Annotated in this window: 47 protein-coding genes and 3 tRNA genes (1 of these 50 running past the window's edge); 37 read left to right on the forward strand and 13 right to left on the reverse strand. The window is 63.6% G+C overall.

Translation table 11 applies throughout. From position 1 onward, the window contains the following. Window positions 1-41: 41 nt before the first annotated feature. From ACFUOZ_RS17610 to ACFUOZ_RS17620, 3 genes are all read right to left on the reverse strand, one after another. Window positions 42-117: transfer RNA gene (locus ACFUOZ_RS17610), tRNA-Lys, on the reverse strand. 117 nt (window positions 118-234) lie between these two features. After that, entirely contained in the window at window positions 235-1386 is a 1152-nt protein-coding gene (locus ACFUOZ_RS17615) for a PQQ-dependent sugar dehydrogenase (protein ID WP_377550468.1), read from the reverse strand. Window positions 1387-1423: 37 nt separating this feature from the next. After that, complete coding sequence (locus ACFUOZ_RS17620; protein ID WP_377550470.1) at window positions 1424-2365, reverse strand: hypothetical protein; 942 nt, start codon at window positions 2363-2365, stop codon at window positions 1424-1426. Between the two features lie 174 nt (window positions 2366-2539). Between ACFUOZ_RS17620 and ACFUOZ_RS17625 the strand changes: the two genes are divergently transcribed. From ACFUOZ_RS17625 to metG, 9 genes are all read left to right on the forward strand, one after another. Next, window positions 2540-3472 carry a LysR family transcriptional regulator gene (locus ACFUOZ_RS17625; protein WP_377550472.1) on the forward strand — a complete coding sequence of 311 codons (933 nt, stop codon included), beginning with the start codon at window positions 2540-2542 and terminating at the stop codon, window positions 3470-3472. Window positions 3473-3576: 104 nt separating this feature from the next. Beyond that, a complete protein-coding gene (gene ilvD / locus ACFUOZ_RS17630; protein WP_377550474.1) occupies window positions 3577-5295 on the forward strand; it encodes a dihydroxy-acid dehydratase in 1719 nt (572 codons plus the stop codon). A gap of 287 nt (window positions 5296-5582) precedes the next feature. After that, window positions 5583-7487 (forward strand): acetolactate synthase large subunit, encoded by a 1905-nt coding sequence (locus ACFUOZ_RS17635; protein WP_377550476.1) that lies wholly within the window; start codon window positions 5583-5585, stop codon window positions 7485-7487. A 2-nt stretch (window positions 7488-7489) separates the two neighbouring features. Further along, on the forward strand, window positions 7490-8002 hold the full coding sequence (gene ilvN / locus ACFUOZ_RS17640; protein ID WP_021470923.1) for an acetolactate synthase small subunit: 513 nt from the start codon (window positions 7490-7492) through the stop codon (window positions 8000-8002). 80 nt (window positions 8003-8082) lie between these two features. Next, a complete protein-coding gene (gene ilvC / locus ACFUOZ_RS17645) occupies window positions 8083-9108 on the forward strand; it encodes a ketol-acid reductoisomerase (RefSeq protein ID WP_377550479.1) in 1026 nt (341 codons plus the stop codon). Window positions 9109-9404: 296 nt separating this feature from the next. Next, window positions 9405-11000 carry a phosphoglycerate dehydrogenase gene (gene serA, locus ACFUOZ_RS17650; protein WP_377550481.1) on the forward strand — a complete coding sequence of 532 codons (1596 nt, stop codon included), beginning with the start codon at window positions 9405-9407 and terminating at the stop codon, window positions 10998-11000. Between the two features lie 205 nt (window positions 11001-11205). Continuing rightward, window positions 11206-14016, forward strand: coding sequence for an FtsX-like permease family protein (locus tag ACFUOZ_RS17655; RefSeq protein WP_377550483.1), 2811 nt, complete (start codon window positions 11206-11208; stop codon window positions 14014-14016). Then, complete coding sequence (locus tag ACFUOZ_RS17660) at window positions 14013-14768, forward strand: ABC transporter ATP-binding protein (RefSeq protein WP_377550485.1); 756 nt, start codon at window positions 14013-14015, stop codon at window positions 14766-14768. Before ACFUOZ_RS17655 ends, ACFUOZ_RS17660 begins: the two co-directional genes overlap by 4 nt. 34 nt (window positions 14769-14802) lie before the next feature. Continuing rightward, the gene (metG, locus tag ACFUOZ_RS17665; protein WP_377550487.1) at window positions 14803-16362 is read left to right on the forward strand and encodes a methionine--tRNA ligase; all 1560 of its coding nucleotides are present in this window, start codon (window positions 14803-14805) and stop codon (window positions 16360-16362) included. Between the two features lie 119 nt (window positions 16363-16481). Here the strand turns inward: metG and ACFUOZ_RS17670 are convergent, their stop codons facing one another. The 4 genes from ACFUOZ_RS17670 to ACFUOZ_RS17685 all read right to left on the reverse strand — a co-directional run bounded on the left by ACFUOZ_RS17670 (window position 16482) and on the right by ACFUOZ_RS17685 (window position 21723). Continuing rightward, the gene (locus ACFUOZ_RS17670; RefSeq protein ID WP_377550489.1) at window positions 16482-18857 is read right to left on the reverse strand and encodes an ABC transporter permease; all 2376 of its coding nucleotides are present in this window, start codon (window positions 18855-18857) and stop codon (window positions 16482-16484) included. A gap of 84 nt (window positions 18858-18941) precedes the next feature. After that, window positions 18942-19736 (reverse strand): ABC transporter ATP-binding protein, encoded by a 795-nt coding sequence (locus tag ACFUOZ_RS17675; RefSeq protein WP_377550491.1) that lies wholly within the window; start codon window positions 19734-19736, stop codon window positions 18942-18944. 86 nt (window positions 19737-19822) lie between these two features. Further along, window positions 19823-20536 (reverse strand): response regulator, encoded by a 714-nt coding sequence (locus tag ACFUOZ_RS17680; protein WP_377550493.1) that lies wholly within the window; start codon window positions 20534-20536, stop codon window positions 19823-19825. A gap of 2 nt (window positions 20537-20538) precedes the next feature. Beyond that, entirely contained in the window at window positions 20539-21723 is a 1185-nt protein-coding gene (locus tag ACFUOZ_RS17685; RefSeq protein ID WP_377550495.1) for a sensor histidine kinase, read from the reverse strand. Between the two features lie 123 nt (window positions 21724-21846). On the opposite strand from ACFUOZ_RS17685, the gene ACFUOZ_RS17690 reads away from it, so the two are divergent. The 10 genes from ACFUOZ_RS17690 to ACFUOZ_RS17735 all read left to right on the forward strand — a co-directional run bounded on the left by ACFUOZ_RS17690 (window position 21847) and on the right by ACFUOZ_RS17735 (window position 32368). After that, window positions 21847-22899 carry a 3-isopropylmalate dehydrogenase gene (locus ACFUOZ_RS17690; RefSeq protein WP_377550497.1) on the forward strand — a complete coding sequence of 351 codons (1053 nt, stop codon included), beginning with the start codon at window positions 21847-21849 and terminating at the stop codon, window positions 22897-22899. A gap of 119 nt (window positions 22900-23018) precedes the next feature. After that, entirely contained in the window at window positions 23019-24131 is a 1113-nt protein-coding gene (locus tag ACFUOZ_RS17695) for a branched-chain amino acid aminotransferase (RefSeq protein WP_262275285.1), read from the forward strand. A gap of 331 nt (window positions 24132-24462) precedes the next feature. Beyond that, a complete protein-coding gene (locus ACFUOZ_RS17700; RefSeq protein WP_377550589.1) occupies window positions 24463-25266 on the forward strand; it encodes an MBL fold metallo-hydrolase in 804 nt (267 codons plus the stop codon). Between the two features lie 23 nt (window positions 25267-25289). After that, complete coding sequence (locus ACFUOZ_RS17705) at window positions 25290-26066, forward strand: fumarylacetoacetate hydrolase family protein (protein WP_274259631.1); 777 nt, start codon at window positions 25290-25292, stop codon at window positions 26064-26066. A 119-nt stretch (window positions 26067-26185) separates the two neighbouring features. Further along, window positions 26186-27706, forward strand: coding sequence for a glutamate--tRNA ligase (gene gltX / locus ACFUOZ_RS17710; RefSeq protein WP_377550500.1), 1521 nt, complete (start codon window positions 26186-26188; stop codon window positions 27704-27706). Window positions 27707-27720: 14 nt separating this feature from the next. Next, window positions 27721-28449: an HAD family hydrolase gene (locus ACFUOZ_RS17715; protein WP_377550502.1), complete on the forward strand. Its 729-nt coding sequence runs from the start codon at window positions 27721-27723 to the stop codon at window positions 28447-28449. A gap of 138 nt (window positions 28450-28587) precedes the next feature. Continuing rightward, window positions 28588-28659 (forward strand) — tRNA-Gln (locus ACFUOZ_RS17720). A 128-nt stretch (window positions 28660-28787) separates the two neighbouring features. Beyond that, window positions 28788-28860, forward strand: a tRNA-Glu gene (locus ACFUOZ_RS17725). A gap of 98 nt (window positions 28861-28958) precedes the next feature. After that, window positions 28959-30752: a dynamin family protein gene (locus ACFUOZ_RS17730; RefSeq protein WP_377550504.1), complete on the forward strand. Its 1794-nt coding sequence runs from the start codon at window positions 28959-28961 to the stop codon at window positions 30750-30752. Then, complete coding sequence (locus ACFUOZ_RS17735) at window positions 30749-32368, forward strand: GTPase (RefSeq protein ID WP_377550506.1); 1620 nt, start codon at window positions 30749-30751, stop codon at window positions 32366-32368. Before ACFUOZ_RS17730 ends, ACFUOZ_RS17735 begins: the two co-directional genes overlap by 4 nt. A 15-nt stretch (window positions 32369-32383) precedes the next feature. Here ACFUOZ_RS17735 and ACFUOZ_RS17740 read toward each other — a convergent pair whose 3' ends face one another. Then, the gene (locus tag ACFUOZ_RS17740) at window positions 32384-32920 is read right to left on the reverse strand and encodes a DUF1697 domain-containing protein (protein WP_377550508.1); all 537 of its coding nucleotides are present in this window, start codon (window positions 32918-32920) and stop codon (window positions 32384-32386) included. 2 nt (window positions 32921-32922) lie between these two features. Next, on the reverse strand, window positions 32923-33642 hold the full coding sequence (locus ACFUOZ_RS17745) for an IclR family transcriptional regulator (protein WP_014922101.1): 720 nt from the start codon (window positions 33640-33642) through the stop codon (window positions 32923-32925). A gap of 110 nt (window positions 33643-33752) precedes the next feature. Here ACFUOZ_RS17745 and leuC point away from each other — a divergent pair, with 110 nt between their 5' ends. The 6 genes from leuC (at window position 33753) to ACFUOZ_RS17775 (ending at window position 40327) form a co-directional block, all read left to right on the forward strand. Beyond that, window positions 33753-35204, forward strand: coding sequence for a 3-isopropylmalate dehydratase large subunit (gene leuC, locus ACFUOZ_RS17750; protein ID WP_377550510.1), 1452 nt, complete (start codon window positions 33753-33755; stop codon window positions 35202-35204). 10 nt (window positions 35205-35214) lie between these two features. Beyond that, window positions 35215-35823, forward strand: a complete 609-nt coding sequence (gene leuD / locus ACFUOZ_RS17755) for a 3-isopropylmalate dehydratase small subunit (protein ID WP_262275277.1) — start codon at window positions 35215-35217, stop codon at window positions 35821-35823. A 208-nt stretch (window positions 35824-36031) separates the two neighbouring features. Further along, window positions 36032-37357, forward strand: coding sequence for a UDP-N-acetylglucosamine 1-carboxyvinyltransferase (gene murA / locus ACFUOZ_RS17760; protein ID WP_144659958.1), 1326 nt, complete (start codon window positions 36032-36034; stop codon window positions 37355-37357). Window positions 37358-37368: 11 nt separating this feature from the next. Next, a complete protein-coding gene (locus tag ACFUOZ_RS17765) occupies window positions 37369-38142 on the forward strand; it encodes a lysophospholipid acyltransferase family protein (RefSeq protein ID WP_377550513.1) in 774 nt (257 codons plus the stop codon). After that, a complete protein-coding gene (locus ACFUOZ_RS17770) occupies window positions 38139-39191 on the forward strand; it encodes an NAD(P)H-dependent glycerol-3-phosphate dehydrogenase (protein ID WP_377550515.1) in 1053 nt (350 codons plus the stop codon). The genes ACFUOZ_RS17765 and ACFUOZ_RS17770 overlap by 4 nt, the downstream gene beginning before the upstream one ends. Beyond that, complete coding sequence (locus ACFUOZ_RS17775) at window positions 39191-40327, forward strand: D-alanine--D-alanine ligase family protein (protein WP_377550517.1); 1137 nt, start codon at window positions 39191-39193, stop codon at window positions 40325-40327. The genes ACFUOZ_RS17770 and ACFUOZ_RS17775 overlap by 1 nt, the downstream gene beginning before the upstream one ends. A gap of 7 nt (window positions 40328-40334) precedes the next feature. Here ACFUOZ_RS17775 and ACFUOZ_RS17780 read toward each other — a convergent pair whose 3' ends face one another. Continuing rightward, complete coding sequence (locus ACFUOZ_RS17780; protein WP_377550519.1) at window positions 40335-40844, reverse strand: DUF3515 family protein; 510 nt, start codon at window positions 40842-40844, stop codon at window positions 40335-40337. Between the two features lie 123 nt (window positions 40845-40967). Here ACFUOZ_RS17780 and thiL point away from each other — a divergent pair, with 123 nt between their 5' ends. The 4 genes from thiL to rsmD are packed head-to-tail and all read left to right on the forward strand — an operon-like array spanning window position 40968 to window position 45859. Then, a complete protein-coding gene (gene thiL / locus ACFUOZ_RS17785; RefSeq protein WP_377550521.1) occupies window positions 40968-41981 on the forward strand; it encodes a thiamine-phosphate kinase in 1014 nt (337 codons plus the stop codon). Window positions 41982-42003: 22 nt separating this feature from the next. After that, window positions 42004-43014, forward strand: coding sequence for a DAK2 domain-containing protein (locus ACFUOZ_RS17790; RefSeq protein WP_377550523.1), 1011 nt, complete (start codon window positions 42004-42006; stop codon window positions 43012-43014). Continuing rightward, window positions 43004-45259, forward strand: a complete 2256-nt coding sequence (locus tag ACFUOZ_RS17795; RefSeq protein ID WP_377550525.1) for an ATP-dependent DNA helicase RecG — start codon at window positions 43004-43006, stop codon at window positions 45257-45259. Before ACFUOZ_RS17790 ends, ACFUOZ_RS17795 begins: the two co-directional genes overlap by 11 nt. A gap of 33 nt (window positions 45260-45292) precedes the next feature. Beyond that, window positions 45293-45859, forward strand: a complete 567-nt coding sequence (rsmD, locus tag ACFUOZ_RS17800) for a 16S rRNA (guanine(966)-N(2))-methyltransferase RsmD (RefSeq protein WP_377550527.1) — start codon at window positions 45293-45295, stop codon at window positions 45857-45859. Window position 45860: 1 nt separating this feature from the next. Here rsmD and ACFUOZ_RS17805 read toward each other — a convergent pair whose 3' ends face one another. Together ACFUOZ_RS17805 and ACFUOZ_RS17810 are read right to left on the reverse strand one after the other, a co-directional pair. Beyond that, window positions 45861-46649 carry a spermidine synthase gene (locus tag ACFUOZ_RS17805; protein WP_377550529.1) on the reverse strand — a complete coding sequence of 263 codons (789 nt, stop codon included), beginning with the start codon at window positions 46647-46649 and terminating at the stop codon, window positions 45861-45863. Beyond that, entirely contained in the window at window positions 46646-47899 is a 1254-nt protein-coding gene (locus ACFUOZ_RS17810) for an aminotransferase class I/II-fold pyridoxal phosphate-dependent enzyme (protein WP_377550530.1), read from the reverse strand. Before ACFUOZ_RS17810 ends, ACFUOZ_RS17805 begins: the two co-directional genes overlap by 4 nt. A gap of 35 nt (window positions 47900-47934) precedes the next feature. Here ACFUOZ_RS17810 and coaD point away from each other — a divergent pair, with 35 nt between their 5' ends. The 8 genes from coaD to ACFUOZ_RS17850 all read left to right on the forward strand — a co-directional run bounded on the left by coaD (window position 47935) and on the right by ACFUOZ_RS17850 (window position 54218). Beyond that, window positions 47935-48435 (forward strand): pantetheine-phosphate adenylyltransferase, encoded by a 501-nt coding sequence (gene coaD, locus ACFUOZ_RS17815; protein WP_377550532.1) that lies wholly within the window; start codon window positions 47935-47937, stop codon window positions 48433-48435. A 163-nt stretch (window positions 48436-48598) separates the two neighbouring features. Further along, the gene (locus ACFUOZ_RS17820; RefSeq protein WP_262275266.1) at window positions 48599-49126 is read left to right on the forward strand and encodes a DUF177 domain-containing protein; all 528 of its coding nucleotides are present in this window, start codon (window positions 48599-48601) and stop codon (window positions 49124-49126) included. 33 nt (window positions 49127-49159) lie between these two features. Continuing rightward, window positions 49160-49363 (forward strand): 50S ribosomal protein L32, encoded by a 204-nt coding sequence (gene rpmF, locus ACFUOZ_RS17825; RefSeq protein ID WP_011775139.1) that lies wholly within the window; start codon window positions 49160-49162, stop codon window positions 49361-49363. Between the two features lie 23 nt (window positions 49364-49386). Beyond that, entirely contained in the window at window positions 49387-50097 is a 711-nt protein-coding gene (rnc, locus tag ACFUOZ_RS17830; RefSeq protein ID WP_144659970.1) for a ribonuclease III, read from the forward strand. Window positions 50098-50103: 6 nt separating this feature from the next. Beyond that, window positions 50104-51075 carry a bifunctional DNA-formamidopyrimidine glycosylase/DNA-(apurinic or apyrimidinic site) lyase gene (mutM, locus tag ACFUOZ_RS17835; protein WP_377550535.1) on the forward strand — a complete coding sequence of 324 codons (972 nt, stop codon included), beginning with the start codon at window positions 50104-50106 and terminating at the stop codon, window positions 51073-51075. Between the two features lie 87 nt (window positions 51076-51162). Further along, a complete protein-coding gene (locus tag ACFUOZ_RS17840; RefSeq protein WP_377550537.1) occupies window positions 51163-51882 on the forward strand; it encodes a hypothetical protein in 720 nt (239 codons plus the stop codon). A 6-nt stretch (window positions 51883-51888) separates the two neighbouring features. Then, complete coding sequence (locus ACFUOZ_RS17845) at window positions 51889-53190, forward strand: MFS transporter (RefSeq protein ID WP_377550539.1); 1302 nt, start codon at window positions 51889-51891, stop codon at window positions 53188-53190. Continuing rightward, window positions 53187-54218: a TolB family protein gene (locus ACFUOZ_RS17850; protein WP_377550541.1), complete on the forward strand. Its 1032-nt coding sequence runs from the start codon at window positions 53187-53189 to the stop codon at window positions 54216-54218. Before ACFUOZ_RS17845 ends, ACFUOZ_RS17850 begins: the two co-directional genes overlap by 4 nt. 54 nt (window positions 54219-54272) lie before the next feature. Here ACFUOZ_RS17850 and ACFUOZ_RS17855 read toward each other — a convergent pair whose 3' ends face one another. Continuing rightward, window positions 54273-57671: the 3' portion of a DUF4082 domain-containing protein gene (locus tag ACFUOZ_RS17855; protein WP_377550543.1), read on the reverse strand. Its footprint extends 1506 nt past the window's final position; only the last 3399 of its 4905 coding nucleotides appear in the window; its start codon lies off the right edge, out of view; its stop codon occupies window positions 54273-54275.

The raw sequence follows: 57671 nt of genomic DNA on the forward strand, positions 1-57671 counted from the left end.
AACTCAAGACCCCGTAGATCTCGAACTCCAGGGTCTTTCTTTGGTGCACCCCCCGGGACTCGAACCCGGAACCCATTGATTAAGAGTCAATTGCTCTGCCAGTTGAGCTAGAGGTGCAGCTGTTGATTTCGATCAACCCTGGGGCTTTTCTTTCCCCGGCGATCTCCGCAACGACATGTAACTCTACACGACTTGGCCCGAAGTGTGAAATCGGCCCTGCGTGGCGGTCTTATCTCAAGACTTGCTCCGCAAAATCAGCGCAAAGTCGGGGTTCTGGTTGTTGCTGAGCACCCAAAGATCACCGTTTGGAGCCTGGGCAACGTCCCGTAGGCGCCCGTATTCCCTTGTGAAATAAGCCACAGGCGTGCCGGCTGTTTCGTCGTTCAAGGGAACTGCCCAAAGACGCTGGCCCCGCAGCGCCCCCGTGTAGGCCACCCCGTCCACGATTTCCAGTCCGCTCGGAGAAGACTCGGCGGTAGAGGGCCAAACGACCTTCGCGTCGATGAAGCCGTCCCTGCCGGGCGCCCCGGTCACCTGGGGCCATCCGTAGTTGCCCCCTGGCGTGATCAGATTCAGTTCATCATCAACGTCCGGGCCAAATTCACTCGCCCAAAGCCTTCCGGCGTTGTCCCATGCCAACCCTTGGACGTTCCGATGCCCATAGCTGTACACGGGGTTGTCCCCGAAGGGGTTCCCGGGCGCTGGCCGTCCATCAGGAGTGAGGCGGAGGATCTTGCCGCCCAAGGTTCCCTTGTCCTGGGGTTGCTCGCGCCGCTGGGAATCTCCAGTACCGACATAGAGCATTCCGTCCGGGCCGAATCGGATACGTCCGCCGTTGTGGGTGGAAGCCTTCGGGAGGCCCTGGAAGATCACCTCCGGTGCGCCGAGGCCTAATTCTCCTGACGCGCCCTCGGTTACCTGCATTCTGGCAATCCGGTTGTCATTGGCCGAAGTGAAGTAGGCATACAGCCGGCGATCTTCTGCGAATGAGGGGGACAGGGCCAGGCCCAGCAAACCGCCCTCTCCGCCAGGAACGACGCCGGACACCTTGCCCAGTACGGCTGCCTTCCCGTCCTTGATCGCCACGACGTTGGCCGAATCACGTTCGGACACCAATGGCGTACCGTCCGGCAGGAAGACGACCGACCAAGGCAGCTGCAGGCCGGCGTCGAGCTTTTCGATGAGTTCAAGCGCCGCTGGAGATGCCTGCGACCCCTGGCCGCTTCCTGTATTGAGGGATCCGGAACCGGTCGGGTTTGGAGTAGCAGCCGTGCCCGGGGAGGACGTGCTTCCGGTGCACCCGGCCAGTGCCATCGTCACGGCAACGGCGAGGGCGGCCAGTTGTCCTGCTACCCGGTGTCCGCCCGGGAGCGCCTGCCTGCCCATGACTTTGCGGGTGCCTTTGGGGTGCCGGGTAACCAGCTCAGTGCCTGCTCCGCCGCGGCGGCCGGAACCCGGCTGCCTCAGCGTGCGCAGCCGAGATGAACCACACGTCTGCTTCGACGTCGTCGTAATCCGCGGCGTCCTCATCGTGGTAGGTCATGGTGGCCGCGATGGCCTTGACGGGGTGGCCGTCGCGCGGGGTGCTGGAGGAGCCTGTGCCGTAGGGCTCTTCTGCTGCGAGGTGTCCGGTCGGCGATGCGGAGTCTCCGGTGGGGGCGGAGTCTTCTGCTGCGGCAGTCTCGGCGCCGGGCAGGGTGGGGGAGTGCCGGTCGGTGTATTCGTGGTGGTGGACAGGGCCGCCCGCCGCGTCCGTCCACGAGGATTCCCATTCGGCCTTGTCGGCTGCCTCGTTTGCCTTAGCAGTGTCGCGGGCCACAGTGTCGCGGACCCCGGTGTCGTCGGCCCTGGTGTCCTCAGCCCGCGTAACGTCGTCCGCTGTTGGGGAGCCCTGCCAATCGTCCACATCGCCGGGGTCTACGTCGGCGGAGTGCAGTTTCGCTTCCGTGTCCACCACGGGTTCAGCAACCACCGGCTCGTCCACCACCGGGGCCGCAACGACGGGTTCCTCAACTGTCAGTCCCGGGGTCGCGGACTCCCCGGAACGCACTTCCGGTTCCGCGGCAGGCGCGGGCTCAAATTCCGGTTCGTCTGCCGGTGGTTCAGCAACGTCTTCCCGGCGGACGGATTCGTCTCCGGTGGGGCCGCTGCCCTCGGCGGCTGCCTTGCCCAGGTTGGTCACTCCGGCGAGTCCGGCTACGCCTGCGCTAACGGCACCCGGATCCGGTACGGTCCCGGTGTTGGTGGGCTCCATGGCGGCGGGAGCTTGGCTTCCGGTGGAATTTGGGGCTTTGTTGCGGCTCATGAGCCACCAAACAATCGCTACGACCAAAACAATGACAATGACCCAAATTAACCAATCCATGGCGGATGCCCTTCTGCTCACAGGGGTGCAGTACGTGGTATTTCCGACGTTACGTGCCTGCTAATGGGCTGTCCAGCGTTTGGGCGGCCGGTCCCGAAATTCGTCAGACTGCTTAGTAGGAGATGGCGGAAATTACTTTGCAGCGAATTCCGAGACTTCACCTACTCTGGCTGCATGGACTTCAAAAGGCTGCAGATTCTGCGCGAGTTGGCAGACCGCCAAAGTGTGGGTGCCACAGCAGATGCCATGAATGTCACTGCCTCCGCGGTTTCACAGCAGTTGAAGACCTTGCAGGCGGAATTGGGCGTGAGCCTGGTGGAAAAGGTGGGCAGGGGAGTGCAACTCACCGAAGCCGGACAAGCCATGGCAGCCGCGGCGGCGGAAATCGCTACAGCCATGGCCCGGGCCGAGTCCACAGTGGACAGCTATCGGCGGGGCTGGCAAACACACGTATCAGCGGCATTCTTTCCCAGTGCCGCCGAGATGCTGCTGCCGGGGATGCTGCATCGGGTGCAGGCCGTTCAGGGGCTGGGCTTCGATGCCCACTTCGAGGACCCGGGCACAGCGCACTTCGCACCCTTGGTGGCCGATTACGACATCGTGCTGGCCCACAGCGTGGACGGGCCCGGAGTTTTCGCCAAGCGGGGACTCGCAGTCATACCGCTGCTGGAGGAAGCCCTCGACGTTGCCATGCCTGCCGGACATCCCCTGTCGGCCAAACAAGAACTGACTCCGGACGACGTTGTGGGCCATCCGTGGATCGGCGTACCGGAAGGATTTCCCTTCGACGCCGTTCTTCGCCAAATAGAAGTCCACGCAGGCAAGCAGGCCACGCGGGGCCAGCGCTATCCGGACCTGCGGGTACTTGAGGCGCTGGTCGTGGCAGGTCACGGCATCTGCCTGCTGCCCCGGTACACTGCCCGCGCCAATGCCCGCCGGGGTCTGGTCCTCCGGCCCTTGACAGGCGTGAAGGCGAGCAGGAGCATCGTTGCGCTCGCGCGGCAGGAGGTGGCCGCCCGTTCCACCATTGCCGGAGTTTTGGAGATGCTCCAAGCGGAGGCTGCCGGGATCGCCGGCGAGTTGGACGACGCGCGTTCCTCGGACTGAACCCGTGGGACGAAACTCCCACTCACCCCGCAATATTAGGCAGGCGCTGCTTAACCCGGCGGGGAACAAGGCTTCATGGCCCCTGGTGCACATAGACTTTGGACATGACCGACACCAGCACTGCTCCAGAGAACGCGCCGGACATCAAACCCCGGAGCCGGGCCGTCACCGATGGCATCCACGCAGCTCCCGCCCGCGGCATGTTCAGGGCGGTGGGCATGGGCGATGACGACTTCGCCAAACCCCAAATCGGCGTGGCCAGTTCGTGGAACGAAATCACCCCTTGCAACCTTTCCCTCAACCGCCTTGCGCAGGGCGCCAAAGAAGGCGTCCACGCAGGCGGCGGGTTCCCGATGCAGTTCGGCACCATCTCCGTGTCCGACGGAATCTCCATGGGTCACGAGGGCATGCATTTCTCGCTGGTCTCCCGCGAAGTCATTGCCGACTCCGTGGAGACCGTCATGCAGGCAGAGCGCATTGACGGCTCCGTGCTGTTGGCCGGCTGTGACAAGTCCCTTCCGGGGATGCTCATGGCCGCTGCCCGCCTGGACCTCGCTTCTGTTTTCCTCTACGCCGGATCGATCATGCCCGGTTGGGTCAAGCTCGAGGACGGCTCGGAGAAGGAAGTCACCCTCATTGACGCGTTCGAAGCTGTAGGAGCCTGTGCAGCGGGCAAGATGAGCATGGAGGACCTCACCCGCATCGAAAAGGCCATCTGTCCGGGCGAAGGCGCTTGCGGCGGCATGTACACGGCCAACACCATGGCGTGCATCGGAGAGGCACTCGGTATGTCCCTTCCCGGGTCTGCCGCGCCGCCGTCGGCAGACCGCCGTCGTGATGATTTCGCACGCAAATCCGGCGAAGCGGTAGTGAACCTGCTGCGCCTGGGCATCACGGCCCGCGACATCATGACCAAGAAGGCCTTCGAGAATGCCATTGCCGTCACCATGGCCTTCGGCGGCTCCACCAACGCAGTGCTCCACCTGCTTGCCATCGCCCGCGAGGCCAACGTGGAACTGACACTCGATGACTTCAACCGGATCGGTGACCGGATCCCGCACCTGGGCGACCTCAAGCCTTTCGGCCGCTACGTCATGACCGACGTCGACAAGATCGGTGGCGTGCCGGTCATCATGAAGGCACTGCTCGACGCCGGGCTGCTGCACGGCGACTGCCTCACCGTGACGGGCAAGACCCTCGCCGAGAACCTCGCCTCGATCAACCCGCCGGACCTCGACGGCAAGATCCTGCGTGCGCTGGACAACCCCATCCACAAGACCGGTGGCATCACCATCCTGCACGGTTCGCTGGCTCCGGAAGGCGCCGTTGTGAAGAGCGCCGGTTTCGATGCCGACGTCTTTGAGGGAACAGCGCGCGTGTTCGAGCGCGAGCAGGGTGCGCTGGATGCTTTGGACAAGGGTCAAATCCACAAGGGAGATGTCGTGGTGATCCGCTATGAGGGTCCCAAGGGCGGGCCGGGCATGCGCGAGATGCTTGCCATCACAGGCGCCATCAAGGGCGCCGGCCTCGGCAAGGACGTCCTGCTCCTGACTGACGGCCGCTTCTCAGGAGGCACCACCGGTTTGTGCATCGGCCACGTCGCGCCGGAAGCGGTCGACGGCGGTCCCATCGCCTTTGTGAAGGACGGCGACCGCATCCGCGTCGACATCGCTGCCCGCTCGTTCGACCTCCTGGTGGACGAAGCCGAACTCGAGGCCCGCAAAGAGGGCTGGCAGCCGCTGCCGGCAAAGTTCACCAAGGGCGTCCTGGCCAAGTACGCCAAGCTTGTCCACAGTGCCTCCACGGGGGCTTACTGCGGATGATTTCCTGCACGTGACTCCGCTCCGCCCGAGGAGCGGAGTCCGGCAGGCGGACATCGCTGTCCAAATAGTGAGATACGATGGTGCTCAATTGACACGTATCTCACTTTGAGGGAACACTGAACGCATGATCACATTCGTTACCGTCGGCGTCGTCGTCCTTACCAAGCGCGTGGCTTAGCCCGACTGGTAACGAACCGTCACGCGCAAACCCCTCGAAGAGCCGGAAGGCTGAGGGGTTTTTTTATTTGCAAGACCCACCATTTGTAGATCCACTAAGGAAGAGTCCGATGAGCAAAGGATCGCCGATCAGCCCCTCGCTGATGGCTGCAAAGTCCACTGGAGCCCCCAAGGCTCCGGAAAAGGTCGACCGCACGGCTGAGGCCGTCGTCGTCGACGCTGCTGCACCTCTCTCTCCTGTACTTGGGCCGAACAACGTTGTACCCCCAACGGTGATGACCGGCTCGCAAGCAATTGTCCGTTCGCTCGAAGAACTCGGCGTGGACGATATTTTCGGTTTGCCCGGTGGCGCGATCCTGCCCACCTACGACCCCTTGATGGCCTCCAGCATGAATCACATCCTGGTCCGTCACGAACAGGGAGCCGGCCACGCCGCGCAAGGCTACGCCATGGTTACCGGACGGGTTGGCGTTTGCATCGCCACCTCGGGCCCCGGTGCCACCAACCTCGTTACCGCCATCATGGATGCCCACATGGACTCCGTGCCGATGGTGGCCATCACCGGCCAGGTCTCCAGTGGAGTCATCGGCACCGATGCCTTCCAGGAAGCCGACATTGTGGGTATCACCATGCCCATCACCAAGCACTCGTTCCTGGTGACCGACCCCAACGACATCCCGCATGTCATGGCGGAGGCCTTCCACCTGGCTTCGACCGGCCGGCCCGGTCCCGTCCTGGTGGACATCGCCAAGGACGCCCAGGTGGGCCAGATGACGTTCTCCTGGCCCCCGAAAGTGGATCTGCCCGGATACCGTCCCGTGGTCCGCGGCCACAACAAGCAGGTGCGTGAGGCTGCCAAGCTGATCGCTGCTTCCAGCAAGCCTGTGCTGTACGTCGGTGGTGGTGTGGTCAAGGGCCACGCCTCCGCAGAGCTCATGGAGCTCGCCCTGGCAACCGGCGCTCCCGTGGTCACCACCCTCATGGCCCGCGGCGCATTCCCCGACTCCCACCCGCAGCACGTTGGCATGCCCGGCATGCACGGGTTGGTTTCGGCCGTAACGGCACTTCAGCAGGCTGATCTGTTGATCACCCTCGGTGCCCGGTTCGATGACCGCGTCACCGGTGTCCTGAAGACCTTTGCGCCCTTTGCAAAGGTCATCCACGCTGACATCGACCCCGCCGAAATCTCCAAGAACCGGACGGCGGATGTCCCGATCGTGGGCTCGGTCAAGGAGATCATCCCGGAACTCACCGAGGCCGTGAAGACGCAGTTCGAACTGAGCGGTGCACCGGACCTCGACTCCTGGTGGGCCTTCCTGGGCAACTTGCGCGACACCTACCCACTGGGCTGGACCGAGCCCGAAGACGGCCTGAGCGCACCGCAGCGCGTGATCAAGCGCATCGGTGAACTGACCGGGCCCGAAGGCATCTACGTTGCCGGCGTGGGCCAGCACCAGATGTGGGCTGCCCAGTTCATCAAGTACGAGCGTCCGCACGCCTGGCTGAACTCCGGCGGAGCAGGCACCATGGGCTATTCCGTCCCTGCCGCCATGGGCGCCAAGGTCGGCGAACCGGACCGCGTGGTCTGGGCCATTGATGGCGACGGCTGTTTCCAGATGACCAACCAGGAACTGGCCACCTGCGCCATCAACAACATCCCCATCAAGGTAGCCATCATCAACAACTCTTCGTTGGGCATGGTCCGCCAATGGCAGACCCTGTTCTACGAAGGCCGCTACTCCAACACGGACCTGAACACCGGCCATGACACCATCCGGATTCCGGACTTCGTCAAGCTGGCAGATGCCTACGGCTGCGCCGCACTGCGTTGCGAGCGTGACGAGGACATCGACGCCACCATCCAAAAGGCCCTCGAAATCAACGACCGCCCCGTGGTCATCGACTTCGTGGTGAGCCCCAACTCGATGGTCTGGCCAATGGTGCCCGCAGGCGTCAGCAATGACCAGATCCAGGTTGCCCGCAACATGACCCCGGAATGGGAAGAAGAGGACTAGGCATGACCCGTCACACACTGTCCGTTCTGGTAGAAGACAAGCCCGGCGTACTGACCCGAGTGGCCAGCCTCTTTGCCCGGCGTGCGTTCAACATCAACTCCCTGGCTGTGGGACCCACCGAGGTTCCCGGCATGTCCCGCATGACAGTGGTCGTCGACGCCGACGGCGACTTGATCGAGCAGGTCACCAAGCAGCTCAACAAGTTGGTCAATGTGATCAAGATTGTTGAACTGACTTCTGAATCTTCCGTACAACGCGACCACATCCTGGTCAAGGTACGTGCGGATGCCGCGACACGTCTGCAGGTTACCCAGGCTGCAGACCTGTTCCGTGCCGCCGTCGTCGACGTGTCCACAGACTCGTTGGTGATCGAGGCAACCGGTACCCCCGAGAAGCTCGCCGCACTGCTGTCAGTGCTCGAGCCATTCGGCATCCGTGAAATCGTGCAGTCCGGCACCTTGGCCGTTGGACGGGGATCCCGCTCCATGAGTGACAGGGCGCTTCGCTCCGCGTGAGCCATGCCTACGCGGGCAGTGCCCAGTACCGCAGCACCACAATCAATATCTAAGAAATCCACTCAAGAGGAGTTACGCAAGTGACTGAAATGTTCTACGACGACGACGCAGACCTGTCGATCATCCAGGGCCGCAAGGTAGCCATCGTTGGCTACGGCTCCCAGGGCCACGCCCACGCGCTCAACCTGCGCGATTCCGGCGTCGAGGTTGTCATCGCGCTCAACGACGGCTCGAAGTCGGCCGCAAAGGCCGAAGACGCAGGCTTCACGGTCAAGAACGTTGCCGACGCCGCCGAATGGGCCGACGTCATCATGATCCTGGCACCAGACCAGCACCAGCGCTCGATCTACAACGACTCCATCAAGGACAAGCTGACCGAAGGCAAGGCTCTCGCCTTCGCGCACGGCTTCAACATCCGCTTCGGCTACATCGAAGCTCCTGCCGGTGTCGACGTCATCCTGATCGCTCCGAAGGCGCCCGGCCACACCGTGCGCCGCGAATTCGAAGCCGGCCGTGGCATCCCGGACATCATCGCCGTCGAGCAGGACGCTTCCGGTTCCGCTTGGGACCTGGCGAAGTCCTACGCCAAGGCCATCGGCGGCACCCGCGCCGGCGTCATCAAGACCACCTTCACCGAAGAGACCGAAACCGACCTCTTCGGCGAGCAGTCCGTCCTCTGCGGCGGTGTCTCCCAGCTCGTCCAGTACGGCTTCGAGACCCTCACCGAGGCCGGCTACCAGCCGCAGATCGCATACTTCGAGGTTCTTCACGAGCTCAAGCTCATTGTTGACCTCATGTGGGAGGGTGGCATCGCCAAGCAGCGCTGGAGCGTTTCCGACACCGCTGAGTACGGCGACTACGTCTCCGGCCCGCGCGTCATCACCCCCGAGGTGAAGGAAAACATGAAGGCTGTCCTTGCGGACATCCAGAACGGTGCATTCGCCAAGCGCTTCATCGACGACCAGGACAACGGCGCAACCGAGTTCAAGGAACTCCGCGCCAAGGCTGAGAAGCACCCGATCGAAGAAGTTGGCCGCGAACTGCGCTCCCTGTTCTCCTGGCAGCAGCAGGACGCCGACTACGTCGAAGGTTCCGCAGCCCGCTGATTGCCCACTGCCCAGCAGTGATGCACCAGCACTGAGCACCGACGCCCGCCCGGCAAGTTACAGCCGGGCGGGCGCCGCTGTTTTCCGCTCCGTTTCTCCACCGAATTGCCCGTCCGGTGGAGCTGTGAACTTCTTCACATCGCCTCCGGTCCGGGCGTAACATCGCTCCCCGGCTGGCGGAAACACCGCCCGGATTCGATATTCTGGGCTGGTCCCGGCGCCGCGCCGTGCCCCGGGCCACGCATCCGCTCCTTGTCCAGTTCTGTCCCACGTTCTCCAAAGTAAGGTGCCACCCCGTGTCAGCCAGCAAACCCGTTGTCCTCCTCGCTGAGGAACTTTCGCCCGCAACAGTCGAGGCACTGGGCCCGGATTTCGAAATCCGCCAGACCGACGGCGCCGACCGTTCCCAGCTGCTGTCTGCCATCGCCGACGTCGACGCCATCCTGGTCCGCTCCGCCACCCAGGTTGACGCCGAGGCCATCGCCGCGGCCAAGAACCTCAAAGTCATCGCCCGTGCCGGCGTCGGCCTGGACAACGTGGACATCAAGTCCGCAACGCAGGCCGGTGTCATGGTGGTCAACGCACCGACCTCCAACATCGTCTCGGCTGCTGAGCTCACCGTGGGACACATCCTTAGCCTCGCCCGCCACATCCCGCAGGCCAGCTCGGCGTTGAAGAACGGCGAATGGAAGCGCTCCAAGTACACCGGCATCGAACTCTTCGAGAAGAAGATCGGCATCATCGGACTGGGCCGCATCGGCGCTTTGGTGGCAGCACGCCTCCAGGGCTTCGAAACTGAAATCCTGGCCTACGATCCCTACATCACCTCGGCGCGGGCAGCGCAGCTGGGCGTCAAGCTGGTCACCCTCGATGAGCTTTTGGAGAACTCGGACTTCATCACCATCCACATGCCCAAGACGCCGGAGACGGTCGGCATGCTGGGGGCCGACGCCTTCCGGAAGATGAAGGAATCCGCCTACGTCATCAACGTCGCCCGTGGCGGCCTGGTGGACGAAGAAGCACTCTACGTTGCCCTGAAGGAAGGCCAGATTGCTGGTGCAGGCGTGGATGTCTTCGTCAAAGAGCCCAGCACTGACCTGCCGTTCTTCGAACTGGACAACGTTGTCGTCACCCCGCACCTCGGTGCCTCCACCGACGAAGCCCAGGAAAAGGCCGGCGTGTCCGTTGCCAAGTCGGTCCGCCTGGCCCTGGCCGGCGAATTGGTGCCGGATGCCGTGAACGTCGCCGGCGGGGTCATTGCCCCCGACGTCCGTCCGGGCATCCCGCTGATCGAAAAGCTCGGCCGCATCTTCACCGCGCTCACCCACGCATCGCTGACGCAGATCGACGTTGAGGTGGCCGGTGAGATCTCCGCCCTGGACGTCAAGGTGCTTGAGCTGGCAGCGCTGAAGGGTGTGTTCGCCGACGTCGTCACTGAGCAGGTTTCCTACGTGAATGCCCCGGTGATTGCCGAGCAGCGTGGGATCAACACCCGGCTCATCACCACTGCAGAGGCCGAGGACTACCGGAACGTCCTGACCATCCGCGGAGCGCTCAGCGACGGTTCACAGATCTCCGTAGCCGGTACCCTCACGGGTCCCAAGCAGGTGGAGAAGCTGGTGGGCGTCAATGGCTACGACGTCGAAATCCCCATCAGCGAGCACTTGGTCGTGGTGGCTTACGCTGACCGCCCTGGCGTGATCGGCACCATCGGCCACATCCTTGGCATGAACAACATCAACATCGGTGGGATGCAGGTGGCCCGCCAAACTGAAGGCGGCCAGGTCCTGGCGCTCCTGACCATCGACAGCTCCGTTCCGCAGCAGGTACTGGAGGCCATCAAGGCCGGTATCGGTGCCGAAATGGTCCGCGAAGTGGACCTGGAAGACTGATCGACATCAGCTGAAGATCGCGTGCCGGCGACACACCCATGGCACGCAGAAGTGGCCGGTCTGCTTACAATGGCTGGGTCCGGGATTCGGACCCGGCAGCAGGCCGGCCACTACTTTCAGCACATTCAGCCCGGTATTCCGCTGTGTTCTTTCAGGAATCCCGGACAACGTGTGCGCGCCCGCTATCAAGGTCCCAGGGAGCCCAATGAACGCCGTCCAAAGGTTCATCAGAAGCCGTGTGCTGCTGCTGACCGCGGCCATTTTGATCGTCGCCATGTGCTTGTCCGTCCTAGTCCAGAGCCAGTCGCAGGCGGCTCTGAACAGGACAGTGGACGAGAACTCGCGGGGACTCTACGACATCCTGGTCCAGGCGAAGCCGGACCAATCACAAAATGGCGACGGCGGTGCATTGATCCAGCCGGAAATCGCCAACGGCCAGGGCGGGATCAGCTTCGACCAGCTGGAGAAGATCCGCGGAATGGGCCAGACTGCCGTGGCAGCGCCCATCAGCCTGGTCTCGCGGGTATCGCAGAACCTGGAAGCCCCCCGCCTCAACGCAATGGACTACCTGGGCTACAACGCGGGCCTCGCCGGTGCGGTGACCGCCGGTGACCCTTCAGCCATGGATTCCAGCAAATGGCCGGCAGCCGAGTCAGTGTTCTCGGAGTCTCCCAAGAAGTACCGCTTGACTGCGTCGGCCACCAGCTCGGACGGAGTCAAGGAGCAAACGCTCTTCAAGACCAGCGCCGAAGGTACCCTCGGTAAGGGGCGCCTGGTAAAGGAGCAGGCTGCAGGTGGCAGCAACGTCCGCATCGCCGGTCCCGAGGGTGAAACAGGTATCAAATTCCCGGCTCCGGCCCTGGGCTCCGAGCACAACCTCTTCAATCTCTCAGTGGCGCTTCCCCTGGCGCCCGAGGTAAACGAGTCCGTCGTCGCCGTCGACCCTGCCGCCGAAAGGGCACTGCTGGGTTCCGCGGGAGACTTCCTTGCGCCGTTGGAGAAGGCCCCGCCGGCAGACGCCCGCGACGCCGGCGCGATCGGCCGCCATTTTGAAAGCCTTTTCACCACGGGCCTGAGCATGCAGCAACTGGAAGAGGGCCCCGATTTCCTCGGCGTGAAGCTGAAGTATTGGGCACCGCTGATGACGCAGTACCAGCAAGCCAAACGCGACGGCCAGCTGACCGCTGATTCGAAAGCCATTCCGCTGATTGTCCGCACGGGCACCTCGCTGGACCTGAAGTACTCGGTGAAAATCGAGGAACTCGATTCCAGCGGCAAGGTGGTCAAGGACGTGGGTACCGTCACCCGGTCCCTGGACAAGGACTACCTGCCCTTCGTCTCCAAGTCTCCGTTCGCCCTTGAATGGCCCGGCTCCACTGACCACAGCCAGCTCCTGGGCAGCACCGCAGCCTTCAGCCAGGGTCTCTACAACCCGGCAACGTGGAGCACCGCCTTCGCGGCGGCGCCGCAGTACAAGGACGGCGACGAAGCCGCCAACGGCGCTTCCGACAAGAGCGCGACGCCGGGTGACTGGGTCACCGTCAACCGTTTGCCGGAGAAGTCCTCCTTCGGTGCCGCAGTGGACCAGACCCAGCGCAAGCCCGTGGACGAGCGTTCGTACCGCAAGGACCTCGAGACGGGTAAAAAGCCTGCCGCGCCCCTGCCCATGGTGTACGGCACCTTCGACCCCTCCGCGGTCCAGGCTGCTGCCGGCGACGTCAACAAACTGCCCTTGGGCGGTTACGACCCCACGCCCATGACGCTGATCAAGGACGCCGAAGGCAAGGACGTCGCCGAAGCTCAGCTGAAGCCCTCGCTCAGCGCAACGGGCCTCGTGAGCCAGTCCGCCGGTGCCATCACCGACTACTACGGTCTTGCAGCAGCGCGTGGCTATGACTCCAACGCGAATGTGATCGACGCCGTGCGGGTCCGCGCCAACGCGGCCGGCAACTGGAAGACCGCACAGCCCGAGGTCGAGAAGCTGGCATCACAGATCCGTGACCTTGGCCTGGAAGCTACGGTTGTGGCAGGTTCCGCACGTGAAGACGCCAACATCTTCGTGCCGGGATACAGCAAGGACGACGCCGGCAAGGAGTCTCCGCTGGGCACGATCCAGCAGTCCTGGGTCCGGCAGAACGCGGCCGACGCCGTGTCGGGTTCCTTGACCGGAACAAACATCACCCTGCTCTTCCTGACACTGCTCGGCGCCACCCTCCTTACCGGAGCGTCCACCGTCAGTTACATCCGCCAGCGCCGAAGCGAGGCAGGAATCCTCCGCGCCATGGGCTGGACGCAAAAGCGCATCCGGTCCTGGGTACTGGAAGAGTTCGCCGTTGGTGCTGCCGCACTGGCCGCGGCGGGTGTCATCCTGAGCTTGCTGAGCTGGAATATCGCTACTGTCGTCGTCTCGGTGACCATGCTGGTCATCTACAGCGCTGCGGCCCTGCTGGCGGCCCAGCAGTTGCGCCACCGCGTCGTGATCGACCAGGAACCCCAGCATGACGAGCGACTGGTAACGGTTGACTCGCCGTTGACGTTCGCCAACAGGCAGCTGACCACCAACCGGTTCAACTCCATTTCCCTTGCCGTGGCTGTCGGCGTTTTCGGCGCTGCAGTAGGTGCATTGATCGCCTTGCTGATCGACATCCCACGCGCGGCAGGTGCCAGTGCCCTGAGTGGCCTGGCAGCGGCCAGCATCGCCCTGCCGAGTGTCACCCTTGCGGTCTTCGGCGTGGTCGTCGGCCTCCTGTTGACCCTGGTCACCGGAAGGTTCGAGCTCCACGCCAAGCGCGAGTACCTGGGTACATTGCGGGCCATGGGCTGGAACCCGGACATGCTGGGCCAGGTCCGGTTCTTCGAAAACGCACTTGTCGGCACGGTGGCACTTCCGCTGGGTGTCCTCGGTGCCCTGGGGCTTGGGTTGCTCCTTGCCCCGTACGCCGCGCTATGGGCCGGTCTTGCCGGTCTGCTGGCCGTAATTTGCTGGATTCCCATTGCAACGAAAGTAGTCAAATGACTGACAACCTCAACCCCGAGCTGAAGGCCACCCCGGAATCAACGGAAGAGTCGCTGCAGACCCGCGCCAACACCATCGTGAGGGCTGCTGACCACGCAACCCCCTTGGAACTGAGCCGGGTCACCATCCACTACGGCGGCGATAAGGGCGGCGCGGAGGAAGTCGACGTCGTCGATGACTTCAACCTCACCCTGCACGCAGGCGAGATGCACTGTGTCGCCGGCCGAAGCGGCTCCGGCAAGACCAGCATCCTGACGGTGAGCGCGGGACTGACGCTGCCGACGTCGGGCAAGGTCTTCTGGGAGGGCCAGCCCTTGGACGGCATGGGCGACGACGAAATCGCCGACCGCCGCCGGGCACTGATCGGCTATGTGGACCAGGGCGGTGCTTTGATCGATGGCATGAGCGCCTTGGAGAACGTGCTGCTTCCCGCTGTCCCGGATGGCGAAGTTGAACAGCGCACCGAAATGGCAAAGGACCTTCTTGACCTGGTGGGCCTGGGGCGCCGCATGCGCCACCGCCCGGCCCAGCTGTCCGGTGGTGAGCGCCAGCGTGTAGCGATCGCGCGTGCCCTGATCCTGGGCACCCGTGTGCTGGTGGTGGACGAACCCACGGCAAGCCTCGACCGGGCAGCAGCCAACCGCATCATCGGCATCCTCAAGGACACCACCAGCGATGGCATCGCCGTACTCGTTGCGTCACACGACCACGAGCTGGTCCGGCTCAGCGATACGCTGACGGAACTTAACTAAGCTATTTCATTCGAAAAAAAGGTAACTTCTTAGAGTGACGTCTCCAGAGAAATCCCCGTTCTACATCACCACCGCCATCAGCTACCCCAATGGTGTGCCGCACATCGGCCACGCCTATGAGGTCATTGCCACTGATGCCATGGCACGCTTCAAGCGCCTTGACGGCCACGAAGTGTTCTTCATGACGGGGACGGACGAGCACGGCCTCAAGATGCAGCAGTCCGCGGAGAAGGAAGGCATCTCCGCCAAGGAGCTGGCCGACCGTAACTCCGCAGCGTTCAAGCAGATGAGCCAGGACCTGGGCATCTCCTACGACCGCTTCATCCGCACCACGGACCAGGACCACTACGCGGCCTCGCAGGCCATCTGGAAGAAGATGGAAGCCAACGGCGACATCTACCTTTCCAAGTACGAAGGCTGGTACTCCGTCCGCGACGAGGCTTACTACGTCGAGGACGACACCGTGGTGAAGGAAGACGGCCTCCGCTACTCCAAGGAAACCGACACCCTGGTCAGCTGGACCGCGGAGGAAAGCTACTTCTTCCGGCTCTCCAACTACCAGGAAAAGCTTCTGGCACTCTACGAAGAACAGCCTGAATTCGGGGCTCCGCAGTCACGCTTCAACGAGGTCATCAGCTTTGTCAGGCGCGGACTGGAAGACCTGTCCATCAGCCGTACCACCTTCGACTGGGGTGTTCCGGTTCCGGGCGATGCGAAGCACGTCATGTACGTGTGGGTAGACGCCCTGACCAACTACCTCACGGGCGTTGGCTACCCGGACATCGAGTCTGAGTCCTTCAAGAAGTTCTGGCCCGCGGATGTGCATGTAATCGGCAAGGACATTTCGCGCTTCCACGCGATCTATTGGCCCGCGTTCCTGATGAGTGCCGGACTGGAACTTCCCCAGCGCGTCATGATCCACGGCTTCCTGACCAACAACGGCGTGAAGATGTCCAAGTCCTTGGGCAACGTCGTGGCACCCCAGGACTTCGTGGCGCAGTACGGACTGGACCAGTGCCGTTACTTCTTCCTCCGCGAAGTTCCCTTTGGTGCTGACGGAAACTATAACCACGAAGCCATCGTGGGCCGGATGAACGCGGACCTCGCCAACAACTTTGGCAACCTCGCCCAGCGTTCCTTGTCCATGGTGGCGAAGAACTGCGATGGACAGGTCCCGCAGCCTGGCACCTTTACTCCCGAGGACGAAGCACTCCTTGGACAGGCAGGAGCTTTGCTGGAGACTGCCCGCAGTGCCTTCGAAAAGCAGGAGTTCAGCAGGGCACTTGAGGCCATGTGGACGGTTTTGGGTGATACGAACGCCTACTTCGCCGAGCAGGCTCCGTGGGTGCTGCGGAAGACTGACCTCGAGCGCATGAACACGGTCCTGTACGTCACGTTGGAGGTCGTGCGGATCATTGCGATCCTCGCCCAACCGGTGATGCCGTCGTCGTCGGCCAAGCTTTTGGATGTCCTGGGACAGCCCGAAGGTGACGCCCGCCAGTTCTCCGCCATTGCCACGCCACTGGTTGCGGGCACGGAGCTGCCGGCGCCCGCGCCGGTCTTCCCGCGCTACGAAGAGCCGGCCGAGGCGTAAGCCCCACACGCTCTCTCACGTAATACCAACAAAAAAGAAACGCTCTCCCACTTCCCGCCGGATTCGGCGGCAAAGTGGGAGGGCGTTTTCTTGTAAGGCCCGGGAATGTGAGTGAGGAATCAGGCGGTGGCCAGGCCCTCGACGGGCGACAAGCGTGCCGCGCGTCGTGCCGGGATGACCGACGCCAGGAGCCCTGCCACGACTGCCACGCCAAACACGGCAGCCAACTGGAGCCAGGGCACTGTGGGAACCACGGTGGCCATGCTACCCAAGGTTGCCTGCGCGCCGAGCCATCCGTACACAATCCCCATGCCGGCGCCCATGACGGCGGCAACACCTGCAACGAGCACGGCCTCGATGGCCAGCATCCCGCGCAGCTGTCCTGTCGTAAGGCCGAGGGCACGCAGCAACGAGTTCTCGCGCGTCCGCTCCAGGACCGAAAGGGACAGGGTGTTGGCCACGCCGATCAGGGCAATGACGACGGCGACGCCCAGGAGGCCTGTGACCACCAGCAACAGGACATCGATAATGCTGTTGAACGTCACCCGTTCGATGGCGGCGCCACTGACCGTTCGTTCGTGGACTCCCAACGCCGAAGCCATGTCCTTTTGGATGGCCTGGACGCGGTCACCGGAGACGGAATCGTCCAGTTTCACCCAAACCATGCCCGGGGTTTCCGGCAGGGGACCGGCGGTGATGCTGGAGGACTCCAGGAAGGCCGGGACGTGCGCCGTCCGTAGGACCTTCGCGTTGAGTGTGACGTTGCCGCCGGCTGTCGTCATGCTTGCTGCACCCCGGGGCGAGCCCTTGGGCAGGTAGACCGTTCCGGGGACCGGTCTCAGGTTGTTATCGCGCAGTACTGACGCGGCATCGCCGGCGGACAGTCCATAAACGGTGGTGTCGTCACCGGTCGTTTCGTTATGGATCGTCCCGACGGGCTGCAGCAGGACGGCGGCGCTGACGCCGTCGAGCCTTTTGATCCGGTTGATCGCCTGCGCGGTGTCTGCTGAGCCGGCCGTCTGCGCGGCGAGGTCCACGGGGTATTTCTCGGCGAGTGTGTCGTTGAACGCATGGCGGGAGGTAGCCGCGCCGGTCATCATGAGGGAGACCAGTGTGACTCCGATCAGCAACGCCGCGGCGGTTGCCGAGGTGCGGGCGGGATTGCGCGTGGCGTTGACCGCCGCCAGCTTGCCCGGAACACCGGCCGGGGCCGTCAGACGGCCTGCAAGGGCAACGACTCCGGGAATGAACAGAGTGGAACACAGGAGGATGCCCACGAAGGAGACGGCACCGCCCAGCAGGGCAACTTCAAGGACCACGTTGATGCTGCCGTACACCAGCAGCGCGGTGCCCCCAGCAAAAGCGACCAGGCCCAAGAGCAGCCGGACCCTGCCGCGGCGGTTACGCACCGAAGCGTCATCGGCGGGCCGCAGCGCGGCAAGAGGCGCCACCGCGGTGGCGGCCTTCGCCGGGACCAGCGCCGCGACGACGGTCAGCAACGTCCCGGCTACCAAACCGGCAATGATGGCCGACGGCGGTACGGCCAACGTGGCGAAGGCCTGCTCGGGTTGTGACTTGGCCCAGGCGATCAGCGCGGACATCAAACCCGTCGCGGCCAGGACGCCCAACACCGAGGAAACCACTCCGATGACAAGCGCCTCAAGCATCACCGAGCCACGGATCTGGCCGCGCCCTGCGCCCAGGCACCGCAGGAGCGCCAATTCCCTCGTCCGTTGGGCCACCAGGACCGAGAACGTATTCGCCACCACCAATGTGGAAACAAGGATGGCAATGCCGGCGAAGGCTAGAAGGACAATTGTCAACTGGTCCCCGCCGCTGAGCATGGCCACCGTCGAGGTCACTTTTTCCTGGGCTGTTTCCAGGACGGGATCCACGGCCCCGGCGGCCTCCATGCGGTGGCCGATGTAGTCCTTGGCGGCGGAAACGTCTTCGCCGGGCTTGAGGGCAAACTGCAGGCCGGAGTATCCCGCCCCGGCGTCCTGGACTGCGTTCAGGACAGACTCTGAAGAAAGCAGTTGGGCCGATGAAGAAGAGAAGGGGTCGTTGGTGGCCTGGATCAAGCCCGAGATAGTTACTTTGGCGTTCTTGACCGGACCTCCGCCGTGCAGTTCCAGCGTGCTGCCTACTGCCAGGCCAAGGTGCTCGGCAGACTTGACGTCTATGGCCGCTTCCAAGGCGTTGCCGGGCATCGAACCGGAGGCGAGCACGGCACTTTCAAGCGAGGCCGGCGCAGTATTGCGCAGCTTGCCGTATTGCTCACCGCCACCGGCCTCAAACGTCACGTAGGTTGAGCGTTCGGCGTAGCTGGTTTCTACGGCCGGGGAGGAAGCGGCGGCATCCACCGCTGCTTGGGAGAAGGCCTCACCGCTCTTGGACGTAGCCACCAGATCGGCCTTGCGGTAGGCCTCTCCGATGCTGGCGCCCAGCGAAGCGTTGGTGCTTGCGCCCACCATAAGCGTTGAAGAAAGGAACATGACGGAGAGCATCACGGCAAGCCCAATGGCTATGAAGCGCCGGTAATGGGTTCTCAACTGGGAAAGGGCAACCCGCAACATGCCTCAGGCCCCCAGCTTGCCAAGGGCCGTCAGGACGGAGTCCGCCGTGGGCTGGTGGATTTCGCCCACCAGGCCGCCGTCGCTCATCAATACCACCCGGTCTGCGTATGATGCCGCCACGGGATCGTGGGTGACCATGATGATGGTCTGGCCCATCTCCAGGCTGCTGCGGCGCAGCAGCGCCAGAACCTCGCCGCCGGCTTTGGAGTCCAGGTTGCCTGTGGGTTCGTCACCGAATACGACGTCGGGACGCGTCAGCAGCGCACGGGCAACCGCCACGCGTTGCTGCTGACCGCCGGACAGCTCGTGGGGGCGATGCTTCAATCTGTCCTTCAGCCCAAGGGTGGTAGCGACGGTATCCAGCCATCCGGCGTCGGCCGTGGTTCCTGCCAAGGCGAGCGGAAGCGTGATGTTCTGCTCGGCCGTCAGGGTAGGCACCAGGTTGAAGGCCTGGAAAACGAAGCCGATCCGTTCCCGTCGAAGCGCTGTGAGCTGGCGGTCGTTGAGTCCGGTGATCTCGGTTCCACCCAGGAGGATGCGGCCGGAGTCGGCAGTATCCAGCCCCGCCAGGCAGTGCATGAGCGTGGATTTGCCCGAACCGGAAGGACCCATGATGGCCGTGAACTTCCCGGCGTCGAAACTTACCGATACTTCGTTCAAGGCGGTCACACTGGTGTCAGCGCGGCCGTAGCTCTTGGTCAGGTTGAAGGCCTCGACGGCGGGACGGGCCTGTGCAGTGTCCGATCCCGCCTGATGGCCGGTTCCGGGAGGGTGGGGGAGAGGCGTGAATGTCGTCATGGTTCCACGCTATGGTCGGGCCTATGCCTGCGGGATCGGGCTGCGGACCCATTGTCGCCGGCGGGTGCTCATACCCAGGTCTGAGTCTAGGTCCCGGGAGACACAACCCCGGTCTCGTAAGCAATGACTACCACCTGGACCCGGTCCCTGGCGCCCAACTTGGCCAGGATATGGCCAACATGTGTTTTCACCGTGGCTTCGGACAGGAAAAGCCCCGCTGCGATTTCCGGATTCGACTTACCCTGCGCGATGAGCTGGAACACTTCGCGCTCGCGGTTCGTGAGGGTCTCGACGGCGGCCGCGTGCTCGCTCTGTTCGGGGGTCTGCGTCCTGAGCAGGGGCGCCACGTGGTCCAGCAAGCGGCGGGTGGTCGAGGGCGCAATGACCGCGTCGCCCCGGTAGACGGTGCGGATGGCTTCGAGCAGTTCTTCCGGCGGGGCATCTTTCAGGAGGAACCCGCTGGCACCGGCCTGGATGGCTGCAAGCGCATACTCGTCCAGGTCGAAGGTTGTGAGGACCACGATCTTGATGTCCGCGCGTTGTGATCCCACTGGTTGGGCCGCTGCCTGTTCCAGGATGCGGCGGGTGGCTTCAATACCGTCCATACCGGGCATGCGGACGTCCATGAGGACCACATCGGCGGTGGTGGCACTGAGCGCCTGGATGGCTTCGATCCCGTTGCCTGCCTCAGCCACCACGTCGAGATCGGGTTGCGAGTTGATGAGCATGCCAAGGCCCGAACGGACCAGCTGCTGGTCATCGACGAGGGCAACCCGGATGGGTGCGGGCAGTTCGGGCATTGCTAGGCCTCCGAATAGGGAATGAATGCGGACACGCGAAAGCCGCCGCCTTGTTCGGGGCCGGCTGTCAAGGAACCATCGTAGAGCGAGACCCGCTCAGCCATTCCCCGCAGCCCGTTGCCGCCACCGGCTGCCGGCGGATCGGCAGCGGCGCCCCGGCCGTCGTCGACGATGTCCAACTGCAGGCCCCGGGCCTGCCAGCTCAGCGTCAGGTTTGCCGTGGCTTTTGGCCCGGCGTGCTTCATGACGTTGGTGAGGGCCTCCTGGATGATGCGGTACGCGGTGAGTTCCGCTCCGGCAGGAAGGGCGCGTCGCGGTGTGCCTACTTGCTGGTAAACCACTTGGAGAGTAGCCGCGCGGAAGCCCAGGAGCAGCTCATCCAGGTCCGAAAGCCTGGGCTGCGGACGCGTGGGGGAGTCGCCGTCCGAGCGCAGGATGCCCAACAACCGCCGCATCTCGCCGAGCGAGTCCCTGCCCGTGGCGGCGATGGTGGCCAGGGCTTCGGTGGCGAGTTCAGGTTTCGCAGCGGCCGCGTACCTTGCGCCATCGGCCTGCGTGATGATGACAGACAGCGAGTGCGCCACGATGTCGTGCATCTCCCGGGCTATGTGGGAACGTTCGTCTGCGGCGGCCAGTTTCCGCTCCTGCGACTGCTCCACTTCCATCCGGCGGGTGCGGTCCTCGAGGGCTTGGAGCTGGAGCCTGCGAACGCGGGTGAGGTCACCGAGCGTCCAGCTCACCAGGACCAGCATCCAGATCAGCACAGTGTAGAGCGCCCCGATGGTCAGGCCCATGATGCCCGACTCCACGCTGCCTGTGTACTCGCGCGTTGTCAGCATCACGCCACCGACAAGGCCGGCCACCAAGACTGTGCGGCTGGCCCACGTCGGACCGTAGGCGGCAGTGGCGTAGATGACCAGCGGGACAGCGATCTGGCCAGCCACGGGTTCAGCGCCCACCGCCCACTGGATGAGGCACACAAGGATCACGACGCCGGCGGCCACGGCAGGGCGGGTCCGTCGCCACGCGAGGGGCAACAGAAGGCCGCAGGACAGGAGGAACAGCCAAGGCCGGTCGGCGAGAAGGTAGACGGGGCCGAAGAGCAGGATGAGCAGGCACGTTGCCGTCAGGTCCACTTTGAAGCGGTTGATCCGGAACCATTCATATACTGCGTGCCTTCTGTCCACGCTAAGACTCTATGCGTTGTCTTGGGGCGGGGACATCATGCCCTGGTCGGACATACAGAAGTAAACTGTTCAAGGAGTGAGACGATTTTGACCAGCATGTGGATTGCTTGGCTAGATATACCTATGAGTGCATCGTCCATCAATCTCGCTGTCATCCCCGGCGACGGCATCGGCCCGGAAGTCATTGCCGAAGCCGTCAAGGTCCTTGAAAAGGCTGTCGCCGCAGAAGGCGCCACCCTTGAGCAGACCCACTACAAGCTCGGTGCCCAGCACTGGCTTGAGACAGGCGAGACGCTGCCCGATGAGGTTCTCGAAGACCTTCGGACCCGCGATGCCATCCTCTTCGGTGCCGTAGGCGCAGCACCTGGTGATACCCGCATTCCCTCCGGCATCATCGAGCGCGAGATGCTGCTCAAGCTCCGCTTCAGCCTGGACCACTATGTAAACCTGCGCCCCTCCCGCCTGTACGGCACCGTGGGCAGCCCCTTGGCCGACCCCGGCACGATTGACTTCATCGTGGTCCGGGAAGGAACCGAAGGGCCCTACGTTGGCAACGGCGGCACCTTGCGCGGAGGAACACCCCACGAGGTAGCTACCGAAGTTTCCCTCAACACCGCCCATGGAGTGGAGCGCGTGGTCCGGGACGCCTTCCGTCGCGCCAACGAACGCCCGCGCAAGCATGTCACGCTCGTGCACAAGCACAACGTCCTGGTCTTCGCCGGACACCTGTGGAAGCGCACGGTGGAAGCTGTGGCGCAGGAGTTCCCGGACGTCACCCACGATTACCTGCACATCGACGCGGCCACCATCTTCATGGTGACCAACCCCTCGCGGTTCGATGTGATCGTCACCGACAACCTTTTCGGCGACATCCTCACCGACCTCGCTGCTGCCGTCACTGGCGGTATCGGCCTGGCGGCATCGGGCAACATCAACATGGACCGCACGGCACCGTCCATGTTCGAACCCGTCCACGGCTCAGCTCCGGACATCGCCGGACAACAGAAAGCCGATCCCACCGCGGCCATCCTCTCCGCAGTGCTCCTTTTGGACCACCTTGGCTACACCACGGCGGCCCGCAAGATCGAAGCGGCAGTTGTTGCCGACGTCGAGAACCGCACCGGCGAACCGCGCAGCACCGCTGCGATCGGCGACGCCATCGCGGCAGCACTTTAGGCCCAATACGCAGGCGTAAGCTTGTCTTGAATTATTTATCTGCTTCCCTGGTCCATCGCTGAACCACACACCCTTTGGGACCCGGTTCGCCATGCCAGGTAGCTGACTGTGGAGGAAACATGACTCAGACTGCCCATGGCGTCGAATTCAGCCAGCAGCTTTCGGAAAACCCGAAGCCTGCTGAGGAGCGTGCAGCCATCCTGGCGAACCCAGGCTTTGGCGACTACTTCACCGACCACACCGCCGTCGTCGACTACAAGGTCGACGCCGATGGCAATGGCGGTTGGCAGAATGCCCGGATCGAGCCCTACGGACCCATCTCGCTGGACCCCTCGGCCGCCGTGCTGCACTACGGCCAGGAGATTTTCGAGGGCCTGAAGGCCTACCGCCACGCCGATGGTTCCGTGTGGACCTTCCGCCCGGAAGCCAACGCGGCCCGCCTGAACAAGTCGGCCCGTCGGCTTGCCCTTCCGGAACTGCCCGAAGAGTACTTCCTGGGCGCCATCCGCGAACTCGTACAGGCAGACCAGGAATGGGTTCCGTCCGGTGACGGCGAAGCCCTGTACCTTCGTCCGTTCATGATCGCCACCGAGGCCTTCCTCGGTGTCCGGGCTGCCCGCGAGGTGTCCTTCCGCGTCATCGCGTCTCCGGCCGGCAACTACTTCGGCGGAGAGCTCAAGCCGGTGTCCATCTGGATCTCCCGCGAGTACGCCCGTGCCGGCCGTGGCGGAACAGGTGCGGCCAAGTGCGGCGGCAACTACGCCGCTTCGCTGATCGCGCAGCAGGAAGCCGAAGCCAACGGCTGCAAGCAGGTTCTGTTCCTGGACCACTTCAACGACGACGCCGTCGAAGAGCTCGGCGGCATGAACGTCTTCTTTGTCATGAAGGACGGTTCCTTGGTAACTCCCGCGCTCAGCGGCACCATCCTCGAGGGCGTTACGCGCATGTCGGTGATCCAGGTGGCAAAGGACATGGGCCGCGAGGTTTCCGAGCGCAAGATCACCCTGGACGAGTGGCGCGACGGCGTTGCCTCCGGTGAGATCACTGAAGTATTCGCTTGCGGCACGGCAGCTGTGATCACGCCGATTGGTGTCCTCAAGGACGCAACCGAGTTCATCGGTGCCGAAGACGCCAAGGCCGGAGAAACCACCATGGCCATCCGCGAAAAGCTTCTGGGCATCCAGACCGGAACGGTCGAGGACACCCACGGCTGGCTGACCCGCCTGGTCTAGCCCTCGGCTTCCAAACACGGCTGAACCCACGACGGCGGCCGGTCACCTTTATCGCAAAGGTGACCGGCCGCCGTCGTGCTTCCCGCACGCTCGCTCACATCCCGCCGGTTTGCTGGTGACGCCCGATCACATCCCGCCGGTTTGACCGGAACGCTCGTGCACGTCCCGCCGGTTTGTCCGGAACGCTCGTGCACGTCCGGGTCGCTGGGCGGGGGTGTGATGGAGGGTTGGGGCGATGGGGCGGGGGTGTGATGGAGGGCTGGGGTGAAGCGGCGGGGATGTGATGGACGGTTGGAAGTAGTGCCAAGATGGGATGGTGACTTCTGAACCAATGGCGACTCCGGATGGCCCGTCCTCAACCGACGGCACCTCTTCCCTGAAGCGCAGCAGCGAGCTGACGCGCTTCCGGCTCGCTCCGAACCCTGGTCCCATGAGCCTGGATGGAACCAACTCCTACGTCATCGGTGTGCCGGGTTCCGGCCATGTGGCCGTTGTGGACCCGGGTCCGAGCGACGAAAAGCACCTGGCGGAGTTGGCAGCCGCCGGCGTGGTCGACGTCGTCCTCATCACCCACCGCCACGCGGACCACACCGAAGCATCCGCCCGCTTCCACGAACTCACTGGCGCACCCGTCCGGGCAGCCCTGGAAGAGCATTGCCACGGGGGAGAGAAGCTCAGCGACGGTGAGGTCCTGAACGCCGGCGGCGTCGAGATCCGGGTCCTGGCAACCCCCGGCCACACCTCGGATTCAGTCTGTTTCCACCTGCCGGGGGACGGGCCGCACGGGTCGGTCCTCACCGGCGACACCATTCTTGGCCGTGGCACCACGGTGCTGGACTATCCGGATGGCCGGCTGGGGGACTACCTTAACAGCCTGGACCGCCTCGAAGCCCTCGGCGCGGCAACCCTGCTGCCGGCCCACGGCCCGGTTCTGCCCGCCGTCGATGAGAAGTGCCGTGAATACCGCAATCATCGCCAGCAGCGCCTGGACCAGATCCGGGCAGCCCTGGAGCAGGTTGGCGGGGACGCCACCATTGCCCAGGTCACGGACGTTGTCTACGCCGACGTCGATCCTTCCGTCCGGTGGGCGGCTGAGACGTCGGTCGCGGCGCAGCTTGATTACCTCCGAAGCTAGGCCGTGACTGTAGGCTTGAGCCCATGCGTATCGCCCGGTTTGTAGTTGATTCTGATCCCCTTTACGGCGTTGTCGAAGGCGAGCCCGGCAGTGAGGAAATCACTGTCATCAACGGCGACCCTTTCTTCAACGGCGTCGAACGTACCCACGTGAAGCACAAGCTGGAAGACGTTCGGCTCCTGGCTCCGATCATTCCGCGCAGCAAGGTCATTGGCGTTGGCCGCAACTTCGCTGAGCACGCTGCGGAACTCGGCAATGAAGTACCCCAGCAGCCGTTGCTTTTCCTCAAGCCGAACACCTCGGTGATCGGTCCGAACGATCCCATCGTCCTGCCCGAGTTCTCGGAGGAAGTCTCCTTCGAAGCTGAGCTGTGCGTCGTGATCGGCCGCATTTGCAAGGACGTTCCGGAAGACCGCGTGGACGATGTCATCTTCGGGTACACCTGCGGTAACGACCTCACGGCCCGCGATGTCCAGAAGACGGACCTCCAGTGGGCGCGCGCGAAGGGCTTCGACACCTCGGCACCGCTTGGGCCGTGGATCGAAACAGAGCTCGACCATGAAGACCTCTCCATCCAGGGCCGGCTGAACGGCGAGATTCGCCAGGATGGCAGTACCAACCAGATGATCCGCGGCGTTCGCGAGCTCGTGTCGATCGTCTCGCACGCATTCACCTTGCTCCCTGGGGACGTCATCATGACTGGAACCCCGGCCGGCGTCGGTCTTGTCAGCGAAGGTGACCGTTTCGAGGTCGAGATCGAAGGCATCGGACGCCTGTCCAACCCGGTCGTCCGCCGCTAGGCTGCGCACCGGCAAAGCACGACGGCGGTAGTCGCCTTTCGCACGAAAGGCCGCTGCCGCCGTCGTCCTCTTTAATCCGGGAAACCGAGGCGATGCCAAGCGGTAAAGTTGGAACTACTATGACTACTGCTTCTGCGTCGAACGCTGCCTCCAGCGCCATCCCTGCCGTCAACGCCGAGACCCCGGTCCGCGTCCGCTTCTGCCCGTCACCGACCGGCACTCCGCACGTTGGCCTGATCCGCACCGCCCTGTTCAACTGGGCCTACGCCCGCCACACCGGTGGCAAGCTGATCTTCCGCATTGAGGACACGGACTCTGCCCGCGACAGCGAGGAAAGCTACCACCAGCTGCTTGATGCCCTGAAGTGGCTCGGCATCAACTGGGATGAGGGCGTTGAAGTCGGGGGTCCGCACGAGCCGTACCGCCAGTCGCAGCGCGGCGATATTTACCAGGACGTCATCGCCAAGCTTAAGGCCGGGGGACACGTCTACGAGTCGTACTCCACTCCGGACGAGATCGAAGCCCGCCACAAGGCTGCCGGCCGTGATCCCAAGCTGGGTTACGACGGTTTCGACCGCCACCTGACCGAAGAGCAGCTTGCCCAGTTCAAGGCCGAAGGCAGGGAAGCCGTCCTGCGCCTGCGCATGCCGGACGAGGACCTGACGTTCAACGACCTCGTCCGTGGCGAGATCACCTTCAAGGCCGGCTCGGTGCCCGACTTCGCAGTGGTCCGGGCCAACGGAGCTCCGCTCTACACCTTGGTGAACCCGGTGGATGATGCGCTCATGGGAATCACCCACGTCCTGCGCGGGGAAGACCTCCTGAGCTCCACGCCGCGCCAGATCGCTTTATACCGTGCGCTGTACGCAATCGGTGTGGCCGAGTACATGCCGGAGTTCGGCCACTTGCCGTACGTAATGGGCCAGGGCAACAAGAAGCTCTCCAAGCGCGATCCCGAGTCCAGCCTGTTCCTCCACCGCGAACGAGGCTTCATCCCGGAGGGCCTCCTTAATTACCTCTCGCTCCTTGGCTGGTCGCTCAGCGCGGACGAAGACATCTTCACGGTCGAGCAGCTCGTGGCCAACTTCGACATCCACGATGTCCTGGGCAACCCGGCACGCTTTGACCTGAAAAAGGCCGAGGCCATCAACGGAACCCACGTCCGGATGCTCGCGCCCGAGGACTTCAAGGAGCGGCTGGTTCCCTACCTGCGCGCTGCCGGATTCGTCGGCGAGATCCTCACCCCCCGGCAGGAAGAGATCCTTGCCGAGGCGGCACCGCTGGTCCAGGAGCGCATTACCCTGCTCGGCGAGGCTCCGGAAATGCTTGCCTTCCTGTTCAAGGCCGATGACGCCATCGACATCGCTGACGACGCCCGCAAGGGTCTTCCCGCGAACCTCGAGGAAGTTCTGGACGCAGCCCTGGCCGCTCTGGATCCCATCGAAGAATGGACGGCGGAGAACATCCAGACCGCACTGAAGCAGGCGCTGGTGGAAGATTTGGGCATCAAGCCCCGCGCTGCCTTCGGACCTGTGCGGACGGCGATCTCGGGCCGCCGGATTTCCCCGCCTCTGTTCGAGTCCATGGTGATTTTGGGCAAGGATTCCTCCCTGGCCCGCGTTCGCGCTTTCCGCGGCTAGGAGCAGCACCCGTCATGGCTATTGCAACTTCCTTTGGCACCATCCGCGGTGTCCTCTTCGACATCGATGACACTTTGGTGGACCTCGAATACGCCATGACGACCGCGTTGCGTGATGTCAGCGAACATCTCCTGCCCGGCCTGGACCAGGCCGGGTGGGTGAAGTTCGGCCGCATCTTCACGCATGAAACCACCCACTTCTATGACCGGTACCTGGCCGGGGAGCTGACCTTCAACGAGCAGAGGCTGCTCCGGGGGCGCGCTGCTTTGGGTCACTTTGGCGTGGACCTCGAAGAAGGCGAGGAGTCGCAGGCCTGGGTGGCTGAGTACCACAAGCGGCAGACGGCCTACGTGAGGGCCTTCAGCGACGTCGAAGAAGTCCTGGACGCCCTGGATGCTGCCGGCGTCCCTTATGGGGCGGTGAGCAACAACGTCCACGACTACCAGCGCGCGAAGCTTGATGGCGCGGGCCTGGAAAGAATCAGGATCCTGGTCGGCACCGACACCGTGGGTGTCGCCAAGCCGGATCCTGCGATTTATCTCGAGGGTGTGCGCCTCCTGGGCACCACTGCGGGGGAGACCCTTTACGTAGGCGACAACCGCCTGCTCGACGCCGACGGCGCGACGGCGGCCGGCCTGGTTGGCGTGTGGCTCAACAGGGTGGGCGAAGAGGTGGAGGAATTCACCGGCCGCCAGGTGGATTCGCTCCGGCAGCTCCTGGCCAAGGCCCCTGCGACCGCCTGATTTTCCGTGTGATGCAGGTAACGCCCTATCGATTTGTGCAGGTGGCAAGACTCCGGTAGAGTCATTACTCGTGCTGAGGGGCACGGAGGGAAAAGCCAAGGGAAACCGGGGCGAGGAACTCCGGTCCGAAAGTCACTTTGGGATATGGTGTAATTGGCAACACTACGGTTTCTGGTACCGTCATTCTAGGTTCGAGTCCTGGTATCCCAGCTCTGAAAATCCGCGTGGATACGCTGGAAATTCGGAAGTTCCAAGCCGCGAAAGCGATTTGGAGCAGAGCTGAAAGTATGAAATACTCATTCAGCTTGATCGCCGGAAACGGTGATAGAAAAGTGCAAGGCCCCATCGTATAGCGGCCTAGTACGCCGCCCTCTCACGGCGGTAACGCGGGTTCGAATCCCGCTGGGGTCACAAGCAAATCCCCCGGAACTCTGGTTCCGGGGGATTTCTTTTTGCCCTTTGCGCCTGCCCCTCGCTCCTACGGGAGCCGGGGCTGGCATGATGATGCTGTGACTGCACACCAAGACCCGTCAGCTTCCCGGGCAAGCCCAGAGCCGCGCGCCGTCCCTCAAGGGGCGGCGGCCGCCGTCGGGACCCTGGAAGCTGCCCGTGCCGAACTCGCTGCCACTGCCCTTCCCCTTGCAGTGCCTGAGGTGCACGAAGCCCGCCAATGGATCCGGGAATCTTTGGCGCAGCTGGACGATTACATCATTCCCCGTTACCGCAGCCTGGACGCGCCGCTGCTGGCCGTCGTCGGCGGTTCAACCGGGGCAGGGAAGTCCACGTTGGTCAACGGCCTGGTGGGCTTTCCCGTGACGCGGGCGGGGGCGATCAGGCCCACAACCCGCCAGCCGATCCTGCTGCACCACCCCAAGGACGCTGAGTGGTTCGAAGGGCAACGGATTCTGCCCGGCCTGCAGCGGATCCGCGGGACGGTGTCGTCGGTTCCCGTTCCGGCCAACCAGGCAGGCGCGGCTCCCGATCCGCAGGCGATCACGTCGTTGGTGCTGGCCGCGCACGACACGGTGCCCCAAGGCATAGCGCTCCTGGACGCCCCGGATGTGGACTCCATCTCCGACGACAACCGCCGGCTGGCGGGGCAGTTGCTGGCTGCCGCGGACCTTTGGATCTTTGTCACCACCGCCAACCGCTATGCCGACGCCGTTCCGTGGCGGCTGCTTCTGGACGCGGCTTCGCGGGACATCACCGTAGCCGTGGTCCTGGACCGCGTGCCGCCGGCGGCGGAGGAGGAAGTCAGGACCGATTTGCAGGCGATGCTGGACCGGCAAGGACTCGGCGAAGCGAAGCTCTTCGTTGTGCCGGAGAGCGCCCTGGACGGGCTGGGCATGCTCCCGGCGGAATCGGTGGAACCCCTGCGGCTGTGGCTGGGAGCTCTTGCTGCCGATGCGTCCGGGCGTGCAGACGTCGCCCGTCGGACACTCAACGGTGCGGTGAAAGCGGTGAGCCATCGACTGGAGGGCGTTGCCGCAGCCGCGAGTGCGCAGGAAACCGCAGCACGTGACCTCGGGCGTTCGTGCGAGGAGGAATATGAACACGCACTGGCCCGCATTCTGGATGCTACGAAGGACGGGGCACTGTTGCGCGGCGAAGTACTTGCCCGGTGGCAGGACTTCGTGGGAACGGGGGAGTTCTTCCGCAGCCTTGAACAGAACATCGGACGCATGCGGGACCGGATGGGCGCCTTCTTCCGCGGCGAACCGGCTCCGGCAGTGAAGGTGGAGACCGCTATCGAGACAGGACTCCAGGCCGTGATTTTGGACGAAGCCGCAAATGCGGCCGAAAACGTCGACAGGCGTTGGCGCTCGGATCCTGCGGGCCGCCAGCTCCTTGGTACCGATGACCTGTCCGGGACCAGCGAGGGCTTTGACGCCAAGGCAGCGGCGGCCATTCGCACCTGGCAGGAGGGATTGATGGAGATGATCCGCACCCAAGGCCAGGGCAAGCGTACCCAAGCCCGGTGGCTGTCCTTCGGCGTCAACGGACTGGGTGCTGCCCTCATGGTGGTGGTGTTCTCCATGACGGCCGGACTTAGCGGCCTGGAGATCGGCATCGCCGGTGGGACCGCTGTGGTCGGCCAGAAGCTGCTGGAAGCAGTGTTCGGTGAGGACGCGGTCCGTCGCCTGGCCCAGCAGGCCAGGCAAGATCTGCATACACAGTGCCAGCGCCTCCTGGATGAAGAGCGGCATCGCTTCCTCAGCAGGATCGAGGCTGCCGCGACAGGCTCCGGCGAAGACCTGCTCAGGCGTGCCAAGGCCCTCCGTCGGCTGGCAGGGGCCGCATGAGCCGCCACAGCCAGGTTCGCGAATCATCCCAACTGCAGCGAAAGCTCGAAGCCCTCAACAATGCCCGGGAACTGGCCGAGGGGGTCCTTCCGGATCAGGACCTCCAATCTGTCTACGACGTCCTGGAGCGGGCGGCATCGCGGCGCTCCTTGTCGGCAGGGCACACCGTGGTGGGGTTCTTCGGTGCTACCGGCAGCGGAAAGTCCTCGTTGTTCAACGCCGTGTCCGGAAGCGAGCTTGCCTCCGCTACTGCGCGCAGGCCTACGACGTCCCAGCCCTTGGCGGGTATCTGGGGCGAAGAGGGCAGTGGTCCACTTCTTGATTGGTTGGGGGTCAAGGATCGCCACGTGCTGCCGGCAGTGCCGGGATTCGCCGAGGCCGACGCCGGGCTGGTGCTCCTTGATCTGCCGGATTTCGACTCGACACGTTTGGAAAACCGGGAAATTGTCCAGCGCATGGTCGGGATGGTGGATGTCCTGGTGTGGGTCATGGACCCCCAGAAATACGCCGATGCAGCGGTGCACAACGAGTTTCTCCGCCCGATGGCCTCCCACGGCGCTGTCACCTTGGTCGTCCTGAACCAGGTGGACAAACTCAGCGCCCCCGATGCTGCCGCAGTCATGGACTCCTTGAAGGGGATACTTGCGCGCGACGGCCTGGAAAAGGTCCGTGTCATCGGTGCGTCAGCCCTAACGGGCGACGGCGTGCCAACCGTCCGTGCCGCCATCAGAAACGTCGTGGTTCAGCGGGCCGCCACCACGCAGCGCCTGGCTGCCGATGTTGCCAGGGCTGCCGCCGGATTGGCCGAGGTGTCCGGAGACGGAGAAGCACAGGGCATCACCAGTGGCGCCAAGTCCCGCCTTGCCTCGGAATTGGCGACGGCGGCCAACGTACCGGTGGTGGTGGATGCGGTCCAGCGTTCCTTCCGGAGGGAATCGGCGCGCAGGACCGGGTGGCCCGTGACGCGATGGTTGCTGCGGTTCCGTCCCGACCCCCTGCGGAGGCTGAACCTGGGGCGAAACGACACCAAACCCGAGCTGAGCCGGACGTCCTTGCCCCCGGCGGGCGCGCCGCAGCGTGCGCGGACGGACGCAGCCGTCCGGGATTTTGCCGATGAGGCTTCTTCCGGCGCTCCCGGTCCCTGGCGTGCGGCAATCCGTGCAACCGCACGTGACGGCCGTGAGCAGCTGCCGGATGCGCTGGACCAGGCCATCGCCGGAACAGACCTGAAAACGGCGAAGCGTCCTTTGTGGTGGCTGCTGTTCAACACGCTGCAGTGGATCGCGCTCCTGTTGGCCGTCGGCGGACTTGGCTGGCTCGGAGTCCTGGCGGCCCTGGGCTACTTCCAGATGCCCGTGCCGGAGGTTCCGCGGACCGAAGGATGGCCGTGGCCCACGCTGATGGTGGCCGGGGGAGTAGCGCTGGGGGTGCTGCTGGCGATTGCCGGACGCGTATTGGGTGGCTGGGCGGCACGAATCAGGGCAACGGGGGCGTCGAAACGTTTGCGGGCTGCCGTGGCGGTGGTAGCTGAGCAACGGATCGTCGAACCCGTGGAGGTGGAAATCACGCGGTTGAAGGCCTTCAACGCGGCGCTGAAAGCTGCCCGCCGGGACTAGAAGCTGCCCGCCGGACTAGAGTGCTGCGGCCGCGTCCCTGACCTTGACCAGGGTCCGGAGGTTCCGGGTGGTGGTGCTTGCCTTGTACCGCGGTTTGGCGGACAGCTTGCTGAACGGGCTGTCCAACGTCCCGCCGGCAGGGGCCAACCAGGCCATCGCCTCCGGGCCCAGGCGTGTCTGTTCCACGCCATCCAACGTCTTACCGGCGTCAAATAGCTCATCGAGCATGTCACTGTCCGAGGCCAGGGTGATGTAGCTGTGGGTCGACTTGTCGTCGGCCGGGTAGGGGCAGGCCTCGACCAGCTGGGCCACGCGGTCCGCTGTCAGGACTACCACCCAGGCGTCATAGCCAAAGGAGTCCCTAAGGCACTTCTCGAATTGTGCCTTGACGTCCTTGGCGCCGAGCCCGCTTTGCAGCACGACGTTTCCGCTGGCCAGCAGGGTCTTCAATTTGGAAAACGGGTAGTCCTGGAGCGCGGCCTTGAGATCGGCCATCTTGATGTTGATACCGCCCACATTGATGCCCCGCAGGAACACGGCGTAGCTTTCCATGGCTAGTCGTTGTTCTTCCGCAACGCCTCAGTCAGGACCCGCGCTGCATTGCAGACGACTTCGGCATGCAGGCGGCCGGGCTGGCGGGTGAGCCGTTCGATCGGGCCCGAAATCGACACCGCGGCAATGACACGGCCGGAGGGCCCGCGCACCGGTGCTGAAACAGAGGCGACCCCAGGCTCGCGTTCGCCGAGGCTCTGACCCCAGCCCCGGCGTCGTACTCCTGCCAGTACGGTAGGCGTGAACCGGGCGTTCTGCAGTCCTTCCAAGAGGCGGTCGTGGTCCTCCCACGCCAGCAGCACCTGGGCGGCCGAGCCGGCCTTCATGGACAATTGGGTGCCGACCGGGATGGTGTCGCGGAGGCCGATGGGACGCTCTGCCGAGGCCACGCAGACGCGCCAGTCGCCTTGGCGGCGGAAGATCTGGGCGCTTTCTCCGGTCGCGTCCCGGAGCTGGATGAGTACGGGGCCAGCGGAGGCGATCAGGCGGTCTTCGCCGGCGGCGGAGGCGAGCTCAACGAGACGGCTTCCCAGGACGAAGCGTCCTTGGATGTCGCGGCTCACCAGGCGGTGGTGGACCAGCGCCAAGGCAAGGCGGTGAACTGTAGGGCGGGCGAGTCCGGTGGCTGCTACGAGCTGCGCAAGTGTCGTTGGTCCGGCCTCCAGGGCATCAAGCACTTGGGCCGCTTTATCAATGACACCGACTCCACTAGAATTGTCCATGTAATGATATTGCCGTCTCATTATCTGAGATGCAAGTTGTTTCGCTGGCCTATTTCGCAGCGGTGCTGCTTCAGTGGATGTAGAACAACCAACAGTGAAGGGAGCAGGCCGTGGGAAAGACACTGGCCGAGAAAGTCTGGGACGCGCACGTGGTGCGCAAGGGTGAAGGCGAAGGAGCCAACGCCCAGCCCGATCTTCTCTTCATTGACCTCCACCTCGTCCACGAAGTGACGTCGCCGCAAGCCTTCGAAGGCCTGCGTCTGGCCGGCCGCAAGCTGCGCCGCGTCGACCTGACCATCGCCACCGAGGACCACAACACTCCCACGCTGGATATCGACAAGCCGATTGCCGACCTCACCAGCCGCACGCAGATCGAAACGCTGCGCGCCAACTGCAAAGAGTTCGGTGTGCGCCTGCACTCGCTGGGTGACAAGGAACAGGGCATCGTGCACGTCGTGGGCCCGCAGCTGGGCTTGACCCAGCCGGGCATGACTGTGGTCTGCGGCGACTCGCACACCTCCACGCACGGCGCCTTCGGTGCACTGGCCATGGGCATCGGCACCTCCGAGGTCGAGCACGTCATGGCTACCCAGACTCTGTCCCTGAAGCCGTTCAAGACCATGGCGATCAACGTCGAGGGAACATTGCGTCCGGGCGTCACCGCAAAAGACATCATCCTGGCCGTCATCGCCAAGATCGGTACCGGCGGTGGCCAGGGCTATGTCCTGGAATACCGCGGTTCGGCCATCCGCGCGCTGTCCATGGATGCGCGCATGACCATCTGCAACATGTCCATCGAGGCCGGCGCACGTGCCGGCATGGTCGCTCCGGACCAGACCACCTTCGAGTACATGAAGGGCCGTCCGCACGCGCCGCAGGGCGCTGACTGGGACGCCGCCGTCGAGTACTGGAACACGCTTCACACCGATGCGGACGCGACGTTCGACGTCGAGGTGGACCTGGATGCCGACACGCTGGAACCGTTCGTGACCTGGGGAACCAATCCGGGCCAGGGTGTTTCCCTGTCCGCAAAGGTCCCGTCCCCGGAAGACTTCGGCGACGAAAACGCCAAGCTGGCCGCTGAGCGCGCACTGACCTACATGGGCCTGGAAGCTGGAACGCCCATGAAGGACATCCGGGTGGATACCGTCTTCCTGGGTTCGTGCACCAACTCCCGCATCGAGGACCTGAGCGCAGCCGCGGACATTATCCGCGGCCGTGAGAAGGACCCGAACGTGCGCATGCTGGTGGTTCCCGGTTCGGCCCGTGTCCGTTTGGAAGCCGAAGCCATGGGCCTGGACAAAGTGTTCAAGGACTTCGGTGCCGAGTGGCGTTTCGCCGGTTGCTCCATGTGCCTGGGCATGAATCCGGACCAGTTGGCACCGGGGGAGCGTTGTGCCTCGACGTCCAACCGCAACTTCGAAGGCCGGCAGGGCAAGGGCGGACGCACGCACCTGGTCTCGCCCGTCGTCGCCGCAGCCACCGCCATCCGCGGAACGTTGAGCTCGCCGTCGGACCTTGAACCGGCGTCGGCCGGAACGCTGACCGGAACCGCAGTCTAGGAGGACCCCCATGGAAAAATTCACGACCCACACCGGCATCGGGGTCCCGCTGCGCCAGAGCAACGTCGACACCGACCAGATCATCCCCGCTGTCTACCTCAAGCGCATCACCCGCACCGGCTTCGAGGACGCCCTCTTCGCCGGATGGCGCAAAGACGAGTCCTTCATCCTTAACCAGGCTCCGTTCAATGCCGGTTCCGTCCTGGTGGCCGGTCCGGACTTCGGCACGGGCTCCTCCCGTGAGCACGCCGTGTGGGCGCTGAAGGACTACGGGTTCAAGGCCGTCCTGTCCTCGCGGTTCGCTGACATCTTCCGCGGCAACTCCGGCAAGCAGGGCCTGCTCGCTGCTGAGGTTGCGCAGGACGACATCGAGCTCATCTGGAAGGTCCTGGAAAACAATCCGGGTACCGAGGTCAAGGTGGACCTGGTGTCCAAGACGGTTGAATGCGGAAACGTCGTGGCACCGTTCGAGATCGACGACTACACCCGCTGGCGCCTTCTGGAAGGCCTGGACGACATTGGCCTGACCCTCCAGCACGAAGAAGACATCACCGCTTACGAAGCCACCCGGCCCTCGTTCAAGCCGCGGACTCTCCCGGCGAAAGTGGACGCCGTCTGACAGCTGACGGATCAGTGGAAATTACGCTGGCAGAGGACCGCCGAACCCCTTCGAAAGGGTCCGGCGGTCCTTTTTTGCGCTGGTTTTGCCGAGATCGGATCCGGGTGCCGCGGGGCGGGTCCATTTCGGTTCGGTAACGTGAGCTTCTATGCTTAGCTGGAGCCTTTGTCAGTTTGGGGGGCGAGTAGTCGTGAGGAAACCGGTATAGATGAGTAGTGTTCTGACAATCCGCGGTGGCGTCCCGTTAACCGGACGAGTGACCGTTCGCGGTGCCAAGAACCTTGTGCCCAAGGCCATGGTGGCCGCGTTGCTGGGCAGTGAACCATCGGTGCTGAGGAACGTGCCGGAAATCAAGGATGTAGAGGTTGTCACCAGCCTCCTGCAGCTGCACGGAGTGACTGTCGTCAAGGATCCGGTGACGGGTGACCTCACCCTGGATCCCACGGAAGCCAAGACAGCGTCCAGCACGGCCATTGATGCGCATGCAGGGGACTCCCGCATTCCCATCCTGCTCTGCGGACCGCTGATCCACGCGATCGGCGAGGCCTTCATCCCTGACCTTGGCGGTTGCAAGATCGGCGACCGGCCCATCGATTACCACCTGAACGTGCTTCGTCAGTTCGGTGCCGTCGTGGAAAAGCGTCCGGGCGGCATCCACATTTCGGCCCCGCACGGCCTCCACGGTGCCAAGATTTCGCTTCCTTATCCGTCGGTGGGAGCTACCGAGCAGGTTTTGCTCAGCGCAACCCGCGCCGAAGGCATCACCGAGCTCATCGGTGCCGCTACCGAGCCGGAGATCATCGACCTGATCGCTGTCCTGCAGAAGATGGGCGCCATCATCAGCGTCCAGACGGACCGCACCATCCGTATCGAGGGCGTCAAGGACCTTCGCGGGTACAACCACCGTGCGCTCCCGGACCGGAACGAGTCAGCTTCCTGGGCCTCTGCTGCCTTGGTGACCCGTGGCGACATCTTCGTTGAAGGCGCCTCCCAGCGCGACATGATGACCTTCCTGAACACCTACCGAAAGGTCGGCGGCGGGATGGACATTGGCGATGACGGAATCCGCTTCTACCACCCTGGCGGAAAACTCACTCCGCTGGTCCTCGAAACAGACGTGCACCCTGGCTTCATGACCGACTGGCAGCAGCCGCTGGTCGTCGCATTGACACAGGCCGAGGGTGTGTCAATTGTCCACGAGACCGTCTACGAGAACCGCTTCGGGTTCACCGAAGCCCTCGCCCGGATGGGAGCGAACATCCAGGTGCACCGCGAGTGCCTTGGCAGCGTGCCGTGCCGCTTCGGCCAGCGCAACTTCCTCCACTCAGCCGTGATCTCCGGCCCCACCCCACTCCGGGGTACGGACATCGACATTCCGGACCTTCGCGGCGGCTTCAGCCACCTCATTGCGGCCTTGGCTGCAACGGGAACATCCAAGGTGACCGGGATCGATATCATCAACCGCGGGTACGAGCGCTTCACGGAGAAGCTGGCCGCACTGGGCGCCGATTTCGACATCACCACCATCAAGTAGCGGGGGATCCTTTGAAGGAATCGGCCACGAGCCGTGCCGTGTTCATGTTGCTGGCGGGTATTGCACGCCCGGCAATGAACCTGTTGATGGCCAGGAAGTGGGAAGGCCTGGAGAATCTTCCTGCCGGTGGATTCATCGCGGTGCCCAACCACTGCACTGAGATTGATCCCATCGTCGTTGGCCACATGGTGTACAACCAGAAGCGCCCGCCGCACTTCCTGGCAAAGTCGGGGCTCTTCAAGGTGCCCGTGCTGGGTGGACTGTTGCGCGCCACGAATCAGATTCCGGTTGAACGCTCGACGGCGGGAGCGAACCGCTCGCTGCAACTGGCCAAGGAGGTGGTGGACGCCGGTGGCGCCATCATCATCTATCCGGAAGGTACGCTCACGCGCGATCCCGAACTGTGGCCGATGAAGGGCCACACCGGGGCTGCCCGCCTGGCATTGCAGACCGGAGCGCCCGTGGTTCCCGTTGCGCACTGGGGTGCGCAGGAGGTGTTCCCCAGGTACGCCAAGCGTTTCCATGTGTTCCCGCGCAAGACTGTCCGGGTCCTGGTGGGCAAGCCGGTGGATTTGAGTTCCTTCGTTGACCGGCCGCTGGACCGCGGCACCCTCACCGAAGCCACCGACGTCATCATGGACGCCATCACCTCGCTCCTGGAAACGCTCCGCGGCGAAGCAGCGCCTGCTGAGCGATGGGACCCCGCGCTCCACAAGCAGAGCAAGCATGGCCGGCTCATTGAAGGTGCGCCAACCGAAGCCGAGGACCCGGAGGCTGGAAAGTGACCGTGATCGGGAGCGCGGGCTTCGTTCCCACCACAGTTGCCGTGCTGGGTGCAGGGTCCTGGGGCACCACGTTTGCGAAAATCCTTGCCGACGCAGCCGAAGCCGCCGGTATCGAGCGCCGCATCCGCATCTGGGGACGCCGCGCAGAGGTAGTGGAGCAGATCAACTCAGCCCACCGCAATGAGCAGTACTTGAAGGACATTGAGTTGCCTGCGTCCATCACCGCTTCCACTGACGTGGAAGAAGTGCTCAAGGATGCCACCTTGGTGGTCCTCGCTGTACCGGCGCAGTCGTTGAGGCCCCAACTCGGTGACTGGAAAGCGTTGTTGGCCGCCGACGCCGTTGTGGTCTCCCTCATGAAGGGCCTGGAACTGGGCACGGATGCCCGCATGAGCGAAGTGATTGCCCAGGAGCTTGGTCTTCCGGAGTCGCGTGTCGCTGTGGTGTCCGGACCCAACCTGGCCATGGAGATTGCCCGCGAGCAGCCAACAGCCTCCGTTGTGGCCTGCAGCGACGCCGACACAGCCGCTGCGATTGCCCTGTGCTGCACTGCGCCCTACTTCCGGCCTTACACCAGCACTGACGTTGTCGGTGTGGAAATCGGCGGCATCGTCAAGAACGTCATCGCTTTGGCGGTGGGGATCTGTGAAGGCCGCCAAATGGGCGATAACACCAAGGCCTCGGTCATTACCCGCGGCCTCGCCGAGACGTCGCGGCTGGCTCTGGCCATGGGTGGCGATGCCCACACGATGGCTGGACTTGCCGGGCTGGGCGACCTTGTAGCCACTTGCTCGTCGGCGCTCTCGAGGAATCACACCGCCGGACGGCTGCTCGGTGAAGGGCTGAGCCTGGAGCAGGTGGCGGAAGAGATGACGCAAACTGCCGAAGGCATCAAGTCCGGCCCTGCGGTGCATGAACTGGCGGGGAAGTTGAACGTTGAAATGCCCATCACCGCGGCGGTAGTGGCCGTGCTTGAGGGCAGAATGTCCGTTGATGACCTGGGGCCGCGACTGCTGGCCCGGGCACTGAAGTCCGAAGGCGACTACTGATGGTGATTGAAGAACCCGCAGCCGTGAAGGCCAAACCCCGCGTGGCGATCCTTTTCGGCGGCCGCTCGAGCGAGCACGCTGTCAGTTGCGTTACGGCCGCTGGTGTCATGGGCGCCATCGACACGAACAAGTACGAGGTCATCCCGATCGGCATCGCCAAGTCCGGTCAATGGGTTTTGGCATCGGGCGACACCAGCCAGTGGTCCTTGAGTTCGACGTCCCTTCCCGAGGTTGCGGCGTCGGGCAAAACCGTCACGCTGGCCGAGATCGGCGGCGAACACCAGTTGATCGTCACAGAGCCCAATGCCGTTCCGCAGGAATTGGGCAGCGTGGACGTGGTGTTTCCCCTGCTGCACGGTCCATGGGGCGAGGACGGCACCATCCAGGGCCTCCTTGAATTGTCCGACACGCGTTATGTCGGCGCCGGTGTGCTGGCCTCCGCAGTGGGAATGGATAAGCACTTCATGAAGGTGGTCTTCGAGGCCGCCGGACTGAAGGTAGGTCCCTACATAGCCGTGACGGACCGCGAATGGATGACCGACCCCGAAGCTGTCCGCAAACGCGTGGACAAGCTCGGATTCCCGGTGTTCGTCAAGCCGGCACGTGCGGGTTCCTCCATGGGTATTTCCAAGGTTGATTCGCTGGAAGGCCTGGATGCCGCCGTCGAAGAGGCGCGCCGCCACGACCTGAAGCTGGTCATCGAGGCCGGGATCATTGGACGTGAGATCGAATGCGCCGTCCTGCAGGGACGCGGGACCGATGTGCCTCGCACCTCCATGCCGGGTGAGATCGCCGTCGCTGCCGGGGAACACCAGTTCTACGACTTCGCTGCAAAGTATGTCGAGGACGGCGCGGCTGCCCTCAGCTGCCCGGCCGACATGCCGGATGAAGCAATCGCAAGGGTCAGGGAGTTGGCCGCGGTCGCCTTCGACGCCGTGGGTGCCGAAGGCCTCAGCCGTGTGGACTTCTTCTACACTCCTGCGGGCGAGCTGATCATCAATGAGATCAACACCATGCCCGGCTTCACTCCCAAGAGCATGTACCCGCAGATGTGGGCTGCCTCCGGACTGGGCTACGCAGAGCTCATCGACGAACTCATCCACTTGGCACTGACTCGGAAAACGGGCCTGCGCTAGATCGCGCCTATTTGCTGGAGGGCAGGTTCTGCAGGTCTTCCTGGCCGACGCACTTGCCGGTCGCCTTGATTTTTCCCACGGCGGCCGCGAGCTCGGTCAGGACGGTTGCGGAACTGATGTTCGCCGATTCCAACTTGACCGGATCGATCAGGATCTCCGTGGCCGGTACACGGCCGAAAGTGGTCAGCGTGTAGACAGGATCGCCTTCCTTGATGACCCAGTCGATGTCATTGACGCTGACGCAGCGGTCCGTGGTGGGGCCGGGGACGTTCACGCCGCAGCGGAGGATGACCTGCGAGGGATCCCCCCAGGCAGCCGTGGCCTGGCTGTTGGTCTTGCGGAGCGCAGCATCGCCGATCTTGTCGGGCAACGCCACCATCATGGGGGCGCAGGCGGGGTTGGCGGCGTCCGCGGCGGCGGTCACGTCAACAGCAGGTGAGCAGGCCGACAAAGCGAGGACGGATGCGGAGGCCAGGGAAACGGCCACAGCAGTCTTGCGGAGGGTCTTTCGATGCATCCCTCCAGCCTATCCCGCATGCAGCGGCCGAACCGGCGCGGGTAGCCCCGGTCACATTGCCGTGCGGCCGGCGCCCGATCGCTGCGTCGTTATGCTGTCAGGGGTTCGCGATAGCGTAGAGCCGTGCCTGCAGAACAACTGACCGTCCAAGACCTTTCGGAGTCCGAGCTTCTTGCCCGGATCTTTCCCCGCCTGAACAGCAGCGCCGGCGTTCTGCTGGGACCCGGCGATGATGCTGCCCTCATAGCTGCTCCGGATGGCCGCACCCTGATTTCCATCGACACCCAAACGCAGGACCAGGATTTCAGGCTTCAGTGGAACAACGGTTACAGGACCACCGGGTATGACGTTGGGTGGAAGGCTGCGGCGCAGAATCTCAGTGACATCAATGCCATGGGCGGCAGCGCTGCTTCGCTTGTGGTGAGCCTGACCATGCCGCCGTCCACGCCGGTTGAGTGGGTGGAGGCTTTCGCGGATGGGCTGACCGCGGCCATCGTGGGGTTGGGTGCCCCGGATTGCTCGGTTGCCGGGGGTGACCTTGGGCGCGGCCGTGAGTTGGCGGTGACCGTCGCCGTCGTCGGGACGCTTGCCGGAATGGCGCCTGTGCTGCGCTCCGGTGCCAGGGCGGGCGACGTCGTAGCTGTTGCCGGGACGTTGGGGCTGGCGGCCGCTGGCTGGGCGTTGCTTGAAAGCGATGTTCCTTTTGAAAGCCTCAACGAAGAGCTGAAGACCTTCGTGGAGCGCCAATGCAGGCCGTTGCCGCCGTTGGCGGCGGGCCCGCTTGCTGCCCAGGCCGGCGCAACCTCCATGTTGGATATCTCCGACGGATTACTGCGCGACGGCGGCCGTCTCGCCACTGCCAGCGGCGCCGTGCTCGATTTCGATCCCCTTGTGCTGAAAAAGTATGCCGCCAAGCTGGAACCGGCAGCCTCATTGCTGGGCCGGGATGCGATGCCCTGGGTCCTGGGCGGGGGAGAGGACCATGGCTTGCTGGCTACGTTCCCAGCAGGAATTCAGCTGCCGCAGGGCTTCACTGCGATAGGCTCAGTTCAAGCCGTTGTCGAGCCGACAGGCAGCGGCGTCCGGATCGCCGGGCATGCTGCTGACACCGTTGGATGGGATCACTTTGCAGACTAAGATCGCCGCGAATGCGCACGCCATGAAACGTTGGCTCGGCAAGGCGGAAGTGGTCCTCGGAAACCACAGTGACCGCCTCAATGCGATCAACATCTTTCCCGTCGCCGACGGAGACACGGGAACCAACCTGTACCTCACAGTACGTGCTGCGGCCTCCGCTTTGGAGGCAACGGCTTCCGACACCGCCGAAACCGCCCATGATGTCGGCGCCGTGCTTTCGAAGGCCGGCCAAGTTGCTATGGAGCAGGCGCGGGGCAATTCGGGAACCCTGTTTGCGGTCTTCCTGTGCGCCGCAGCCGAGCCTTTGGCAGGCAAGACCAGGCTCAGTGCACCGCTTCTGGCCACGGCTCTGAACAGGGCCCAAATCCGTGCCTGGTCAGCACTGAGCGAACCTGTGGCTGGAACCATGCTGTCCGTCCTGGAAGCCGCTGCTCATGCTGCACAGCGGGTAGACGCTGAACAAGACGGCGATGACAGCAACCATGCGCTCGGACTGTCACTGGATGCCGTGGTGGATGCGGCCTACCAGGCCGTTCTTCGCACCGAGGATGAGCTGGTCCAGCTGCAGGAGGCGCACGTGGTCGACGCCGGCGGCGTGGGCATGCTGCTGGTGCTGGATTGCCTCCGGTCGGCTGTACTGGGCGAGGAACTGCAGGATGAGCTCCTGGACGACCTCCATGGCTATAAGCTGCAGGATCCGCACATTCATGAGCACATGCCTGCCGATGACGGCGTGGAGGTCATGTGCACCATCAGCCTTTCCCCGCTCAACGCCGCCATCCTGCGCCAACGGCTGGATGAGATGGGGGATTCGGTCATCATGAGCCAAGTTGGCGGGGCCCAGCCCAACGACGATGACGACGAAGAATCCATAACGGAAGCAAGCTACCGGTGGCGTGTCCATGTCCACGTCCCCGACCCCGCTCCTGCCGTCGAACTGATCCGTTCGCTGGGTGAACCCTCCGACATCGCCGTCAGCCAATTGGCCCTGCCGCGACATGATGAGCCGGACCTGCCACGGCATGAGTACTGAGCTGGAGCTGCCGCTGGAGCGCAGGATCGGCAAGAGGTCAGCGGCGGTCATCGAGAAACACCTCGGACTCAAAACCTGCGGTGCCCTGTTGAACTACTTTCCAAGGCGATACCTGAGCCGCGGAGAACTGACTCCCATCAGCAAGCTGCCATTGGATGAGGAGGTCACGCTCATAGCCCGGGTTGTGTCCAACAGCACCCGGCAGATGCGCGCGCGGCGTGGCTCCATCACCGATATCGTCGTGACCGATGAGGCCGGTGGGGCCGGTGTTCCCGGGACGCTGAAGGTCAGCTTCTTCAATGGTTTCCGGGCGAAGGCGGAACTCCTGGCCGGTCGGCGGGCCATGTTTTCGGGTAAGGTCACCCGCTACGGTGGGTCTCTGGGCCTGACGAACCCGGACTTCCTTTTGCTGGACGAGGATCCGGAGGCCGAGGACTCCATGGACCCGGCCAAGCTCGCGGCGATGCCGATACCTGTGTACCCGGCTACAGCGAAGCTCACCAGTTGGTCCATCCATAAGGTGGTTGCTTCCCTGTTGCAAACCATGGACCTGGACGCGTTGGAGGACCCGATTCCCGGGCATATTGCCGTCAGGGACGGCCTGCTCAGCGTTGCCGGATCGTACCGCCTGATCCACTCGCCCGAGACACAGAAGGATTGGCAGCGGGCGCAGGAACGCTTCCGCTACCAGGAGGCTTTGGTCCTTCAAACTGCCCTGGCCCGCCGCCGTGCCCAGCTGGCGGCCGAAGAAGCCACCGCCCGGCGTCCCACGGCTGGCGGCTTGCTCAGCAGCTTCGACCGGAACCTGCCGTTTACCCTGACGGCCGGCCAATCCGCCGTCGGAAAGACGCTTGCCGAAGAGCTGGGCCGGGATACCCCCATGAACAGGCTCCTCCAGGGGGAAGTGGGATCCGGCAAGACCATCGTTGCCCTGCGCGCCATGCTCCAGGTGGTCGATGCCGGTGGCCAGGCTGCCCTCCTTGCCCCTACCGAGGTCCTTGCCGCCCAGCATTTCGATTCGATTCGACGCACGCTCGGACCCCTGGCCCGTGACAACATGTTTGGCGGCGCTGGAATGCTCGGTGGCGACCCCTCCCAACAGGCCGTGCAGGTAACCCTGCTGACAGGCTCCATGCCCACAGCCGCGAGGAAGCAGGCGATGCTGGACGCGGCTTCGGGAAACGCCGGGATCGTCATTGGAACGCACGCCCTGCTGAGCGACAAAACCAGTTTCCAGGACCTGGGGCTGATCGTGGTGGATGAGCAGCATCGCTTCGGAGTCGAGCAGCGTGACGCGCTCCGTGCTAAAGCCCAACGGCCGCCGCACTTGTTGGTGATGACTGCGACGCCCATTCCACGCACCGTGGCCATGACTGTTTTCGGCGACCTTGAGACGTCCATCCTCGATGAACTTCCAGCCGGCCGCGCACCCATTTCCACCCACGTGGTGGGGCTTTCTGAAAATCCCGGCTGGGCGGACCGCATCTGGAAGCGTTCGCGCGAGGAAGTCGAAGCCGGGCACCAGGTCTATGTGGTGTGCCCCAAAATCGGCTCGGACGACGACGGCGACTTCAGTCCGGGGGAAGCGGAACCAAGCGACGCTGAGTTGTCGGACGAAGGCTCGGCCCGGGAGCTGGCGTCGGTGACCGCCGTCGTCGAGGGCCTTTTGCAGGAGCCGTCACTGAGCGGCGTGCCGGTGGCACCGCTTCATGGCCGGCAGGACCCGCAGGTGAAGTCGGAAACCATGGCGTCGTTTGCCTCCAACCAGACCAAGGTGCTGGTTTCCACAACGGTCATCGAGGTGGGCGTGGACGTCCACAATGCCACCTTGATGGTGATCCTGGATGCCGACCGCTTTGGCATTTCACAGCTCCACCAGCTGCGGGGCCGGGTGGGTCGTGGCGGCCTTCCCGGCACGTGCCTTCTGGTGACCACCTTGGAGCCTGGCCATCCGAGCCGCCGCCGGCTGGAAGCCGTTGCCTCCACCACCGACGGTTTCGAGTTGTCGCAGGAGGACCTGAAGCTTCGCCGTGAAGGTGACATCCTTGGCGCCTCGCAGTCCGGTGGGCGCTCCACATTGAAGTTGCTCCGGGTCCTCGAGCACGAGGACATCATTGCCCGCGCACGGGCCGATGCCCAGGCCTTGGTAGGCCAGGATCCTGCATTGCAGGACCAACCGGCACTTTCCGCTGCGATTGACCAATATTTGAACCCCGAGAAGGAGGCGTTCCTTGAACGCGGTTAGCAGTCCCAGGCAGCATCGACGGGGAGTTGCCCAGTGAGCCGGATCATCGCCGGAGTTGCCGGCGGAAACCCCCTGGCAAGTGTTCCCGGGACTGCCACACGGCCCACCACCGATCGCGTCAAGGAAGCTCTGTTTTCGAGGCTGGAGTCGTTGGCGGTCATTGACGACGCCAGGGTCCTTGACCTCTACGCCGGTTCCGGATCGCTGGGCGTTGAAAGCGCCAGCCGGGGTGCGCGCAGCGTTGACCTCGTGGAATTCGATGCGAGGGCCAGCGACGTCTGCCAGCGGAACGCGGACCTGGTCAACCAGAGCCTGGGGGCCAGGAAGGTTGCTGTCCACCGTTCCAAAGTGGAGTCCTACCTTGAACGGGCCGCCGATTCTTCGGTATGGGACCTGGTCTTCCTCGACCCGCCCTACCCCTTGGACGAGCAAGCCTTGAGCGCAGTGCTCGAAAAACTGGCGCCGCACCTGGATGACGCTGCCGTGGTGGTTGTGGAGCGCAGTTCCCGCAGTCCTGAACCCGCATGGCCTGACGCCTTGGAATGCTTCGCGGATAAGAAGTACGGGGAGACAAAACTCTGGTTCGCCGAACCAGCCTGAACTAGCCGCTGATCCGGTCCAGGTCCACGCCGTGGAGGACGGTGGCAGGGTGCGGCCCCCTGGCCAGCAGCTCGGCTGTCCACTCCGAAGGCCATGGCTTCCGGGTGCCTGCCAGAATGATGTTGCCCGGATAGCGGCCTGCGAACATTCCTGTCTCCGCGAACGCGGCCACGTCCTGCATGGCGAGGCGCAGCGCTGCCACTTGGCTCCGGACGAGCGTGAGCGCAGGCTCGTCGCCAACGTTCACTATCAGGACGCCGTCAGGAGTCAGCCGTGCGGCGGCTTCTTCGTAGAAGTCACGGCACGCGATATGGGCAGGAGCCTCGGGCCCGGAGAAGATGTCAAGGATAACGACGTCGAACCGCGCCTCGGCGGGCAGCTCCGCCAAGGCGTCGCGGGCGTCGCCGATGATGGTGGTCAACCTGGAGCCTTGGGGCATAGGCAGCTCACGGAGGACGAAGTCCAGCAATTCGCGTTCCAGTTCAACGGCGTACTGTTCCGAGCCCGGGCGGGTGGCCTGGATGTAACGGGCCAGGGTCAGGGCTCCCGCGCCCAGATGAAGGGCACGAACTGGCTCTCCGGAAGCGGAGGCCAAATCCACGATGTGCCCGATCCTGCGAAGGTATTCGTAGAAGATTTCTTCCGGCGCGGCCAGGTTCACGTGTGATTGTTCGGCGCCGCCGATGCTCAGGATGAAGCTGCCTTTCACCAACGGGTCCTGTTCGATGGTGGCATGTTGGCCGGTCGTTCGAAGGAAACGTCCGGCGTGGCCGGAATCCTTTGGAGTCACAGCCGGTCCTTGAGGGTTGCAAGCCGTCCGGCTGCCTCTTCGAGGACCTCGATCTTTTTGCAAAAGGCGAAGCGCAGCAGGCTTCGGGTGCGTTCCGCGCCTTCCGGATGGCAGAAGACCGGGACAGGGATAGCGGCCACGCCCACGAGGCCGGGCAGGCGCCGTGCGAGCTCAACCGAGTCCTGGATGCCCAGCGGGGCGGTGTCGACATTGATGAAGTAGGTGCCGCTGGGGTTGTAGACCCCGAAGCCGGCGGCACGAAGACCCTCGGCGAGTATGTCGCGTTTTCGGCGGAGGGTATCGGCAATGCCCTGGTAGAAAGCGTCAGGGAGTCCCAGTCCAACAGCGATCGCGCCTTGGAAAGGCGTGCCGGAGCTGTAGGTGAGGAATTGCTTCACCGTGCGGACTGCGGCCACCAGGGGAGCCGGTCCGGTGAGCCAGCCGATCTTCCAGCCGGTGAACGAGAAAGTCTTACCGGCCGAGGAAATGGTGATGGTCCGTTCGGCGGCACCGGGAAGGGATGTCACCGGGATGTGCGCCACTTCGAAAGTGAGGTGTTCATACACTTCGTCACTGACGATGATCGCGCCATATTTGGCGGCCAGTTCCACAATCCTGGTGAGCACGCCCTCCGGAAAGACTGCTCCCGTGGGATTGTGGGGGTTGTTGAGGAGGACGATTTTCGTCCTGCTGCTGAAGGACGCCTCCAGCGTTGCGAGGTCGGGCAGGAAGTCCGGTGCCAGCAGGGGAGCGGTGACATGCTTGGCTCCAGCCATCCCGATGATGGCGCCATAAGAATCGTAGAAAGGCTCGAAGGTCAGGACTTCGTCGCCGGGTTGGACGAACGCCAGCAGCGCAGCAGCGATGGCCTCGGTGGCCCCTGTGGTAATCAGGACTTCGGTCTCGGGATCGGGATCAAGGCCATAGAAGCGTTGCTGGTGCGCGGAGACAGCTTCCCGCAACGCGGCAACACCTTTACCGGGTGCGTATTGGTTGGCGCCTTCGGCGATGGCAGCCTGCGCAGCGGCTTTGATTTCCGCGGGACCGTCCTCGTCGGGAAATCCCTGGCCCAGGTTGATGGCCCCGGTGGACATTGCCAGCGTTGTCATCTCCTCGAAGATGGTGACACCCAGATCCCCGTCAGGCGACAACAGATTGGCTCCTACCGCGGCCCGTTTCCAGGGCGCCGGAGACCCGGTGGTAGTTCCAGAGAAGGGGGTGCTGCTGCCTGCTGATGCCATGGGAGCCATGGTATCCCGGTGAAGCGATGGGGTAGGTTCGTCTCATGAGACGCGCGGTATGCCCTGGATCCTTTGACCCCATCCACAACGGACATCTCGAAGTCATTGCCCGGGCCGCTGGCCTGTTTGACGAAGTCATCGTTGCCGTGTCCACCAATTACGCCAAAAAGTACCGGTTCGGCCTCGAAGAACGCATGGAGATGGCGCGTGAGACGCTGGCTTCCCTGCGTGGCATCATCGTCGAGCCCATGGGAGAAGGCCTGCTGGCCGAGTACTGCCGCCGCAGGGGCATTTCAGCGATCGTCAAGGGCCTGCGCTCTTCCTCGGATTTCGACTATGAGTTGCCGATGGCCACCATGAACCGGCAGTTGACCGGCGTCGAAACTGTATTTTTGCCGGCCGAAGCGCATTATGTGCACCTGTCATCGACCCTGATAAAGGAAGTCAACGCCCTTGGTGGCGACATCTCGGACTTCGTTCCCAAGTCGGTGTTGAAGAGGCTCCTTGCAGGCGAGTCGCCCGGCGAACCGCCGCGCAAAGGGTAGTCTTATGGGGTACCTGCGCCTTCAAGCAGAGTTCCCCATTCCGAAACAAGCGCTCCTCTGCGTGTCTTGTGCCGGTTTGAGTCCTCACGCGTGATCAGGCTAAGATGGTACGTCGGTCATATGTTCTACAGGAGTTCTCATTAAGCGAGATGCAAGTTCGCCCTTGGCGCTGGTAGTCAAGGACCTTGGACGCAGTCCCGGGACCATGCGGACACTCAACGAGCATGTACCTGCACCAAGTGACCTTGGTGTGGCGCTCATTGGCGTAAAGGAAGGCTCGGATATCGAGCTCGATCTTCGTCTTGAGGCCGTACACGAAGGAATTCTGGTATCCGGATCCGCGGTCGTCGAAGTAACCGGCGAATGCGGTCGATGCCTGGATCCCCTTGCGTATGACCTTGAGGTCAATGTGCAAGAACTTTTCTTCTACGAAGGCGCTGAGCTTTCCGCCGAAGAAGACGATGAAGAGCAACGTCGAGTCGAGTACGATCTGATCGATCTTGAGCCGGTGTTGCGGGACGCAGTTGTCACTATGCTGCCGTTCCAGCCGGTGTGCCGGGAAGACTGCCAGGGCCTGTGCTCCGAATGTGGAGTGCGCCTGGAAGACGAGCCGGGGCACCACCACGAGGTCATTGACCCTCGCTGGGCTGCCCTAGCTGATCTGGCTAAGACTGACCGGCAAACCGATTAGTAAGTGTTCGTCTAAGAGAGAAATGAGATAGCCGTGGCTGTTCCCAAGCGGAAAATGTCTCGCGCAAATACACGCGCCCGCCGTGCCCAGTGGAAGGCAACTGCCCCCAACCTGGTCAAGACCATCGAAAACGGCCAGGTTACCTACAGCCTGCCGCACCAGGCGAAGGTCGTTACCGACTCTGCCGGCACCGCGCTGTTCCTTGAATACAAGGGCCGCAAGGTCGCAGACGCCTAATCTGCCGTAGAGGCTGACAAAGGATGTCTTCAACTGAAGAGCTTCTGAAGCGTCTCGGTGTCTGGATTGACACCGAGACGCTTCGTCTTGCTCTCACACATCGCTCATACGCGTATGAAAACGGCGGGATTCCCACCAACGAGCGCCTCGAGTTCCTCGGCGACTCCATCCTGGGATTCTCCGTGACCGATTCCCTCTACCGTGAGAACCCCGAGCTGCCCGAAGGCGAGCTCGCCAAGCGGCGTTCCGCCGTCGTCAGCACGCGCGCCCTGGCCGGAATCGGCCGGGAGATCGGCATCGGCGAGTTCATTTACCTTGGCCAAGGCGAAAAGCTCACCGACGGTAAGAACAAAGCCTCCATCCTGGCTGACACCATGGAAGCCCTGATCGGCGCCACGTACCTGTCAAACGACATCGAAACTGCGCGCCAGCTGGTGATGCGCCTGGTGGGGCCGCTCCTGAAGGACGCAGGCGCCCTGGGAGCCGGAACCGACTGGAAGACAAGCATCCAGGAACTCACCGCCAGCCGACAGCTTGGCGCCATCCACTACGCGGTGGAAGGCTCCGGACCTGACCATGCGCGGACCTTCGAAGCTGTTTTGAACATCGGTGGAACACCGTACGGACGTGGTTCCGGGCACTCCAAGAAGGAAGCCGAACAGGAAGCGGCCGCTGATGCGTGGCGCGCCCTGACTGCGCTGGACTCTGCTCCTGCCGGTCCCGCGTCCGCCTGAGCACCCATGCCTGAGCTTCCCGAGGTTGAAGTGGTGCGTCGCGGCCTGGCCAAGTGGGTTCGCGGCCGGACCATAACGGGTGTTGAAGTGCTTGACCCGCGTTCCATCCGGCGCCACGCCCTGGGAACCGAAGACTTCGTGGGAAACCTGGAGCACGCTACTGTCCTCGACGTTGTTCGGCGGGGAAAGTTTCTCTGGATGCCATTGTCCATGAACGGTTACCACGAAGGCCCGCCCACGAACGGCAGCGAAGCATTGCCGAAAGTGGCGCTGATGGCGCACCTGGGAATGAGCGGGCAACTGCTGATGCAGGACCCGGACGTGCCGGATGAAAAGCACCTCAAGGTCAGGATCACTTTGAGCCCGGTGGAAGGCATGCCGGAGCAACTGCGGTTCGTGGACCAGCGGATATTCGGCGGACTTTTTGTAACCTGGCTCGTGCCCACTCAGGACGGCGGCCCCGGCGGCCTCGGCGAAACACCGCTGCCCGAGATAGCCGAAGAAGCTTCGCACATCGCCAGGGACCCGTTGGACCCCCAGTTCTCCCTCGACGACTTCTACCGGAAGATCAAGAAACGGAAGACCGGCCTCAAACGGGCCCTCCTTGACCAAGGCCTGATCTCCGGCATCGGCAATATCTATGCCGACGAAGCGCTGTGGCAGGCGAAGCTCCACTATGCTCGGGCAACCGATACCCTGCGTCGCGCGGATGCAGAGCGGCTCATCACGGCAGCGAAGGACGTCATGGAGGCGGCTTTGGCCGCCGGGGGCACCAGCTTCGATTCGCTGTATGTCAACGTCAACGGCGATTCCGGATACTTTGCCCGGTCGCTCAACGCCTACGGCCGGGCCGGTCAATACTGCACCCGATGCGAGGCATCAGGCCTCCAAAGCGTCATCAAACGGGAGCAATTCATGAACCGCTCCTCCTACACCTGCCCGGTGTGCCAGCCACGCCCAAGGAATGGCCGCTGGTAGGTCCAAAACTGTTCCGGAATCCCGGTGCGGGTGGCAGACTGTCCCCATGAAACGCTTGGCGCGGCACAACGATCCTGCGGGAACGCCATGATGGCGCGACGGCTGGTCATCGCGGGCGTATGCCTCGCTGTGCTGATCGCCGCCGTCGCAATTCTCTTTGATCAGATGGCCGCAAAGCCAGGACCTGTGGCGCAAAATACGTCCTCACAGGCTTCAAGCCCCAGCCCCGGGGGCCCGGGGTCCACCGCTTCAGCCGACCCCACCTCCCAAGGAGCCGAGGCACCCACCTCCGGCACTTCGCCGTCGAGCGGTCAATCGACCGGAAGCGCCGAAAGCGGTGACGACGGCGGAGCGTCCCACTCGGGCGGCCAGGCCCTGGAAGTCCTGCCGCCCGTCACCGCGACCCCCACGGGGTTGCCCGAGCCGACACCTCCCGCACCACTGATCACCGGAGCCCTGCCGGAGCCCGGTACGGCATCAGGCGAAGTGGTGGACGGATGGCCAGCCGGGGTCTTGACCCTGCCCGCTGGAACAACCATTGGTTCGACCTCGGTGTCGACCTCAGGGAACATTCTCCAGGTTGCCGCCGACGGCGTCATTGACAAGCCCCGGGCAGAGGTATTGGGTTCTTTCCGCGACTCCTTGGTCTCCCATGGCTTCTGGACCGAAGATGCACCCGCCGGCGAAGGCGCTGTGGCTGCCCGGTTCGTGCGCGGCACAGACACAGTGACGGTTTCGGTTTCGACGACGGGGACGGGCAGCTCGCGCTTCCAGCTGTTGGGCAGCCTGCACACGAGCGCGGACTGAGGACCCATGTACATTTCCCTCTCGGACCGCAGCGGCGGTAAACGCGACAAGCCGCAGGGGACAGGAACGGCACTATCAACCGAGGTGCCGTTCCGCTTGTCTCCGGTCATCCTGTGGCTGGGCATTGTCAGCATGGTCACCGATGTCTCCTCGGAATCGGTGTCTGCGATCCTGCCCTTGTACGTGACGGGCTTCCTTGGCTTGTCCACAATCGCCTTCGGCTTCATCGACGGCATCAACCAAGGCGCAAGTGCCATCGTCCGGATCGCCGCCGGTTGGGCATCGGACCGCAGCGGCCACCCCAAGCGGATAGCCTTGGCCGGTTACGGCCTGTCCATGCTTGCCAGGATCGGTTTCCTCTTCGCGGGAGGCTTTTGGACCATTGCCGCCATTGTCACCGGTGACCGCATCGGCAAGGGCATCCGGACAGCGCCCCGGGACGCGCTCATTTCCACCTCGGCGCAACCGGAACACCTGGCCAGGTCATTTGGCGTGCACCGGATGCTGGACAACATTGGGGCGGCAGCAGGGCCGTTGATCGCCTTTGTTGTGCTTTTGCTGATTCCCAACGGCTTCAGCACCGTTTTCGTGGTGTCCCTGGCCTTCGCCGTGATTGGTGTGGCCGTCCTCGCCCTGGTGGTCCCCGACATCCAGGCACGGGCCCTCAAAGGTGCGGAGGTTCGGAAGGACCGCAGGCTTTTCGCCTTCTCCTGGAGCCACCTGAGGGAACCAGGCCTGGGCAGGCTGCTCATCGCAGCGGGGCTTCTAGGGTTGGTGACCATCGGTGACGGGTTCCTCTACCTGGTGTTGCAGGACAGGGATTCGTTCGCCGTCCAGTGGTTTCCGCTCCTGTTCGTCGGCACTAATGTGGTGTTCCTCGCGCTGGCCATCCCGCTGGGAAGGCTGGCGGACAAAATAGGCAAGATCCCGGTTTTCCTGGCAGGGCACGTTGCTTTGCTGGCCACCTACTTGCTGGCGGCGGCACCCTTTGGGGGGCTGTGGGCAACGATTCTCTGCTTGGTCCTGCTGGGAGCGTTCTACGCCGGCACTGACGGGGTGCTTGCCGCGCTGGCCAGCCAGCTGACGCCGTCGGGAAAGCTTGCAACGGGTATCGCCTCCGCACAAACAGTGGTGGCGCTGAGCCGGATGGCCGCCTCCGCCGGTTTCGGCGTGTTGTGGTACGCGGTGGGTGCCTCCACTGCAATGGTGGTGGCGGGGGCGCTGCTGGCCTGCGCGATTGCGGCGGTGTTCTTCATCCTCCGCGGTGCCCGTCCTGCAGTCCCGGCAGACGCGGGTGACGCTGCATGAACGGTCAGCCCGCCGAAGGAAAGGTGCGGTGGGGCGCCCTCCTGGTGGTCACGATAGTGGTCTTGGTGGCTGCTGGAATTTATGCCGTGGGCGCGTACCAGCGCTTTGAGGAAAGCCGGACGGCGGTCTCGTCGGTGGGGACCTCGGAGGGCGGGCAGCTTCCCGAAACCCCGTTCGTCTTGTTCCGGAACACCGCAGCCGGGCAAGGATACGGACAGGCGGCAACCGTGGCGTTGTCAGATCCTGGCGGTACCCGGGCCGTCAGTGGCCAGGAGTGCGATCGAGTCTACGGTTCCACGGGAAGCGTCGTGTGCCTGCGCACCAACAGGGGGCTGGTCACTTCCTTTGAAGCCAAGCTGTTCAACAGCACTTGGGAGCAACAAAAAGTATGGCCGCTGCCCGGGATACCCAGCAGGACCAGGGTAAGTCCTGACGGTTCCAGGATCGCTACCACCGTGTTCGTTACAGGCCACTCCTATGCCACTGCGGGATTTTCCACCGCCACTGAGATCACCATCCCCGGCGGCACCTCCTCCGGTAACCTCGAGGACTTCGCCCTTCTTGTCAATGGTGAGCGGCTCCAGGCCAGCGACCGGAACATCTGGGGTGTGACGTTCGTACCGGGCCAACCCGACGCCTTCTATGCCACAGCGGCCTCCTCCGGACGAATTTGGCTGGTGCGGGGGAGCCTGTCGGCGAAGACGTTGACGGCTGTCCATGACAACGTTGAGTGCCCGTCCATCTCCCCGGACGGCACCCGGATCGCCTACAAGAAGAACGACGGCGGTGCGCTGGCGGCGCACTGGAACGTCGCGGTTCTTGACCTCGCTACGGGACGCGAGAGCGTCCTTGCCGAAAAGCGCAGCGTGGACGATCAGATCGAATGGCTGGATGACCAGAGCCTTCTGTACGGGCTGCCGGATGACACCACCGATGGCGACAGCAACATCTGGAAGCTGGGCACCGAACCTGGCGCGCAGCCAAGCATGTTCATTGCCCATGCTTGGTCGCCCAGCGTAGTTCGGTAACAGGGTCAGCGTAGTTCGGTAACAGGGCCACCGTTAGTTCGGTATCAGGGAACCTCAGCAGATCCGGAGCAGGCCGCACACGAGTCCGCTTGACTGCGTCGGGCTGGGAGACGGACTCGGTGTAGGAGTAGCTGTTGGCGTCGCCGTTGCTGCGGCCGTAGCGGTTGGCGTTGCCGTCGCCGTCGGAGTGGCGGTGGCTGACGGCGTAGCCGCTGCCTGCTGGGCTGGAGCGGCGGTTGAGTACACCACGTCCACGAAGTAGTTCGTGGCGTTCCAGGAGCTGGTCGGCATCACGCCGCCTGAGCCGTACCGGTAGCGCCCATTGTTGGGTCCCGAGGCAGTGAAGACGCCACTTGTCCACGTCTGGTTGAAGAACCCTGGCGTCGAGGAATACCGGCCGTTCGGCGCCAGGTAGGACACCACGTAGGTTTGCCCGGTGGACAGTGCAACCGGAGTTGCCAAAGTGGCGGTTTGCCAGCCGGTGCCCGTCTCATTGGTGAAGGTAACCTGCGCCAACCGCGTACCGGCAGCGTTCCAGAGCGAGCCAACGTGAGTTCCCGAGTTGCCGCTTCCCTTGTAGAAACGGATGCCCGTCACGTTGCCGGGTTGTGACACAGTGAATGCAGTACCCAACTCCACCGAGAGGAAGTCGGAGTTGGCTGCAACCTGCGGAAGCATTGATCCAAACATATTGGACGATTGGACCGATGCGGCAGCTGTGGTGAACTGCCAAGAGGTGGCCGGAAAACTCTGTCCTTGTTGGGAGACTGCATTCGCCACGGTTGCCGTTATGACGGTGCTGGCGGGCAACGCTGCAGCCGGGGTGAACGTGACTGTTCGACTGTCAGTGGATAGAGCGGTGGTTCCGGCGATGGACCCGCCGTTGGCCGTCAAGGTGAAGGTAATGTCAGGGCGCATTGGGGTGGAGAAGGCCACGGACGGTTTGGTGGACACGGTCACGCCGGTTTCTCCGGGGGCGGGTGCTTGGCCGGTGATGGTTGGCATCGGTGGGGTAGTGGCGAAGACCATGTCAACGAGATAACTGCTGGTGGACGTGGATCCCGGGAAGTTGCTGCTGTAGGAGAAGGCACCCGAATCTGTGTCCGTGCGCAGCGGGCCGCTGGTGAAACCTGCGGGGAAGCCGTTGGGAGTGAACGAGAAGATGCCAGTGGGGGACCGGTAAGCCACGATGTACTCCGTGTCGGCAGCGATATTCACCGGCTGGCTGAGCGTTGCTGTTTGCCAACCCGCGGAGGATTCGTTGGTAAACGTCACGCTGGCCAGGAGCTGCCCGCCTACGGTGTAAACAAATCCCGTGTGCGTTCCCGTATTACCCGGTGCCTTGTAGAAGCGGAGTCCCGTGACCTGGCCGTCCGTTGAGCTGGCAAACCGTACTCCCAGGGTGAGTGGAACCCCGTCGCTTGCTTCCATGGTGGCGGGCACCTCGGTGTCCTGATAAAGCGTGCACGGGCAGGCTCCCGCGGTCCGTGGAGCGGGAACGGTGGTGAACGTCCAGGATGGATTGGTCAACGGCCGCCTGGAAACAGCTGTCGCCGTTACCGTTGCTGTGTAGTTCGTGCTTACAACCAACGGGGCACTGGGGACAAAAGTGACTTTTCGGGACGTGGCATCGTAGCTCGAGGTCCCCGCCACATTGGTGCCGTTGGGATTCTTCAACGCCAAAGTGACGCTGGGGGCATCTGCAGCTTCAGACAGCACCGCACTGACAGGCGTATCCAGCCGGACACTTGATGATCCAGGAAGCGGCGTCTGGCCGTTGATGACGAATGCCGGCGGCGGAACATTCGCAATAACGTCAACCAAGTAGCTGGTTGTCGAGCGGGAGCCCGCGAAGTCCCCGCTGTAGGAGAATGCGCCAGCGTCCGAAACCGCACGCAATGGACCGACGCTCATGCCCTGTCCGAAACCGTTGGGCGTCGCCGAGTAAGTTCCAGTCAGTGTCTTGTAGGACACTATGTACTCAGTGTTGGCGGACATCTGGACAGGTTGGCTGAACATCGCGGTCTGCCAACCGGAAGCACTCTCATTCGTGAATGTCACCGTTGCCAGTTGCTGACCGGACGCTGAATACAACGCTCCGTTGTGGGTGCCGGTGTTACCTGCCGACTTGTAGAAGCGCATGCCCAACACCTGGCCGGCAGAGACACTGGAGAAGCGGACACCAAGGGTCAACGGAACACCCTCGCGGACTTCGTTGATGCCGGGCGTCACCGAGTCGTTGAACAGGCTGCACGGGCAGTCGCCCGGTACAGGCAGGGTGGCGGCGGTGGTGAAGGACCAAGTGCCCCCGGAGGTGACCGGGCCACCGGACGTATCGGTCCCGGACAGAGTGGCAGTGAACTGCGTACTGAATGCGAGGGCGGCGCTTGGCGTGAAGGTGGCACGTCGCGTCGCCGGGTCGTAGGCTGTGGTACCTGCAACAGGGCCGGAAGGCGACTGCAGCGTCAGTTGCACGCTTGCGGCCACCACGGGCTTCGAAAAGACACCGCTCACCTTGGTATCCACAGGGACGCTTGACGAGGAGGGATAAGGAGTTTGCCCCGTCACCGTCATCGGCGTGTTGTCCACCGTACTGAAGATGGCATCAGCGTAGTAGTTGCCGCCGTTGTAGCTCGATGACGGGAATCCTTGCGATGTGCTGTACACGCCGGCAGGCTCAGCCCCGAAGCCGCCGGCAACAGTCAAGGGGCCCTCCGTTGAACCGAAGCTGGCCCATTCGTAATCCTTGGTGGAGTAGTGCCCGTTCGGAGCCCAATAGGACACAGTGTATTTTTGCCCAGCGGCTACAGCCACGGACTGGCTGAACAACGCGGTTTGCCAACCGGACGGGGTTTCATTCGTGAAAGTCGCGGTGGCCAGGCGCTCGCCACTTGAGCTCCACAGAGAACCCGTATGCGTCCCTGTATTGGCCGCGCTCTTGTAGAAACGAACTCCCGTGATGAAGCCGTCAACTGAGGGCGTGAAACGCAGCCCCATCTCATACGCGCTGCCGTCGCCGGAATCCTTGATCGTGGGGACGGTCTGGCCGAAAACGCTGTAGGGGCCGGTGATGGACAAGGTCCTTGTCACGGCCGTACCGATGTTGGCACTGTCGTCAATTGCCCGCGCCTGGATTGTTGCTGTTCCCATTCCCTTCTGGATGTAGCTGTACGTCCAATTTTGCTTCCCTTGGGCAGGATGCCATGTGCTTCCGCCGTCAGTTGACACTTCAACGCCCGCTACCACCCCGCCGACATCGGCTGCGGTTCCTGAAACGGTGACACTGCTGCCATGAGGCACGCTGGCCGCATTGGCTGGTGTGTTGATTGCTGTGGTCGGTTTAGTCGTGTCACTGCTCGGAGTTGCTGCCACCAGTCCAGCTGCCCTCGTGGCAGGCTGGGCGCCCATGTCGGCCAGGAGGTTGACTTGGGCCTGCCGCATGCGTGCATCAGC

Source organism: Paenarthrobacter sp. NPDC057355 (assembly GCF_042667405.1).
Taxonomy (GTDB): Bacteria; Actinomycetota; Actinomycetes; order Actinomycetales; family Micrococcaceae; genus Arthrobacter.

What these genes read in the sequence shown, in the direction of transcription:
- ACFUOZ_RS17840 (WP_377550537.1), top strand. Translation starts at nt 51,163, where the DNA reads ATGATGGCGCGACGGCTGGTCATCGCGGGCGTATGCCTCGCTGTGCTG.
- ACFUOZ_RS17790 (WP_377550523.1), top strand. Translation starts at nt 42,004, where the DNA reads ATGAAACGTTGGCTCGGCAAGGCGGAAGTGGTCCTCGGAAACCACAGT.
- ACFUOZ_RS17735 (WP_377550506.1), top strand. Translation starts at nt 30,749, where the DNA reads ATGAGCCGCCACAGCCAGGTTCGCGAATCATCCCAACTGCAGCGAAAG.
- gltX (WP_377550500.1), top strand. Translation starts at nt 26,186, where the DNA reads ATGACTACTGCTTCTGCGTCGAACGCTGCCTCCAGCGCCATCCCTGCC.
- leuD (WP_262275277.1), top strand. Translation starts at nt 35,215, where the DNA reads ATGGAAAAATTCACGACCCACACCGGCATCGGGGTCCCGCTGCGCCAG.
- ACFUOZ_RS17715 (WP_377550502.1), top strand. Translation starts at nt 27,721, where the DNA reads ATGGCTATTGCAACTTCCTTTGGCACCATCCGCGGTGTCCTCTTCGAC.
- ACFUOZ_RS17845 (WP_377550539.1), top strand. Translation starts at nt 51,889, where the DNA reads ATGTACATTTCCCTCTCGGACCGCAGCGGCGGTAAACGCGACAAGCCG.
- ACFUOZ_RS17745 (WP_014922101.1), bottom strand. Translation starts at nt 33,642, where the DNA reads ATGGACAATTCTAGTGGAGTCGGTGTCATTGATAAAGCGGCCCAAGTG.
- ACFUOZ_RS17625 (WP_377550472.1), top strand. Translation starts at nt 2,540, where the DNA reads ATGGACTTCAAAAGGCTGCAGATTCTGCGCGAGTTGGCAGACCGCCAA.
- ACFUOZ_RS17775 (WP_377550517.1), top strand. Translation starts at nt 39,191, where the DNA reads ATGGTGATTGAAGAACCCGCAGCCGTGAAGGCCAAACCCCGCGTGGCG.
- ACFUOZ_RS17810 (WP_377550530.1), bottom strand. Translation starts at nt 47,899, where the DNA reads ATGGCTCCCATGGCATCAGCAGGCAGCAGCACCCCCTTCTCTGGAACT.
- ACFUOZ_RS17700 (WP_377550589.1), top strand. Translation starts at nt 24,463, where the DNA reads ATGGCGACTCCGGATGGCCCGTCCTCAACCGACGGCACCTCTTCCCTG.
- ACFUOZ_RS17690 (WP_377550497.1), top strand. Translation starts at nt 21,847, where the DNA reads ATGAGTGCATCGTCCATCAATCTCGCTGTCATCCCCGGCGACGGCATC.
- ACFUOZ_RS17615 (WP_377550468.1), bottom strand. Translation starts at nt 1,386, where the DNA reads ATGGGCAGGCAGGCGCTCCCGGGCGGACACCGGGTAGCAGGACAACTG.
- ACFUOZ_RS17675 (WP_377550491.1), bottom strand. Translation starts at nt 19,736, where the DNA reads ATGACGACATTCACGCCTCTCCCCCACCCTCCCGGAACCGGCCATCAG.
- ilvD (WP_377550474.1), top strand. Translation starts at nt 3,577, where the DNA reads ATGACCGACACCAGCACTGCTCCAGAGAACGCGCCGGACATCAAACCC.
- coaD (WP_377550532.1), top strand. Translation starts at nt 47,935, where the DNA reads ATGAGACGCGCGGTATGCCCTGGATCCTTTGACCCCATCCACAACGGA.
- ilvN (WP_021470923.1), top strand. Translation starts at nt 7,490, where the DNA reads ATGACCCGTCACACACTGTCCGTTCTGGTAGAAGACAAGCCCGGCGTA.
- murA (WP_144659958.1), top strand. Translation starts at nt 36,032, where the DNA reads ATGAGTAGTGTTCTGACAATCCGCGGTGGCGTCCCGTTAACCGGACGA.
- ACFUOZ_RS17780 (WP_377550519.1), bottom strand. Translation starts at nt 40,844, where the DNA reads ATGCATCGAAAGACCCTCCGCAAGACTGCTGTGGCCGTTTCCCTGGCC.
- ACFUOZ_RS17850 (WP_377550541.1), top strand. Translation starts at nt 53,187, where the DNA reads ATGAACGGTCAGCCCGCCGAAGGAAAGGTGCGGTGGGGCGCCCTCCTG.
- ACFUOZ_RS17795 (WP_377550525.1), top strand. Translation starts at nt 43,004, where the DNA reads ATGAGTACTGAGCTGGAGCTGCCGCTGGAGCGCAGGATCGGCAAGAGG.
- ACFUOZ_RS17740 (WP_377550508.1), bottom strand. Translation starts at nt 32,920, where the DNA reads ATGGAAAGCTACGCCGTGTTCCTGCGGGGCATCAATGTGGGCGGTATC.
- ACFUOZ_RS17660 (WP_377550485.1), top strand. Translation starts at nt 14,013, where the DNA reads ATGACTGACAACCTCAACCCCGAGCTGAAGGCCACCCCGGAATCAACG.
- ACFUOZ_RS17705 (WP_274259631.1), top strand. Translation starts at nt 25,290, where the DNA reads ATGCGTATCGCCCGGTTTGTAGTTGATTCTGATCCCCTTTACGGCGTT.
- ACFUOZ_RS17680 (WP_377550493.1), bottom strand. Translation starts at nt 20,536, where the DNA reads ATGCCCGAACTGCCCGCACCCATCCGGGTTGCCCTCGTCGATGACCAG.
- rnc (WP_144659970.1), top strand. Translation starts at nt 49,387, where the DNA reads ATGTCTTCAACTGAAGAGCTTCTGAAGCGTCTCGGTGTCTGGATTGAC.
- ACFUOZ_RS17695 (WP_262275285.1), top strand. Translation starts at nt 23,019, where the DNA reads ATGACTCAGACTGCCCATGGCGTCGAATTCAGCCAGCAGCTTTCGGAA.
- ACFUOZ_RS17655 (WP_377550483.1), top strand. Translation starts at nt 11,206, where the DNA reads ATGAACGCCGTCCAAAGGTTCATCAGAAGCCGTGTGCTGCTGCTGACC.
- ACFUOZ_RS17635 (WP_377550476.1), top strand. Translation starts at nt 5,583, where the DNA reads ATGAGCAAAGGATCGCCGATCAGCCCCTCGCTGATGGCTGCAAAGTCC.
- mutM (WP_377550535.1), top strand. Translation starts at nt 50,104, where the DNA reads ATGCCTGAGCTTCCCGAGGTTGAAGTGGTGCGTCGCGGCCTGGCCAAG.
- ACFUOZ_RS17670 (WP_377550489.1), bottom strand. Translation starts at nt 18,857, where the DNA reads ATGTTCCTTTCTTCAACGCTTATGGTGGGCGCAAGCACCAACGCTTCG.
- ACFUOZ_RS17620 (WP_377550470.1), bottom strand. Translation starts at nt 2,365, where the DNA reads ATGGATTGGTTAATTTGGGTCATTGTCATTGTTTTGGTCGTAGCGATT.